At 58.2% G+C, this 57076-nt stretch carries 55 protein-coding genes and 2 tRNA genes (1 of these 57 cut by a window edge); 29 read left to right on the forward strand and 28 right to left on the reverse strand.

Annotated features, from left to right (window positions below):
* Window positions 1-352 precede the first annotated feature (352 nt).
* Both VOY09_RS05400 and VOY09_RS05405 read right to left on the reverse strand, forming a co-directional pair.
* A complete protein-coding gene (locus VOY09_RS05400) occupies window positions 353-658 on the reverse strand; it encodes a hypothetical protein (protein ID WP_322893380.1) in 306 nt (101 codons plus the stop codon).
* Window positions 659-916: 258 nt separating this feature from the next.
* On the reverse strand, window positions 917-1903 hold the full coding sequence (locus tag VOY09_RS05405) for a DUF4339 domain-containing protein (protein ID WP_322893381.1): 987 nt from the start codon (window positions 1901-1903) through the stop codon (window positions 917-919).
* A gap of 217 nt (window positions 1904-2120) precedes the next feature.
* Here VOY09_RS05405 and VOY09_RS05410 point away from each other — a divergent pair, with 217 nt between their 5' ends.
* Both VOY09_RS05410 and VOY09_RS05415 read left to right on the forward strand, forming a co-directional pair.
* The gene (locus tag VOY09_RS05410; protein WP_322893382.1) at window positions 2121-3176 is read left to right on the forward strand and encodes a hypothetical protein; all 1056 of its coding nucleotides are present in this window, start codon (window positions 2121-2123) and stop codon (window positions 3174-3176) included.
* Between the two features lie 307 nt (window positions 3177-3483).
* Window positions 3484-4632, forward strand: a complete 1149-nt coding sequence (locus VOY09_RS05415) for a tyrosine-type recombinase/integrase (RefSeq protein WP_322893383.1) — start codon at window positions 3484-3486, stop codon at window positions 4630-4632.
* 208 nt (window positions 4633-4840) lie between these two features.
* Here the strand turns inward: VOY09_RS05415 and VOY09_RS05420 are convergent.
* From VOY09_RS05420 to VOY09_RS05470, 11 genes are all read right to left on the reverse strand, one after another.
* Window positions 4841-4915, reverse strand: a tRNA-Phe gene (locus VOY09_RS05420).
* A gap of 74 nt (window positions 4916-4989) precedes the next feature.
* The gene (locus tag VOY09_RS05425) at window positions 4990-5172 is read right to left on the reverse strand and encodes a DNA gyrase inhibitor YacG (protein WP_322893384.1); all 183 of its coding nucleotides are present in this window, start codon (window positions 5170-5172) and stop codon (window positions 4990-4992) included.
* Entirely contained in the window at window positions 5172-6206 is a 1035-nt protein-coding gene (locus tag VOY09_RS05430) for a ribonuclease E/G (RefSeq protein ID WP_322893385.1), read from the reverse strand. Before VOY09_RS05430 ends, VOY09_RS05425 begins: the two co-directional genes overlap by 1 nt.
* Entirely contained in the window at window positions 6203-6808 is a 606-nt protein-coding gene (locus VOY09_RS05435; protein ID WP_322893386.1) for a nucleoside triphosphate pyrophosphatase, read from the reverse strand. Before VOY09_RS05435 ends, VOY09_RS05430 begins: the two co-directional genes overlap by 4 nt.
* Before the next feature lie 83 nt (window positions 6809-6891).
* A complete protein-coding gene (gene infA, locus VOY09_RS05440; RefSeq protein ID WP_007205486.1) occupies window positions 6892-7110 on the reverse strand; it encodes a translation initiation factor IF-1 in 219 nt (72 codons plus the stop codon).
* Window positions 7111-7216: 106 nt separating this feature from the next.
* Entirely contained in the window at window positions 7217-7711 is a 495-nt protein-coding gene (locus VOY09_RS05445) for a low molecular weight phosphatase family protein (RefSeq protein ID WP_322893387.1), read from the reverse strand.
* Complete coding sequence (locus VOY09_RS05450; protein ID WP_322893388.1) at window positions 7701-8180, reverse strand: UPF0262 family protein; 480 nt, start codon at window positions 8178-8180, stop codon at window positions 7701-7703. The genes VOY09_RS05445 and VOY09_RS05450 overlap by 11 nt, the downstream gene beginning before the upstream one ends.
* Before the next feature lies 1 nt (window position 8181).
* Window positions 8182-9489 carry a histidinol dehydrogenase gene (gene hisD / locus VOY09_RS05455; RefSeq protein ID WP_322893389.1) on the reverse strand — a complete coding sequence of 436 codons (1308 nt, stop codon included), beginning with the start codon at window positions 9487-9489 and terminating at the stop codon, window positions 8182-8184.
* 56 nt (window positions 9490-9545) lie between these two features.
* Window positions 9546-10007, reverse strand: coding sequence for a DUF2948 family protein (locus VOY09_RS05460; RefSeq protein ID WP_322893390.1), 462 nt, complete (start codon window positions 10005-10007; stop codon window positions 9546-9548).
* Complete coding sequence (gene murA / locus VOY09_RS05465) at window positions 10004-11269, reverse strand: UDP-N-acetylglucosamine 1-carboxyvinyltransferase (protein ID WP_322893391.1); 1266 nt, start codon at window positions 11267-11269, stop codon at window positions 10004-10006. The genes VOY09_RS05460 and murA overlap by 4 nt, the downstream gene beginning before the upstream one ends.
* A 6-nt stretch (window positions 11270-11275) precedes the next feature.
* Window positions 11276-11425 carry a hypothetical protein gene (locus tag VOY09_RS05470; protein WP_322893392.1) on the reverse strand — a complete coding sequence of 50 codons (150 nt, stop codon included), beginning with the start codon at window positions 11423-11425 and terminating at the stop codon, window positions 11276-11278.
* Window positions 11426-11512: 87 nt separating this feature from the next.
* Here VOY09_RS05470 and VOY09_RS05475 point away from each other — a divergent pair.
* Window positions 11513-11587, forward strand: a tRNA-Thr gene (locus VOY09_RS05475).
* 137 nt (window positions 11588-11724) lie between these two features.
* On the opposite strand, the gene VOY09_RS05480 is transcribed toward VOY09_RS05475, so the two are convergent.
* From VOY09_RS05480 to VOY09_RS05490, 3 genes are all read right to left on the reverse strand, one after another.
* The gene (locus VOY09_RS05480) at window positions 11725-12648 is read right to left on the reverse strand and encodes an MYG1 family protein (RefSeq protein ID WP_322893393.1); all 924 of its coding nucleotides are present in this window, start codon (window positions 12646-12648) and stop codon (window positions 11725-11727) included.
* Window positions 12649-12652: 4 nt separating this feature from the next.
* Window positions 12653-12964: an ETC complex I subunit gene (locus VOY09_RS05485; protein ID WP_322893394.1), complete on the reverse strand. Its 312-nt coding sequence runs from the start codon at window positions 12962-12964 to the stop codon at window positions 12653-12655.
* A gap of 74 nt (window positions 12965-13038) precedes the next feature.
* Window positions 13039-14268, reverse strand: coding sequence for an aminopeptidase (locus VOY09_RS05490; RefSeq protein ID WP_322893395.1), 1230 nt, complete (start codon window positions 14266-14268; stop codon window positions 13039-13041).
* Between the two features lie 100 nt (window positions 14269-14368).
* Between VOY09_RS05490 and uvrB the strand changes: the two genes are divergently transcribed.
* Window positions 14369-16576 (forward strand): excinuclease ABC subunit UvrB, encoded by a 2208-nt coding sequence (uvrB, locus tag VOY09_RS05495; RefSeq protein ID WP_322893396.1) that lies wholly within the window; start codon window positions 14369-14371, stop codon window positions 16574-16576.
* Window positions 16577-16605: 29 nt separating this feature from the next.
* Here the strand turns inward: uvrB and VOY09_RS05500 are convergent, their stop codons facing one another.
* On the reverse strand, window positions 16606-17205 hold the full coding sequence (locus VOY09_RS05500; RefSeq protein ID WP_322893397.1) for a LysE family translocator: 600 nt from the start codon (window positions 17203-17205) through the stop codon (window positions 16606-16608).
* Between the two features lie 72 nt (window positions 17206-17277).
* Between VOY09_RS05500 and VOY09_RS05505 the strand changes: the two genes are divergently transcribed.
* Together VOY09_RS05505 and VOY09_RS05510 are read left to right on the forward strand one after the other, a co-directional pair.
* Window positions 17278-17730, forward strand: a complete 453-nt coding sequence (locus VOY09_RS05505; RefSeq protein WP_322893398.1) for an Lrp/AsnC family transcriptional regulator — start codon at window positions 17278-17280, stop codon at window positions 17728-17730.
* A 91-nt stretch (window positions 17731-17821) separates the two neighbouring features.
* The gene (locus tag VOY09_RS05510) at window positions 17822-18568 is read left to right on the forward strand and encodes a glycosyltransferase family 25 protein (protein WP_322893399.1); all 747 of its coding nucleotides are present in this window, start codon (window positions 17822-17824) and stop codon (window positions 18566-18568) included.
* Between the two features lie 334 nt (window positions 18569-18902).
* Here VOY09_RS05510 and VOY09_RS05515 read toward each other — a convergent pair whose 3' ends face one another.
* Window positions 18903-19118, reverse strand: coding sequence for a DUF1127 domain-containing protein (locus tag VOY09_RS05515; protein WP_322893400.1), 216 nt, complete (start codon window positions 19116-19118; stop codon window positions 18903-18905).
* Between the two features lie 248 nt (window positions 19119-19366).
* Here VOY09_RS05515 and VOY09_RS05520 point away from each other — a divergent pair, with 248 nt between their 5' ends.
* The 12 genes from VOY09_RS05520 (at window position 19367) to VOY09_RS05575 (ending at window position 33657) form a co-directional block, all read left to right on the forward strand.
* Entirely contained in the window at window positions 19367-20440 is a 1074-nt protein-coding gene (locus VOY09_RS05520) for an Mrp/NBP35 family ATP-binding protein (protein WP_322893401.1), read from the forward strand.
* The gene (locus tag VOY09_RS05525) at window positions 20437-20934 is read left to right on the forward strand and encodes an N-acetyltransferase (protein ID WP_322893402.1); all 498 of its coding nucleotides are present in this window, start codon (window positions 20437-20439) and stop codon (window positions 20932-20934) included. The genes VOY09_RS05520 and VOY09_RS05525 overlap by 4 nt, the downstream gene beginning before the upstream one ends.
* A 552-nt stretch (window positions 20935-21486) precedes the next feature.
* Window positions 21487-21981 (forward strand): cell division/cell wall cluster transcriptional repressor MraZ, encoded by a 495-nt coding sequence (locus VOY09_RS05530; protein ID WP_322893403.1) that lies wholly within the window; start codon window positions 21487-21489, stop codon window positions 21979-21981.
* 8 nt (window positions 21982-21989) lie between these two features.
* A complete protein-coding gene (rsmH, locus tag VOY09_RS05535; protein WP_322893404.1) occupies window positions 21990-22958 on the forward strand; it encodes a 16S rRNA (cytosine(1402)-N(4))-methyltransferase RsmH in 969 nt (322 codons plus the stop codon).
* Complete coding sequence (ftsL, locus tag VOY09_RS05540; protein ID WP_322893405.1) at window positions 22958-23317, forward strand: cell division protein FtsL; 360 nt, start codon at window positions 22958-22960, stop codon at window positions 23315-23317. The genes rsmH and ftsL overlap by 1 nt, the downstream gene beginning before the upstream one ends.
* Window positions 23317-25098 carry a penicillin-binding protein 2 gene (locus VOY09_RS05545; protein WP_322893406.1) on the forward strand — a complete coding sequence of 594 codons (1782 nt, stop codon included), beginning with the start codon at window positions 23317-23319 and terminating at the stop codon, window positions 25096-25098. Before ftsL ends, VOY09_RS05545 begins: the two co-directional genes overlap by 1 nt.
* A gap of 13 nt (window positions 25099-25111) precedes the next feature.
* Complete coding sequence (locus tag VOY09_RS05550) at window positions 25112-26590, forward strand: UDP-N-acetylmuramoyl-L-alanyl-D-glutamate--2,6-diaminopimelate ligase (RefSeq protein ID WP_322893407.1); 1479 nt, start codon at window positions 25112-25114, stop codon at window positions 26588-26590.
* Window positions 26587-28020: a UDP-N-acetylmuramoyl-tripeptide--D-alanyl-D-alanine ligase gene (locus VOY09_RS05555; RefSeq protein WP_322893408.1), complete on the forward strand. Its 1434-nt coding sequence runs from the start codon at window positions 26587-26589 to the stop codon at window positions 28018-28020. Before VOY09_RS05550 ends, VOY09_RS05555 begins: the two co-directional genes overlap by 4 nt.
* 9 nt (window positions 28021-28029) lie before the next feature.
* Window positions 28030-29112 carry a phospho-N-acetylmuramoyl-pentapeptide-transferase gene (mraY, locus tag VOY09_RS05560; protein WP_322893409.1) on the forward strand — a complete coding sequence of 361 codons (1083 nt, stop codon included), beginning with the start codon at window positions 28030-28032 and terminating at the stop codon, window positions 29110-29112.
* A gap of 92 nt (window positions 29113-29204) precedes the next feature.
* Window positions 29205-30617, forward strand: coding sequence for a UDP-N-acetylmuramoyl-L-alanine--D-glutamate ligase (gene murD, locus VOY09_RS05565; protein WP_322893410.1), 1413 nt, complete (start codon window positions 29205-29207; stop codon window positions 30615-30617).
* A 141-nt stretch (window positions 30618-30758) separates the two neighbouring features.
* Window positions 30759-31748 carry a glycosyltransferase family 2 protein gene (locus VOY09_RS05570; protein WP_322893411.1) on the forward strand — a complete coding sequence of 330 codons (990 nt, stop codon included), beginning with the start codon at window positions 30759-30761 and terminating at the stop codon, window positions 31746-31748.
* Window positions 31749-31842: 94 nt separating this feature from the next.
* Window positions 31843-33657: an ABC transporter ATP-binding protein gene (locus tag VOY09_RS05575; protein ID WP_322893412.1), complete on the forward strand. Its 1815-nt coding sequence runs from the start codon at window positions 31843-31845 to the stop codon at window positions 33655-33657.
* Window positions 33658-33691: 34 nt separating this feature from the next.
* Here VOY09_RS05575 and VOY09_RS05580 read toward each other — a convergent pair whose 3' ends face one another.
* The 4 genes from VOY09_RS05580 to VOY09_RS05595 are packed head-to-tail and all read right to left on the reverse strand — an operon-like array spanning window position 33692 to window position 38110.
* Window positions 33692-34549 (reverse strand): PCC domain-containing protein, encoded by an 858-nt coding sequence (locus tag VOY09_RS05580; protein WP_322893413.1) that lies wholly within the window; start codon window positions 34547-34549, stop codon window positions 33692-33694.
* Window positions 34546-36132 carry an acyl-CoA synthetase gene (locus tag VOY09_RS05585; protein ID WP_322893414.1) on the reverse strand — a complete coding sequence of 529 codons (1587 nt, stop codon included), beginning with the start codon at window positions 36130-36132 and terminating at the stop codon, window positions 34546-34548. Before VOY09_RS05585 ends, VOY09_RS05580 begins: the two co-directional genes overlap by 4 nt.
* Window positions 36129-37298, reverse strand: coding sequence for an acetyl-CoA acetyltransferase (locus VOY09_RS05590; RefSeq protein ID WP_322893415.1), 1170 nt, complete (start codon window positions 37296-37298; stop codon window positions 36129-36131). The genes VOY09_RS05585 and VOY09_RS05590 overlap by 4 nt, the downstream gene beginning before the upstream one ends.
* On the reverse strand, window positions 37295-38110 hold the full coding sequence (locus VOY09_RS05595; RefSeq protein ID WP_322893416.1) for an IclR family transcriptional regulator: 816 nt from the start codon (window positions 38108-38110) through the stop codon (window positions 37295-37297). Before VOY09_RS05595 ends, VOY09_RS05590 begins: the two co-directional genes overlap by 4 nt.
* Before the next feature lie 174 nt (window positions 38111-38284).
* Between VOY09_RS05595 and VOY09_RS05600 the strand changes: the two genes are divergently transcribed.
* From VOY09_RS05600 to VOY09_RS05620, 5 genes are all read left to right on the forward strand, one after another.
* Window positions 38285-39289, forward strand: coding sequence for a DctP family TRAP transporter solute-binding subunit (locus VOY09_RS05600; RefSeq protein ID WP_322893417.1), 1005 nt, complete (start codon window positions 38285-38287; stop codon window positions 39287-39289).
* A 66-nt stretch (window positions 39290-39355) separates the two neighbouring features.
* Complete coding sequence (locus tag VOY09_RS05605) at window positions 39356-39844, forward strand: TRAP transporter small permease (RefSeq protein WP_322893418.1); 489 nt, start codon at window positions 39356-39358, stop codon at window positions 39842-39844.
* On the forward strand, window positions 39837-41162 hold the full coding sequence (locus tag VOY09_RS05610; RefSeq protein WP_322893419.1) for a TRAP transporter large permease: 1326 nt from the start codon (window positions 39837-39839) through the stop codon (window positions 41160-41162). Before VOY09_RS05605 ends, VOY09_RS05610 begins: the two co-directional genes overlap by 8 nt.
* 19 nt (window positions 41163-41181) lie before the next feature.
* The gene (locus tag VOY09_RS05615; protein WP_322893420.1) at window positions 41182-41937 is read left to right on the forward strand and encodes an SDR family oxidoreductase; all 756 of its coding nucleotides are present in this window, start codon (window positions 41182-41184) and stop codon (window positions 41935-41937) included.
* A gap of 118 nt (window positions 41938-42055) precedes the next feature.
* Window positions 42056-42910: an SDR family oxidoreductase gene (locus VOY09_RS05620; protein WP_322893421.1), complete on the forward strand. Its 855-nt coding sequence runs from the start codon at window positions 42056-42058 to the stop codon at window positions 42908-42910.
* Between the two features lie 111 nt (window positions 42911-43021).
* Here the strand turns inward: VOY09_RS05620 and VOY09_RS05625 are convergent, their stop codons facing one another.
* Entirely contained in the window at window positions 43022-44089 is a 1068-nt protein-coding gene (locus tag VOY09_RS05625; protein ID WP_322893422.1) for an SDR family oxidoreductase, read from the reverse strand.
* Between the two features lie 100 nt (window positions 44090-44189).
* Here VOY09_RS05625 and VOY09_RS05630 point away from each other — a divergent pair, with 100 nt between their 5' ends.
* A complete protein-coding gene (locus VOY09_RS05630) occupies window positions 44190-44582 on the forward strand; it encodes a helix-turn-helix domain-containing protein (RefSeq protein WP_322893423.1) in 393 nt (130 codons plus the stop codon).
* 12 nt (window positions 44583-44594) lie between these two features.
* Here VOY09_RS05630 and VOY09_RS05635 read toward each other — a convergent pair whose 3' ends face one another.
* Together VOY09_RS05635 and VOY09_RS05640 are read right to left on the reverse strand one after the other, a co-directional pair.
* Window positions 44595-46565 carry a hypothetical protein gene (locus tag VOY09_RS05635; RefSeq protein WP_323811268.1) on the reverse strand — a complete coding sequence of 657 codons (1971 nt, stop codon included), beginning with the start codon at window positions 46563-46565 and terminating at the stop codon, window positions 44595-44597.
* Window positions 46566-46744: 179 nt separating this feature from the next.
* On the reverse strand, window positions 46745-47971 hold the full coding sequence (locus VOY09_RS05640) for a carboxylate--amine ligase (RefSeq protein ID WP_322893425.1): 1227 nt from the start codon (window positions 47969-47971) through the stop codon (window positions 46745-46747).
* Window positions 47972-48474: 503 nt separating this feature from the next.
* Between VOY09_RS05640 and VOY09_RS05645 the strand changes: the two genes are divergently transcribed.
* The 3 genes from VOY09_RS05645 to VOY09_RS05655 all read left to right on the forward strand — a co-directional run bounded on the left by VOY09_RS05645 (window position 48475) and on the right by VOY09_RS05655 (window position 54562).
* Complete coding sequence (locus tag VOY09_RS05645; protein WP_416236735.1) at window positions 48475-49014, forward strand: DNA-3-methyladenine glycosylase; 540 nt, start codon at window positions 48475-48477, stop codon at window positions 49012-49014.
* A gap of 366 nt (window positions 49015-49380) precedes the next feature.
* The gene (locus tag VOY09_RS05650) at window positions 49381-53676 is read left to right on the forward strand and encodes a PAS domain S-box protein (RefSeq protein ID WP_322893427.1); all 4296 of its coding nucleotides are present in this window, start codon (window positions 49381-49383) and stop codon (window positions 53674-53676) included.
* A gap of 184 nt (window positions 53677-53860) precedes the next feature.
* Window positions 53861-54562, forward strand: coding sequence for a response regulator transcription factor (locus VOY09_RS05655; protein WP_322893428.1), 702 nt, complete (start codon window positions 53861-53863; stop codon window positions 54560-54562).
* Window positions 54563-54620: 58 nt separating this feature from the next.
* Here the strand turns inward: VOY09_RS05655 and VOY09_RS05660 are convergent, their stop codons facing one another.
* The 3 genes from VOY09_RS05660 to VOY09_RS05670 form a co-directional block, all read right to left on the reverse strand.
* Window positions 54621-55028: a pilus assembly protein N-terminal domain-containing protein gene (locus VOY09_RS05660; RefSeq protein WP_322893429.1), complete on the reverse strand. Its 408-nt coding sequence runs from the start codon at window positions 55026-55028 to the stop codon at window positions 54621-54623.
* 161 nt (window positions 55029-55189) lie between these two features.
* Window positions 55190-55585: a TadE/TadG family type IV pilus assembly protein gene (locus VOY09_RS05665; RefSeq protein ID WP_322893430.1), complete on the reverse strand. Its 396-nt coding sequence runs from the start codon at window positions 55583-55585 to the stop codon at window positions 55190-55192.
* Window positions 55582-56097 carry a TadE/TadG family type IV pilus assembly protein gene (locus tag VOY09_RS05670; protein ID WP_322893431.1) on the reverse strand — a complete coding sequence of 172 codons (516 nt, stop codon included), beginning with the start codon at window positions 56095-56097 and terminating at the stop codon, window positions 55582-55584. Before VOY09_RS05670 ends, VOY09_RS05665 begins: the two co-directional genes overlap by 4 nt.
* A gap of 267 nt (window positions 56098-56364) precedes the next feature.
* Between VOY09_RS05670 and VOY09_RS05675 the strand changes: the two genes are divergently transcribed.
* Entirely contained in the window at window positions 56365-56547 is a 183-nt protein-coding gene (locus tag VOY09_RS05675) for a Flp family type IVb pilin (protein ID WP_322893432.1), read from the forward strand.
* A gap of 67 nt (window positions 56548-56614) precedes the next feature.
* Window positions 56615-57076: the 5' portion of a prepilin peptidase gene (locus tag VOY09_RS05680; RefSeq protein WP_322893433.1), read on the forward strand. It continues 57 nt past the right edge of the window; the window shows 462 of its 519 coding nt (coding positions 1-462); the start codon lies at window positions 56615-56617; its stop codon lies off the right edge, out of view.

The raw sequence follows: 57076 nt of genomic DNA on the forward strand, positions 1-57076 counted from the left end.
TGAAAAGTGATTTATATGTTTATGTTCTGGAACATGTTTTATACTTTGTGTTGCCAATATTGTATATTCCTTCTTGTGTATGTGTTTTGTTTTATTTGATGTTCTGATAGTTGCATTATGGTTTCCATTTGTTTTCACAATGATTTATGTTATTTTGACAATATAATTCCATAGGCCCAGCAGCTGAAGCTGTTCCTTGTTCCTTTGAAGCTTTCCAATCGGGCCAACCCTGATCGGTGTTTTTTTCTTCAAATTATTTTGGGATTCACTGTTTCGGCATAATTCCGATTCAGTGATGGAATAATAACATTTCCAATGCTATTACACAAGAAGAAAGAGATGCGAGGCGGCATCAAAATTCAAATTCTATTTTTAACCCAAGACGACGCCGTAATTCTCTTGTCAATAAATCATCTAATTCCGCAAGGGCATCTTTTTCGGACTCAAAAACTACAGCCCATCGGTCATAGTGCATGTTCGCCTTGCGAATATTCTTTAAGCAATTGATCAGTGCGTCTGTCGAGAAGTCACGATTGAAGTGTTTCTGGCGATAGTAGAAATTTTCAGTCTTTCGGCAGAACTTACGGGAAAATTCCCGATAGCTCTCCACAACGCCTTCCCTAATCAGAGTGTTTGCAGTTCGTTCCAATAAATTCAAATAATTCACCTCCTTTACAACCAGCCATATTTTTATTTATGCTTGCCACGGCAAGATGATTTTTTGATGCCGGAAAGAGTTTTTTAGGGGTGGGCTTCAGCGGACGGTTAGTGGTTGCATTGGCGTGACTGCGGAATGCACAGCAAGCGTCTGCAATTGCTTAGCCTTGTCTTGTGCTGGTGATATAAGTTAATTAAAAAGCCCTGAATTCCGCAACGGAACTCAGGGCAAGCTACTGCTCATCACTTCAAGGGGTCACTATCGCCATGCGAGTTCAACGTTCCAGTAATATTCATCGCCAGCCTCAATAATGCTGTAAGTGATGGCTCGCGAGGCACCCCGTGCATCAACAACTGTAGCCGAACACTGCCGCGTTGAAGTGTCCTGCGAACTTACCTCGCGAATGCCATTAATTTGTGCCACTAGACCGCCCATCACAAACGGAATGGTAGGGTAAATCTCCCTAATCATTGCTTGAGATATGGTGCTATCACAACTCGGTATGCCAGCACCAAAGTAGACGTAGTTTGGAAGATAATTGACTGCTGTGGTTCCCACCACAAACGACACAATCCATCCTGCAAAAGGCCAAAGCCCTAACCCTGTCCTTCGCCCCCTCATGAAGATGTAGACAGGAACCAGGAACAATGCCCAGAAGATAAGACCTTTTGCGTTTTCTACCCTTCCGGCATTACTGATCAACCTTTGGTCTCTAGTTGCAATCGTGGCATTGACTATCCAGTAAAGGATAAAGAACCCGCTTACTAGATCGGGGCGTTGTTCGAGTGTGAACAATTCAACTGGAATCATCAAGATCGGCACAAGGATCAACAAGATGAGCCATCCAAGCGGGATTGCATTCAGCGGAATAGGTGGCGGCGAGCTTGGGTCCAACAGCAGCTCTGTTGTGTGAAGTTCCCGCCATTTACTCCCAAACGCTTCGTTCCAAACTAATGTTGTATCCGACACTTCACCTTGCTTGTGCAGTTTCTGAAGGTCATCCTTTTGAACAGGCCCGACCTTGAGACCATTTTCAATATAATAGTATGACGTATCTGGTGTTTCAAATCTTAAACTCTCTTGACTTTGCAACCCTTCATCCTTTCTTCGTTTGTCAATCTCGGTCTGAGTGAGAGGTTCGAACTTTTTATTCTTATTAAAATGCCGTATAAGAAGCCAAACGAAGATCAGAATTATTGCCAGCGGCACCATCCTTACAAAATTAACCAGTATTAGATCGGACATCCATCCCCCGGACCGTTAGCCCACAACGGTGCTGTGTGCGTTCCTATTTTCGGTACTGCACCAGTGTAGCTCCCAAACCAGAACCAGAAATAATGCTCATTCGGTCTATAATTCTATCTTTTGGTTGGATTTCGACCTATGGATAGCCACCCCAAGACTTGAAACCACACTTTCCCCTTCCCAAGTCCGCCTTCACAGGAACAAGCGTGGAATCTGGATGGGGCATCAGGGTAGCACGACCGTTTTTTACGCACTGGAACTTGCGAAATCGGCCCAGATTGCAGGAAGCTTCCCTCGACAGGTGCAAGAGCTTGCAGGGGCACTTGCCCCTAAGGTTATGGTCATCTTTCAGGGTGCTTATGGTGCCATCTACCTGCTGACCCAGCCTGCCCGAAGGCATGTGTGGAACGCCTACCTTGCTACTATCCCCACCAAGCGGTTGCTTTCGGATCAGGGAGACGCCATCAGGCAGAATTTGCTGCACTTTGCATCCCACACGCTGATTACCGATGCTTACGGCAGCTGTCCCAAAGGCTACCTTGCCCTACTGAAGCGACTCCCCCACCGTGCTGCATCACGACAGTTTTACAGTGATCTGCACCAGCTGTTGGCTGACAGACCCGATCTTGCTATGCCACTGTGTAATGTGAAGCGGATCAACCATGATCTGGTGCGGCTGCTGCTGGACCTTCCCCACGATCTGCGGTGTGTGAAGGTGGCCCAAGCCTTTGGCAGCCCCAGCGGCTACGATAACTTCATGGTGGCATACGCACGGCTGACCAGTAGGGACACCCCTTCCGCCGATGTGATCAGGCAGTTGAAGGGCGGTGCCAAGCCCGGTCGGCTCATCGTGGGCCTGTATGAGACAGCCCCACTGCCAGCACCGTTCTTGCGGAACAACGAACGTAGCCAGCATCTGGGCACAGCACGCGAACTGTTGAAGGCTGCACGAGATTTCAAGAATTGCTTGGCGAACTGGATCACCGAAGCCCATCATAACCAGAGCCAGTATTACCGGGCACGGCTGGCCGATGGCACCTTTGCCGTTCTTGAGATCAAGAATGATGCACCAGCTGGCTGGCGGTTCGGTGATCTGAAGGGCAAGGACAACGCTGATGTGGCCCCCGAACTAACCACGGAAATGCGTGGGTATCTGAACGGGTTCGGGGTCCATCACGGCAGCAGCATCCATAACCTTATCCGTCGAGCAGAAAGATCCTGTGCCGGTGTTGATGACAGTGACCTTTCGATCTTCGAACTGGATGATTTCTGAACCGCACCCGCTGATTACCGAATCGGTTTGGGAGAATAGACGAACGAAATTAAAAGCGAAATTTTCGCTATCTGATCCCTGGTCGATACTAATTAAAACTTAACCGCGATTGACGAGCCGGACTGCCCGCAAGCTTTTGGCATATATGCGTAAAATCCGCACCAACATATTTTCCATTCCCATACGTGGAGGGGGTTTGACAGGTGCACAGAAATCTACGAAGACCGCTTTTCAGAAAGGCGGACTAAGCATGCATCAAACATCTTGAATTAGCTTATGCTGCCCCGAAACAGTAGAAGGAATAAATATGGGAAAGACTAGTAATAAGCTCAGTAGTACAGACATAAAAAACCTTGCGATAGGTCAATCAGCTTATGGCAGTAATTTGCGGGCGGCACGCAACAAATCTGGAATTACGTTCTATGCCTGCTTCACTATAGATGGTGAACGCTACATGCATCGCCTTAGTAAGAATACACAGCTTAACTTTACCGATGCTATTCGGGTGGCAGCCGAATATCGGGCAAAGATGGAACGCGAACATGAACTAAAGCGTGACGGCGGGGTAGAATCCGATATGACCCTAAACGAAGCCGTGCCAATGTATATGGATTACCTACATCGTTATACCGCAAAGCATACACGGTTTAAGGAGGGGCACTTTCGGAACCACATCTTACCTGTGCTGGGCGATCTGAAAATCCGCCAAATTAACAGCCATAAGATGCAAGACTTCTTGGGAACTGTTTTGCAGAAGGGTGTTCAGCCAGCGACGGTCAACCGCATCAAGGCATCCTTGGATGCTTTCTATAAGTATGGCGTTGGTCAAAGTTGGGTGCAACGAAAGCCATATTCAGTAGAAAGCCTGACTGAGGAACCTAAACGAAAATATCGCATTCCCGAAGATCATCAAAAAGCGATGTTGGCAGCAGCTCAAGAACCGGACCAAAACCCATTGATCTATCTGTTCCTAGTGATTGGTTTCGGTGTTGGGATGCGGCACACAGAAATTCTGAACATACGCTGGGAAAACATTGATTGGGAAACGGGGAACATCTGGATGCCCCAGACGAAAACTGGGGCAAGGGAGCAGGCCACAACGGAACTGATTATGGAAGAGCTTTCAAAACTGAAGCTGCGAACAGGGGCCGAACACGGTTTCGTTTTCGCATCAAAAAAGAGCACCACTGGACGGATTGACAGGATGCACAAGGCTTTCAGCCGCGTATGCAAAGCTGCAGGGGTTCCGGAAACCTACACGCCACATTTCATGCGGCATACTTGTGTTTCAGAGTTGGTAGCGGAGGGCTGCCCAAATGATTTGGTGATGCACTTCACCGGCCACAAGACCGCCAAGATGGTCTCATACTATGCTCATATGAAAGGCACGAAGGCTGTTTCTGACGTGCGTACGCGTAGGGGACGAAATGTTGTCGCTGATTCTTCATCTTGCTAAACCGGCACCAATTTCACCAGTTTGAGGCACCCCATCATCGGGTGCCTTTTTTGTTCCGTGCGGGCTGTAAGCGTGGCGACACTGTAGAACGTACCCTGACCGTAGCCATGCACGTTCGGTCGAAAGCACCAAATATGCACAGCGGTACGAAAATATACATAAACTTATCTCTACCTAAAAGCTAAGTAACTGATTTATAATGTTTTTATGGTGCCCAGGGGCGGAATCGAACCACCGACACGAGGATTTTCAATCCACTGCTCTACCCCTGAGCTACCCGGGCACCGGGATGGATATTTCCATCGGGTAGCGGCGTTCTAGACGCAGCCCGCGCGGGTGTCCAGAGGGAAATCAGGGTTAATGTCGTTTCCCGTCATCATCTTGGATAGGGTCGGTTTCGCCGTCTTCGGCATCGTCTTGCCCGGCAGGAATGGCGTAGCTGCCGGTCAGCCATTTGCCCAGATCGACATCGGCGCAGCGTTTGGAACAGAACGGGCGAAAGGCTTTATCTGTCGGCCGGTCGCAGATCGGGCAGGCCATTACAGACGCCTCAGCAGATCGGTGGGCAGGGGCAGCCGTTCGCGTTTGCGTTGCAGTTCGAACAGGCCCATCGGCGTCCAGCCAACCAGCGATGTTTCGACCGGATCGTTCTTGAACGACGCGCGAAGCGATTGTTCGACCTGTTTGCGATGCGCCTTGGAGATTGAGACGAAATCAACGCTGATCTGCCCACCAAGACCCCGCAGCCGCAGCGCACGGGGCAGGGCGCGGGCGGCGGCCAGATTGGCCTTGAGTGCGGCAGCAGGCGAGGTGTCGCTGCCGGTGTTCACATCGACAGCGATCAGCGCGCGGGTTGGTTCGACATACATCTGGCCTTCGCCCAGTGGCACCAGGGCGTGCCCAAGAGCTGCGATCTGATCCAGCACGCCGCGCGCGGCGAAACCGCCCGGTTCGGTCACAATCTCGCTCGCGCCGGTCCAGTCGCGCCAGGCCAATACATGCGGGCTGTCGCCTTCGGTCAATGCTTCTGGCTGGTCGCCGGTGGCATCGGCCAGCACAGTTTCGGCAAGGTCCAGCATGGCGGTGATGTCATCGGCAATCTCGGCCGGATCGGCATCTTCGCAGGATGATCGCAGGATCAGACCATGGTCGCCTTCATGCACCTCATGCGCGATGGCCAGCAGAGTGTCGCGGATATCCTCATCCACGATCTGGCGCGAGATGTTCAGGCCGGGCTTGCCCGGTGTGATGATGGCATAGCGGCTTTTGAACAGCACGCGGTCGGTGACTGGTACGGCCTTGGCCCCTTCGGCAAAGCCTGTCACCTGCACCAGCAGAGGCTGGCCTTGGCGCAGGCCCTTGCCCGCCCGCAGAAACGCTGTGCCGCCTTCGGGAAGGCGCAGCATCATGCCGCCTTGGCCCTTGATCGGGCGGTCGCAGATCGCACGGTAGATCGCGCCGGGGCGGGGCGCATCGGGCTGGTCGATCAGCAGATCGTCCAACTGGCCATCGACCAGATAGGCCGCGGCTTCCAGCCCGTTGATATGGTCGAGGATGATGCTGCGGCCCTTCATGGGATATCCTTGTAAAGCGGGTAACCGGCGGCGGTCAAAAGCCCTGCGGTTTCGGTCAATGGCAGGCCGACGATGCCGGTGTAGGAGCCGTTGATCCACGGGATGAATGCACCGGCAGGCCCCTGGATCGCGTAGCCGCCCGCCTTGCCCTGCCAGTCATTGCTGGCCAGATAGGCGTTCACTTCGGCATCCGAGAGTTGTTTGAAGGCCACCGTGCTTTGCACATCGCGCAGCCATGTCTTGGTGCCGCGTTTCACAGCGATGGCGGTGATGACCTTATGCCGCCGCCCGGACAGGGCGTAAAGAAATGCCGCCGCTTCGCCTGCATCACTGGGCTTGCCCATGATCCGCCGCCCGAGTGCCACAGTGGTATCGGCACAAAGCACGACGGTATTGTCATCCGCTGGGATCGCCGCCAGCTTTTCCGCCGCGATCCGTTTGACGTAATCGCGGGGCAATTCGGCCTTGCGGACGTCTTCGTCAATATCGGGCGGCTGCACGGCATCGGGCACCACACCAAGCTGCGCCAACAATTCCAGTCGCCGGGGCGAGCCGGAGCCGAGGATCAGTCTGAGCGTGGTGTCCGGGGGCAGGGTGGTCATGGCGCAACATCCGTAACCGTGGAAGGGGCGCATTTCGCTTTTCGCAAAACGCTTACCCTTGCTGCGTGAAACTGGGTTTCACGTTACTTAAAGCGGTAATTGATCCGACCTTTGGTCAAATCATAGGGGGTCATTTCGACCTGCACCTTGTCGCCTGCCAGAACCCGGATGCGGTTCTTGCGCATCTTGCCTGCCGTATGCGCGATGATCTCATGGCCGTTTTCCAGCTCGACCCGAAACGTCGCGTTTGGCAGCAGTTCTTTCACGACACCTGGGAATTCGAGCAGTTCTTCCTTGGCCATGTGATCTCCTGTATATCTCATCCGCTGTTTGCGGACCGCTGCTAAATGCGCCTCTGCGCCGCGATTTTCAAGGGGAAATATGGCCCTGCGGCGAATGGGGGCCGCGTTAGGGTGCGCTGTCACTGATTGCCGGGCCAAAACGTGCCACCAGCCGGTCATAAATCTGGTCACGGGCCTGTCTGTAAAGCGCGAGCCGCGCTTCGCGGCTGTCGCCCATGCCGGTCGGGTCAAGGATCGGCCAATATTCGACATCCATGTGAAAGAACTGCGTCAGATCAAGCGCCCGGCGCTGGCTGGCGGGGGACAAGGCCAGCACCAGATCGAAGGATGACAGATCATCGCCCCATTGTTCCATCTCATCGAAAGAGCGGGAGCGGTGTCGTGATACCTCTACCCCGATCTCAGAACAGACGGTGATGGCAAAACCGTCGATTTCCATGTCGTTCTTGACGCCGACCGACTGGACATAGCAGCGGGTGCCGTAGAGTTTTTTCATAATCCCTTCGGCCATCGGGGACCTGACAGAATTATGGTCGCAACAAAATAGGACCGATTGGGGCAGGGGGGCGAATGTGGCGTCTGTCGGCACATCAGCCCCCAAAATGCAGCACGCAGATCAGGGTGAACAGCCGCCGCGCGGTGTCATTGTCAACCACGGCCTTGCCGTCCAGCCGTTCCTGCAAGACCCGCGCGCCTTCGTTATGGATGCCGCGCCGTGCCATATCGATGGTTTCGATCTGGCTGGGGGGCAGGGTTTTGACCGCGTCGAAATAGCTTTCGCAGATCTGGAAATAATCCTTCACAACCTGCCGGAACGGGCCAAGCGACAGATGGAAGGCGCCTGCCGGGCTGCCATCCTCTTGCTGGATATCGAAGACCAGCCGCTTTTCGCGGATCGACAGACCCAACTGATAGGGGCCGGGCGGCACCTCGCGGTCGTCGCGGGGGGGCATGGCAAAGCTGTTGTTTTCCAGCAGATCGAACAGGGCGACTTTGCGCTCCTGATCGATCTCTGGTGTCGGCGCGGGCAGGCCGCTGTCGTCGAGGATGATATTGATGATGCGCGGCATCCTATTCCCCCCGGTTCAGCCGGTCGAGCCTTGCGCGCACGGATAATCCATGCGCCTGCAAGCTTTCCGAACGTGCCAGCCGTTCGGCTGCCGGGCCAATGGCGGCCAGCGCCTCGGGTGTCATGCGTGACAAGGTGGTGCGTTTGATAAAGTCCATCACTGATAACCCACTGGAAAAACGCGCCGACCGGGCTGTGGGCAGCACATGGTTCGGCCCGCCAATGTAGTCACCGATTGCTTCCGGTGTCCAACTGCCAATGAAGATCGCACCGGCATGGGTGATTTTTGTGGCGAGTGTGTCAGCATCGGCCGTGCAAAGTTCCAGATGTTCCGGCGCGATCCGGTCGGAGAGGGTGACAGCCTCATCCAAATCCCGGACCGTGATGATCGCGCCGAAATCACGCCAGCTTGCCCCCGCAATCGCGCGGCGTTCCAGCGTTTGCAGGCGCTTGTCGACGGCCTCCGCCACTTTGCGCCCGAAATCGGCATCATCGGTGATCAGCAAGGATTGCGCGCTTTCGTCATGTTCGGCCTGCGACAGCAGGTCCAGCGCGATCCAGTCGGGGTCATTATCCTTATCCGCGATCACCAAAATCTCCGATGGCCCGGCGATCATATCAATCCCGACCTTGCCGAATACCCGCCGTTTCGCGGCGGCGACAAAGGCGTTGCCGGGGCCGGTAATCTTATCCACCGGCGGAATCGTCTGGGTGCCATAGGCCAGCGCCGCAATCGCCTGCGCGCCGCCGATGCGGTAGATTTCATCCACACCCGCGATCTGTGCGGCCATCAGGACCAGCGGATTGGTCACGCCATCCGGTGTCGGCACGACGATGGCCAGACGTTGCACACCCGCCACCTTGGCCGGGATCGCATTCATCAGCACCGATGACGGATAGCTGGCTAACCCGCCGGGCACATAAAGCCCCGCCGCCGATACCGGCGTCCAGCGCCAGCCGAGTGTGGCACCCGTTTCATCCGTCCAGCTTGCGTCGTCCGGCATCTGGCGGCTGTGATAGGCGCGGATACGGTCGGCGGCCATTTCCAGCGCGGCGTGGTCTTCATCCGACACCAGCGCGCATTCGGCGGCGATTTCTTCGGGGGTGAAGCGCAATGTGTCGGGCGTCAGATCCAGCCGGTCAAAGCGGGATGTCAGCTCAATCACAGCCGCATCGCCGCGCGTACGCACATCGGCGATGATTTCGGCCACGATATGATCCACATCGGGGCTGTCTTCGCGTTTGGCCCCCAGCAGGGCGGTAAAGCGGGCCTCAAAATCGGAATCACTCGTGGACAGGAATTGCGGCATGGATGTCTCCTTTATCGCAAGGGACATAGCGGGGTCACCGCGCCGCTTCAATGGTGTCAGTCAGGGTGACGTGGTGCCTTGCCAGACGGGGCGGCATAGGGGCGGGTCACATCGCGAAGCAAAACTTCCAGCGCTTCGACTTCTAGTGCCACGGCACCGTCGCCCGCCAGCACCAGTTCGATGCGGCCTGCGCCTTCGGCAGCGGGGGCGAAAGAGATCGACAGCAGCGAACAGACCAGATCTTTATCCGCCTTGTCGATGCCTTGGGTCTGCACGGCCATCACATCCTCAAACGCCAGCACGGATTGCACGCGTTCGGCGCTTTGCTGGCCATCTTCCCAACGGAACCGGTTCACCAGCAGCGCAAAGCGGCGCGCCTTGCGGTCCCAGCGCATCTCAGCGACCGGGAATACCGCATCCTGCGTGATTGCCGCGATCACGGCCAGATCATCAGCATCCAGCGCGCGCAGGCGCAGGGGTTTGTCGGCACCGTCCTTGAAGCTGGCGTCTTGTGTCATGACGAAACCCGTTCGATATTCGCACCCACGGCGCGCAGCTTTTCCTCGACGTGCTCATAACCGCGATCAAGGTGATAGACGCGGCTGACCAGCGTTTCCCCTTCGGCCGCCAGCCCGGCAAGGATCAGCGAGACCGACGCGCGCAGATCCGTCGCCATCACCGGCGCGCCTTTGAGGCGGTCAACGCCAGTCACTGTTGCGGTGCCACCCTGCACCTCGATCTTGGCGCCCATGCGGATCAGTTCAGGGGCATGCATGAAGCGGTTCTCGAAAATCTTTTCTTCCAGCACCGATGTGCCATCCGCCGTGCAAAGCATCGCCATCATCTGCGCCTGCAGATCGGTAGGGAAACCGGGGAAGACAGCCGTGGTGACATTGACGGCGCGCGCGCGGCTGCCGTTGCGTTTGACCAAAATACCGTCCGGCGTCTCCGACACATCGACACCCGCCTCGGCCAGTTTTTCGGCAAAACTAGCGACCAGATCCATCCGGCCCCCCAGACATTCGACTTCGCCCCCGGCAAAGACCGGGGCCAGCATATAAGTGCCGAGCTCGATCCGGTCCGTGACCACCGGATGGGTCGCCGCACCCAGCCGGTCCACCCCGTCAATCGTGATCGTGCTGGTGCCTTCACCCTCGATCTGCGCGCCCATGCGGCGCAGACATTGGGCAAGATCGACAATCTCCGGTTCGCGCGCGGCGTTTTCGATGATCGTGGTGCCTTTGGCCAAAGTCGCGGCCATCAACACATTCTCGGTCGCGCCGACAGAGGCAAAGCGCAGCGCGACACGTGCGCCTTTCAGCCCGCCTTTGGCGGTGGCATGCAGATAGCCGTCCTTGAGTTCAATCGTGGCACCCATCGTTTCCAAGGCAGTCACGTGAATATCCATCGGCCGCGCGCCAATCGCACAGCCACCGGGCAAAGACACAATCGCCTGATGATGCCGCGCCAGCAGTGGCCCCAGCACCAGATTGGAGGCGCGCATTTTGCGCACAATCTCATAATCCGCGCGGGTGGAGGTCATCGCATGCGAGGACAGCACCTGCACCTTGCCATCCTGCATGGACGTGACTTCCACCCCCAGCGATTGCAACAGCGCCGTCATCGTCTTGATATCCGACAGGCGCGGCGCATTGGTCAGGGTCAGCGGTTCCTCGGACAGCAATGTCGCGGGCATCAACGCAAGGGCGGCATTCTTGGCCCCGGCAATCTGAATCTTCCCATGCAGCTTGGTGCCGCCTTTGACCAAAATTGAATCCATGCTGCTTTATTCTTCCTGTTTGCTGCCCGCTGCCGCGGCCTTTGCGCGCGCCTGTGCCTTGCGTTTGGCCATATTGGCCTTGAGCGCGGCTTTCAACCGCTGTTCACGGGTCGTGGCAGGCTTGGCAGGTTGCGGCTTATCGTTTTTGTTGTCCATGACGACTGTGTTAGCAAACGGCGCAAAAACCGTCCAGAGAGGGCTTGCACCGACCCGCGATTGCCGCTAATCCCCCGCCTCACGGATGCTGTGGTAGCTCAGTGGCAGAGCACACCCTTGGTAAGGGTGAGGTCGAGAGTTCAATCCTCTCTCACAGCACCATCTTTTACGATAATTGCGTGGTTTGATTCATCAACGCGTTGCGCCCGGCTTGCGACAGGTTTTTGCACGCAAGGTTCCGCATTCTACCGTTCGTGCGACCAGCGGTTTTCTGGAGATCTAGGGCAGCGGGGCTTGCCCTAGCCGCCCGTCACGTCAGCCACGGCCAGTTCCGCCATTTTCAAGGCCGCGTCCCGCGTTGTCGCCACCGCGATAAAGCGACCATTATGGCAGAATTTGGCACCTGACACGCCCGATGCCTGTTCAAGTGCCGCATCGGTCAGGCCAGCCCAGGCTGCTGGCAGGTCGGCGCGGTTTTCAAAACTGTCGCCGCTTTTTCGGATCGCGGTCAGGGCCCAATCGTCATCGCGTGGGTGGATGACGAAGAGCAGATGATCCGCGCCGGTCTTTTCCACAGCAGAGCGGAACGGCATGCCCATGGGCAATTCCAGGATCGGCGATGGGCCTGCTGCCGTGATCGCGGTGGTCACCACTGCTGCTGCGCGGGCTTTGGCTGCTTTGCCTCTGATTGATGCTTCAACGAAGGCCCGCGCTATGGGCAGGGCCGCCATGAAGGCGGCGTCGTCGACATCTGCGCCGCGCGCGTCAAATTCTGGTTTGAGCGATTCCAGCAGGACGGGCAGGGTCAGGCCACCAAGCGGACCTGCAACCGAAGGTTCCAAAGCGCCATTGTCGATCAGGTCAACCGGCAGAACAAAGCCCTGGTCAAAGCTGTGATGAATTGCGTCAAGATCATCTTCTGGAACGGCCATGGCGCGTAGATAATCATGGCCGAAATGATGCCAGATCAGCCCGAATGAACTGTAGGGCTGACCGTCATCGCGCAGCGGGTTTGGCCGTTGATGGTGATCAAAGATCCCGGCATCTGCGGTGTAATCCCGTCCCACGTCATAGATGATTTTGCCGTCGCCCGGCGTGATCCATGCCGCGTCGCGCGACCGGATCACCTTTGCATCCGGGAACAGACGGGTCAGGATCACCGAGGACAGCAATTCATCCGCGTGAAAGCCGCCGGAATGGGTGACCAGATGGGTGACAGACAATGCCTTAATGCGTCCACACCCCACGCCGGTTGGTCGCGAAATTTTCGCCATAGCCGCCGGGGCGGATGTTGACCTTGCGCGGCTTTGGTTCCTGAACCACCGCGTCGATGCCGTGGTGGCGGGCATAATCGAGTGCGGCTTCTTTGCTGTCGAAATGCATCCGCACCTGCGCTTGTGTATCTGACGATGAGGTCCAGCCCATCAGCGGATCAATCGCGCGCGCACTTTCGGCCACATGCTCCAGCACCCAATCATGGGTTTTCGCCGTGCCGGATGACATGGCGGTTCTGGCTGGCTTATAGATTCGTGCGCGCATCTTTTCTGGCCCTTTCGTCTGTAATCTTCATATGCGCAAAAGACGGGGATTTCGCAAGCCCTGCCTATGTCGCATCAGGCCCATTCGCCTTGCCGCATCACAGGCACGATCTCGCCTGTTTTAGTGATGCCGTCGATATCGACGCGGTCCGACCCGATCATCCAGTCGACATGGATCAGGCTTTGGTTGCCGCCCTTTTGCTGCAATTCATCGGCTGAATATTCCGACCCGCCGGTGATTGTATCGGCATAGCATTGCCCCAGCGCGATATGGCAGGAGGCGTTTTCGTCAAAGAGCGTGTTGTAGAACAAGACCCCGGATTGGCTGATCGGGCTGGAATGCGGGACCAGCGCCACCTCACCAATCCGGCAAGCGCCATCATCTGTTTGCAGCAGGGATTTCAGTACCGCCTCGCCCTTGGTGGCGGAGGCTTCGACAATCCGCCCCGCCTCAAACCGGACCTTGATGTTTTCGATGACATTGCCCTGATGCGCCAAAGGTTTGGTCGCCGATACCGTGCCGTCGACCTTATAGGCATGCGGGCAGGTGAACACCTCTTCAGTCGGGATATTCGGCTGGCAGACCACGCCGTTGAGCGCGGGTGATGCGCCGCCTTTCCAGATATGCCCATCGGCCAGACCCAAAGTCAGGTCGGTGCCGGGGCCGGTATATTTCAGCGCCGCGAAATCATGATCGTTCAGCCATTTCACCCGCTTTTTCAGTTCTGTCGTGTGATCTGCCCAATTCGCCACCGGATCATCGCCGTCCAGACGCGAGGCGGCATAGATCGCATCCATCAGCTTGCCTTGGGCTTCTTCCACCGGCAGGTCGGGGAACACGCGCGCTGCCCAACCGGCACCGGGGAAGGCGACGATGTTCCAATTCACCTCGAACCCGACAATCGGGGCCATGGCGGGTTTGGCGGCGATGGATGTGGCCTTGGACAGACGCGCGACCCTCGCAGGGTCTTGGTCTGCCAGCAGCATCGGGTCGTCGCCGGTGATCGCCATGCGCGCGGCGCCGCCTTTATAGGCTGCGGCCAAACCTTCGTAGAACCATGCCGGCGCGCGGTCGAAACTGGCATCCTCGGCGTTTTCATAACGCGCCAAGGTGATCGCCTCATCCGTAAAGAATGGCATCACGATGCCCGCGCCCGCCTTATAGGCATGCACAGTGATTGCGCGGACCAGATCAATCGCGGACAAAGGTGCGGTAATCACCAGATCCTGCCCCTTTTGCAGGTTCACGCCGGTGCGCACGGCGACTTCGGCCAAGCGGTCGAGTTTCACGGGATCAATGGACATAACTTACCTCTTTTGCGTTTGACGCGACCTTAGGCCAGTGGCGGCCCTTGATCCAGTGACCAAAGACAACAACTATGGGTTAACCAAAGGAATCCCCGCCATGGCCTATGCCCAGACTGACAAGTCGCCCGCACCGCAGTTCCTGTCCAATCCCGCCCCGGATGTGCGCACGCGCGACAAGATGGAAGGCGGCAAAAGATTCGTGCTGAAGACTGAATTTGAACCGGCAGGCGACCAGCCCACCGCGATTGCCGAACTCAGCGCCGGGATTCTGGCGGGTGAACGCGATCAGGTCCTGCTGGGTGCGACCGGCACCGGCAAGACATTTACCATGGCCAAGATGATCGAACAGACCCAGCGCCCGGCGATCATCCTTGCCCCGAACAAGACCTTGGCCGCGCAATTATATGGCGAATTCAAGGGATTCTTTCCCGACAATGCGGTCGAATATTTTGTTAGCTATTATGATTACTATCAGCCAGAAGCCTATGTCGCCCGGTCCGATACCTATATTGAAAAGGAATCGCAGATCAACGAACAGATCGACCGGATGCGCCATTCGGCCACCCGCGCTTTGTTGGAACGCGATGATGTGATCATCGTCGCCTCGGTGTCCTGCATCTATGGTATCGGGTCGGTCGAAACTTACGGTGCCATGACGCAGGATATTCATGCGGGCCAATCCTATGACCAGCGCCAGATCATCGCCGATCTGATCGCGCAGCAATACCGGCGCAATGATGCGGCCTTCCAGCGCGGCACGTTCCGGGTGCGCGGCGATAGTCTTGAGGTGTGGCCCGCCCACCTTGATGATCGCGCGTGGAAATTGTCGTTTTTTGGTGAAGAATTGGAAAGCATCACCGAATTCGATCCGCTGACCGGCACCAAAACCGGCATGTTCGACAAGGTCCGCATCTATGCAAATTCCCATTACGTCACGCCGAAACCGACGATGCAGCAGGCCATTATCGGCATCAAGAAAGAGCTGCGGATGCGGCTTGACCAACTCGTCGCCGAAGGCAAGCTGCTGGAAGCACAGCGCCTTGAACAACGCACCAATTTCGATCTGGAGATGTTGGAGGCGACAGGCGTCTGCAACGGGATCGAAAACTATTCCCGCTATCTGACCGGCCGCGCGCCGGGTGAACCGCCGCCGACCCTGTTTGAATTCATCCCTGATAACGCCATCGTTTTCGCCGATGAAAGTCACGTCAGCGTGCCGCAGATCGGCGGCATGTATAAGGGTGACTTTCGGCGCAAGATGACGCTGGCCGAACATGGCTTCCGACTGCCGTCCTGCATGGACAACCGCCCGCTGAAGTTTGAGGAATGGGACGCGATGCGCCCGCAATCGGTGTTTGTGTCGGCTACGCCAGCGGCTTGGGAAATGGAACAGACGGGGGGTGTTTTCACCGAACAGATCATTCGCCCGACCGGGTTGATCGATCCGATGATCGAAATCCGCCCGGTGGAGACGCAGGTCGATGATCTGCTGGATGAGGTCCGCAAGGTCGCTGCCGCTGGCTATCGCACGCTTGTGACGACGCTGACCAAACGCATGTCCGAAGACCTGACCGAATATATGCATGAACAGGGCATCCGCGTGCGCTATATGCACAGCGATATCGACACGATTGAACGGATCGAAATCCTGCGCGATTTGCGTTTGGGCGCCTTTGACGTGCTGATCGGGATCAACCTGCTGCGCGAAGGCCTCGACATTCCCGAATGTGGGCTGGTCGCCATTCTTGACGCGGATAAGGAAGGCTTCCTGCGGTCAGAAACCTCGCTTGTCCAGACCATCGGGCGGGCGGCGCGGAATGCCGAAGGTCGGGTGATCATGTATGCCGACCGGATCACCGGCAGCATGGAACGCGCGATGAACGAAACCGAACGCCGGCGGACCAAGCAACTTGCCTATAACGAAGAACATGGGATCACGCCGACGACGGTGAAAAAGAATGTCGAGGATATTCTGGCGGGCCTTTACAAGGGCGACGTGGATATGAACCGCGTCACCGCCAAGATCGACAAAGGTCGCGGTGGTGGCAATATCCAGACTGTCATCGACGGTATCCGCACCGATATGCGCAAAGCCGCCGAGAACCTTGAATTCGAAGAGGCCGCGCGGTTGCGCGATGAGTTGAAACGGCTGGAAGCGGTGGAACTCGCCATAGCCGATGATCCGCTGGCGCGGCAACAGGCGGTAGACAAGGCGGTTGACGACGCCTCCCGCGCGTCTGGGCGCAGCACGGGTGGACGTGGCGGGATGCGCGGCGGGAAAAGCCGGTATGGTGGGAAGAAATGATGGTACGCATTCATGCGCACCGCACCCCTTCACCCCACCAACATCGGCCATAATGACCCGACCAACAACAAAGCCATCGTCACATTGAACACCCGCAACCGCCGCGCGGTGCCCAGCCAGCGCCGGACCTGCACGCCGATCCAGGCCCAGATCGTGACGGCGGGCAGATTCGTTGCGGCAAAGACCGCCGCCACCATCAGCGACCCCACCACAATGCCGCGATCCTGCGGCGCATAGGCGCTGATCGCGGTAATTGCCATGAACCAGGCCTTGGGATTGACCCATTGAAACGCCGCCGCCTGCAGAAAGGTGAAGGGTTTGCCCGTGACCGCCTTCGCCTCTGGCGGGACGGCGTTGGCGATTTTCCACGCCAGCCACAGCATATAGGCAGCGCTGACGATCTTCAGGATCAGGTTCAGCACTGGATAGGTCAAAAACACCCCTAACAGCACGATCCCCACCATGCTGACCATGAACGCATGGCCAAGCGATATCCCCAGCATATGCGGCACCGTCCGGCGCAGCCCATAATTGGCCCCCGACGCCAGCAGCATGACGTTATTGGGCCCGGGTGTGACGGAACTGGCAAAGGCAAAGCCGATAAGGGCGATCAAGATTTCATATGTCATGGCGCAATATTACGCGTGCTGTGACCGAATGAAATTGCCAAATTGCCGGGTATCCGCCATAATTTGCAACAAATGGCCAAATCTGACCCGATCACCGCGCGGATATTGCGCATCCTGTCGCAGGATGGCCGTATCAGCAATCTGCAACTGGCCGAACAGGTCGGGCTGTCCCCTTCCGCCTGTCTGCGCCGGGTGCAAGAGCTTGAACGCAGCGGCGTGATCACAGGCTATCGCGCCCGGCTTGATCCGGCCAAGACGCAGCGCGCCTATGTTGTCTATGTGGCAGTCGGCCTGTCGGAACATACCAAAGCCGCGCAGACCGGATTTGAACGCGCGATGCAGGGCGCCGATCAGGTGACCGAATGCCATAATGTCGCTGGGGCCTTTGAATTCATGCTCCGGGTCGAGGTGGCGGATTTGCCCGCCTATAAGGCGTTTCACACGGATATTCTGGGCACCGTGCCGCATGTGCGGTCGATCACCAGCTATATGGTCATGGGTTCGCCAAAGGACACGCGGGCGTGACCGCCACTGCTTTGAAACTGTGGAATGATTGACTTCGTGAAACATAGTGGCGCATGTCACGTCATTGTCTCATTTAGGGAAACGAACGCCCATGTTCACCCAAGTCATCAACCTCGACCGATCTGCCGACCGGCTGGCGGCGATTTCCCGCGATCTGCAGCTCTGCCTGCCTGAATGGCAAAGATTGCCGGCGATTGAACCTGATGCCGATTATGTCACGACCTTGCCGATCTATCACCGCGCCAAGGCGCGCAAGTATTTCGGCCGCGATCTGCGCCGTGGTGAGGTTGGCTGTTTTCAAAGCCATCGCGCGGCTCTTATGGCGCTGGTGCAAAGCGGCGCTGATCACGGTTTGGTGCTCGAAGATGATGTGATCCTGACCCGGCCAGCGGTCGATGCGATCATCGCGGCTGTGGCTTTGCTTGACGCGCGCGATCCTGACTGGGCCTGTGTCAATCTGGTGCATGCGCAGGTCCTGCGCCGCCGCCATTTTGCCGCGATCGGCGGGCATGACCTGTGGCGATCCTATCAATTTCCACTTCTGACCTCGGCGCTGTTGTGGCGCAGGGATAAGGCGGTGGCCTTTCTGGAATGGACGGCGACGACAGGCATCTATGCGCCGGTCGATAACCAGTTGCGCGATTGGATCAGCCTTGGCAACAAAGGCTATGCTTTTGATCCGCCGCCGGTGGGGCTACGCGCCTTTGACAGCACGATCCAGGTCGCGGAGCAGGCGTCAACCGTGCCCGCGCATTCCAATAAATTCACGATTCATGAAATCCGGCAAAAGCTGCCGCTTTATTGGCGCAGTTACCGCGACCACTTGCTGCATCGCTGATCAAATCCATCCTGCGGACATAAAAAAACGGCCATGCCCGGGAGGAGGTGGGCATGACCGTTCTATGATCAGCGCCTCCTTGCGTCTCGGGAGGAGAAGAAGCAAGGCGCGTCCTCGCTGGTATTGCCCGGGAGGAGGTGGGCGCAACCAGCGGTATATCGGTTCCAACCCGGGAGGAGGTGGGCGGTTCCGAAACTTGTGTCTTAAAGTGGCGGCACCCGGGAGGAGGTAGGTGCCGCCACTTTAATGTTGGCCCGCTGCCTTGGGAGGAGGTAGGGCGGGGCCAGTCAGATCTGCCTTTTCAGGGAGGAGGCAGCAGATCCGATTTCTGAATTCATTTGCCGTAGGCGGCTTCCATTGCGATGAACCGGATGTCAGACCGGGACAGGCCCAGATCAGCCAGGTCGCGGTTCGACAACGACTGCAGTTCCCGCAGGGTTGTCAGGTAGACTTTGCGCTTTGCCAGCTTGTCTGCCAGATTGACACGGAAGCCTGACAGGCGCTCAACGAAGGATGTATTCGCTGGGAATGTGATGTTGAATGTTGTCATTTTGCTACTCGTCTTTTCTGTCTTAGTGGCTGTCTTGCCGTTCTCTTGTGACCAATATGTATGATGATGCTGCGCTTGCACAATGGCCGAATGGGCAATGCTGCTATGCAGAAAGTGCATAAGTATTGCTGACCTAATGTCATCTTTTTGTTGCAAAACTAGGCAGGCGGGGTGATCCCCTTGCGCATTGCTCAAAACATGCCAGAACATGATGAAAAAATTAGCGAAATTGAAACGGAGGTGCTGAAATGGCCCTGGATCGCGACGACATTTTAAAAGCTTTGGCGCGGATCACTTTGCCCGATGGCGGTGATATTGTAGCGCGCGATATGGTGCGTGCATTGACCATTGACGGTGACAAAATCCGATTCGTCATAGAGGCAGCCACCCCGGCAGAAGCAGCAGATCTTGACCCTGTCCGCCGCGCTGCCGAAGATATCCTGCGTGCCATGCCGGGGGTCGGATCGGTCTCGGCCATTCTGACAGCGCATGGCCCCGCGCAGAAACCGGCCGCACCGCCATCGTTGAAAGTCGGTCGTCATCCTACACCACAGGCAGGCCCCGCCAAGGTCAGCGGCGTGGACCGGATCCTCGCCATCGCATCAGGCAAAGGCGGGGTGGGCAAATCCACGGTCTCATCCAACCTCGCCGTCGCTTTGGCGCGGCAGGGGCGGCGTGTCGGCCTGCTTGATGCGGATATCTATGGCCCCAGCCAACCGCGGATGATGGGCGTGAACAAGCGCCCGGCCAGCCCCGATGGCAAGACGATCATCCCGTTGCAGGCGCATGGCGTCACGATGATGTCGATCGGTCTGATGATGGACCCGGACAAGGCTGTCGTCTGGCGCGGCCCGATGCTGATGGGTGCTTTGCAGCAGATGCTGGGGCAGGTGGCCTGGGGCGAGCTTGACGTGCTGATCATCGATCTGCCTCCCGGCACCGGCGATGTGCAACTGACCCTGTGTCAGAAAACCGAACTGACCGGCGCAATCGTGGTCAGCACGCCGCAGGATGTGGCGCTGCTGGATGCGCGCAAAGCGCTGGATATGTTCAAGACGCTGAACACGCCCGTGCTGGGCCTGATCGAGAATATGTCCACCTACATCTGCCCCAATTGCGGGCATGAGGCGCATATCTTCGGCCATGGCGGTGTCGCGACCGAGGCTGACCGCATTGGTGTGCCGTTCCTTGGCGCTTTGCCGCTGGATCTGGACACAAGGCTGGCCGGTGATGCGGGCACGCCCATTGCGGCAGGCGAATCGCCCATGGCCGAGGCTTATGCGACCCTCGCCCGCCGTCTGGTTGATGGCGGCATGGCGTGATCACGATTCGTCGGGCGGTTGCGGAGGATTTCGACAGCCTCTGGCCAATCCTGCGCGATGTGTTTCGCGCAGGCACCACCTATGCGGTCGATCCCGCAATCAACCGGGAGGCCTGCTCTGATTACTGGATGACCCAGCCTGCCGCGACTTTTGTGGCGCATGAAGGTGACCGGATACTTGGCACCTACTACATCCGCACCAACCAGCCGGGCGGCGGCGCGCATATCTGCAATTGCGGATATATCGTCGCCCCCGATGCGCGCGGGCAGGGGCTGGCGGCCATGATGTGCGCGCATAGTCAGGATCAGGCCCGCGCCATGGGCTATCTGGCGATGCAGTTCAATTTCGTGCTGGCGAGCAATACCGGCGCGGTGCACCTGTGGCATAAACTGGGCTTCGTGACGCTTGGCACGATCCCCGATGCCTTCCGCCACCCTGATCTGGGCCTTGTCGCGGCGCATGTCATGTATAAGGCGCTGCGCGATCCGGAGTGACCGGGAATTCATGGAACGCTCACGATTCCGAATCAATTCGTGAGGCAATGTGAACGCTTCGTAGGGTTACCGTCGGAAAGCCGTAGGTTTTTCTCGCCGCGATGCGATTTTTCTGCATCAATCCCCTGCGGGTTGAAAACACAGCATATAGTTATAATAAGTCAACAATGCGCTATATATGCGCTGACTTTGCCAGATTTCTACCAAAGACCTGAGGCCTTTTCGTCAATCCTGCCCATCAAGTTCCATGAAATCCCAAAAAATGGTTGATCGCCCTTGCTGCTGATGGCACAACAAGGACAAGGTGATGCCGGACACGACAACAATGGGGCGAAGTAAGAACCCCAACCGGCAAAAAGCAGGTTTCATACAGGCTTCGGCAGCACCAAAAACGATCCGACGCGTGAGCGAGCAGACATCCCCCCAGGTGGCACGCGTAGTCGGACACACCCAGAGATGGGGCGAGGATGGCGGATTGTGCAGTGGCAGCAGCGCAATCCGCCGTTTTCACATCCGGGACATGGTTCCCGGCGGGCAGTAGGGACGTAGGGCGTGGATCTGAGTTTTACCGGCGAACACACCCAGAAGGTGGACAGCAAGGGACGCATGTCGATCCCGGCTGATTTTCGTCGCGTGCTTGAACAGGGTGATCCTGAATGGAACTCTGAACGCACCCCACGCATGTACCTGCTATATGGTGACCACCTCAAAAACGAATTGCACGGCTATACCGTCGCCGAATTCGGCAAGGTCGTGGATCAGATCAACGCCTTGCCGCGCGGGTCGGACCGCAAGAAAATCCTGTCGCGGCTGATCATCGGCCAGTCGATCCGTCTGGATGTGGACAAAGACGGGCGCACCGTCATGCCGATCAAGCAGCGCCAGAAGCTGGGCATCACCGATGGTGAACTGACCTTCAGCGGTCTTGGCGATCATTTCGAAATCTGGAAAGCGGAAACCTTTGACGCGCAAGTGTCCGAAAGCGTTGCCGCCTATCTGGCGGAACAGCCCGATGGCTTTGATCCGCTGGCCTTGCTGGATGAATAGGGGCGCCGATGTCTGACACCCCACATATCCCCGTCCTGATCCGGCCGCTGATCGCAGCGGTCGCGCCCGTTTCGGGGATCTGGCTGGATGGCACCTTCGGCAATGGCGGCTATACCCGCGCATTGCTGGCCGCTGGTGCTGATCAGGTGATCGCGGTGGACCGTGATCCTTTGGCCTTTGAACTGGCCGCTGACTGGGCCGCCGATTACGGCGACCGGATCGTGATGCGCGAAGGCGTGTTTTCTGAACTGGACAGCTATGGTCAGGACCTCGACGGCATCGTGCTGGATCTTGGCGTGTCCTCCATGCAGCTTGATCTGGCCGAACGCGGCTTTTCCTTCATGCGCGACGGGCCATTGGATATGCGGATGTCGCAATCAGGCTTGTCTGCCGCTGATCTTTGCAACGATGCGGAAGAATCCGAACTCGCTGATATCATTTACCTTTACGGCGAAGAACGCGCCTCGCGCCGGATCGCCAAGGCGATTGTTGCGGCGCGCCCGCTGACCACAACCGGGCAACTGGCGAAGATCGTGGAAAGCTGCCTGCCGCGCGCGAAACCGAACCAATCACACCCCGCCACGCGCACCTTTCAGGCTTTCCGGATCGCGGTGAACAATGAATATGGCGAGCTCGCCATGGGCCTGATGGCCGCTGAACGCGCGCTGAAACCGGGTGGGCAACTGGCCGTCGTGACCTTTCATTCGGTCGAGGACCGGATGGTCAAACGGTTCCTGCAGGCGCGGTCGGGCAATAACGCCAATGCCAACCGCTATGCCCCCGAAACGACACAGATCACGCCTGCCTTCCGGGTCGAGAAACGCAAGGCCATCGGGCCGGATGATCAGGAATTATCCGAAAATCCGCGCTCTCGCTCGGCCAAGATGCGGATCGCGATCCGCACCGATGCCCCCGCGCAGGACATTGATCCGGCGGATTTGGGCATGCCGATGATGCGCAACAAGGGGGGCCGCTGATGCGGGGTTTTTTGTTTGTCTTTGCGGCCTGTGCCGTGATCGCGCTGGCCTTTTGGGCGTATCGCGAGAATTACGCCACGCAGACCGCGATCCGCGAAGTGCGCGGGTTGTACAGCGAAATCGGTGCGGCCCATGACCGCTTGCAGATGCTGCGCGCGGAATGGGCCTATCTGAACCGGCCTGACCGGCTGGCGGATCTGGCTGATCTGAACTTTGACAGGCTGGGCCTGCTGCCCCTGCGGCCAGAGGCCTTTGGCGCGGTCGATCAAATCATCTATCCGGTCCCGCCGATCCTGCCGATCACCGACCCCATCGAATTGTCCGCCGATCTGATTGACGCAACAGGGGATCCTTTGTGATGCGCACGCCGCTGCGGCCTCTGGCCCGAATCCTCAAGGCTCGCGAAACGGGCGAAAACCCCGATGTGATCGAGGCCGAAAACCGCGCCCGTCGCCATGCCGCCGATCAGGACAAGGCGCGCAACCGCGCCGAAGGGCGGCTGCTGTTGCTGGGGCTGATGTTTTTCTGCGCCTTTGCCGTGATCGGTGGGCGGATGGGCACGCTGGCATCCTCGGTCCCCGAAGAGCCGCGCGCCGCCGCCGAAGGCAACCCGATCATCGGCCAGCGCGCTGATATCGTCGACCGCAATGGCCGCCTGCTCGCGACCAATCTGGACACCTATTCGCTTTACGCTCATCCGCATCAGATGATCGACCCGGTGCAGACTGCCGAACAGCTTGCGGCGATCTTTCCGGAAATGGATGTTGAACGGCTGAAAGCCGATTTCACCGGCAAACGCCGGTTTTTGTGGCTGCGCCGTCAGTTGAGCCCCGAACAGATGCAGGCCGTGCATGACATCGGCAGCCCCGGCCTGCTGTTTGGCCCGCGCGAAATGCGGCTTTACCCCAATGGCGCATTGGCCGCGCATATCCTTGGCGGTGCCAGCTATGGCCGCGAAGGTGTCTCCAGCGCGGAAGTGATCGGCGTGGCCGGTGTGGAACGCCAGTTCGATGCTTTCCTGCGCGATCCTGCGAACGAAGGCGCGCCGCTGCAATTATCCATCGATCTGTCGATACAGGCCGTGACCGAACAGGTGCTGGCCGGTGGCATGGCTTTGATGAATGCCAAAGGCGCCTCTGCCGTGCTGATGGATATCCATTCGGGCGAGATTATCGCCATGGCCTCCTTGCCCGATTTTGATCCCAACAGCCGCCCGCAGGTGGCCCTGACCGGCGATCAATCCGACAGCCCGCTCTTCAACCGCGCGGTGCAGGGGGTTTATGAGCTGGGGTCGGTGTTCAAGATTTTCGCCGTGGGGCAGGCGATGGAGCTAGGGCTGATCAACGCCAATACGATGATCGACACGACCAATCCGCTGACCTGGGGCCGGTTCCGGATCCGCGATTTCCGCAATTACGGCCCGCAGAACAGCACCACGGATGTGATCGTGAAATCCTCCAACGTCGGCACGGCCCGGATCGCGATGCAGATCGGTGCAGAACGCCAGCGCAGTTTCATGGGCCAGTTGGGCATGCTGGAAGCGACTCCTGTCGAAATGGTAGAGGCCCCGACCGGCGCGCCTTTGCTGCCGCCAAACTGGTCTGAGCTGTCGACGATGACGATTTCCTATGGCCATGGTCTGTCATCTTCGCCCCTGCACCTGGCCGCCGCGTATTCATCGATGGTCAATGGCGGCACCAAGGTTGAACCGACCTTGCTGCTGAACCCCGAACCCACACCCGGGCCGCGCATCATCAGCGAGGCGGTCAGCGCATCTTTGGTGGATATGCTGCGCCAGACCGTGGTGCGCGGCACCGCATCCATGGGCGATGTCGAAGGCTATGAGGTTGGCGGCAAGACTGGCAGCGCCGATAAACCGCGCGCGGGCGGCGGCGGCTATTACGATGACAAGGTGATCGCGACTTTTGCCACGGTCTTTCCGGCCTCTGATCCACAATATGTGATGATCCTGACGCTGGACGAAGGTGTCGAAACCTCGGGCACCGAACCGCGCCGGACCGCAGGCTGGACCGCCGTGCCAGTTGCTGCCGAAGTGATCCGCCGCACAGCGCCTTTGCTGGGCCTGCGACCAAACGTGGACATGGGTGATCCGGTCGGTATAACACTGACCTCGCATTAAGGGGGTCCTTGCCATGAAGACATTGACAGCGCTGGGCTTGACGGCGGCGCAGTGGCGCGATGTGATGATCACCGGCATCGTTGTCGACAGCCGCGATGTGACGCCGGGGTGCCTTTTCGCCGCTCTGCCGGGCGCGAAGCTGCATGGGGCGGAATTCATCCAATATGCCCTGCGCATGGGCGCTGCCGCCGTGCTGACCGATGCCACAGGCGCGCAGATCGCCGGTGATGTGCTTGCCGCCAGCGATGCCGCGCTGATCGTCGCACAAGACCCGCGTCAGACCTTGGCACAGACCGCCTCGCTCTGGTTCGGGGCGCATCCCGGAACGGTGGTTGCGGTGACAGGGACCAATGGTAAGACATCGGTCTCCAGCTTTTGCCGTCAGATCTGGGAGGAGCTTGGCATTGCCGGTGTCAATCTTGGTACCACAGGGGTGGAAGGGGCCTGGGCCTATCCGCTCAAACACACAACGCCCGAACCGATCACCTTGCACCGGGTGATGGCAGAAGCGGCCGCGCATGGCGTGACCCATGTAGCGATGGAGGCCTCCTCGCATGGCCTTGACCAACGTCGCTTGGACGGGGTGTTGCTGGCAGCGGCTGGTTTCACAAATTTTACGCAAGATCATCTCGATTATCATGAAACTTTTGAGGCTTATTTTGACGCCAAAATGGGGCTCTTCACCCGCGTTCTGGCCGAAGACGGCGTGGCTGTCGTCAATCTCGACGATCCCAAAGGCGCGCAGGTAGCCGCGATCTGCACCGCCCGCGGGCAAGAAGTCATCGGCGTCGGGCGCGCAGCAGAAGCGCGTCTGCGTCTGACCGGCCAACGTTTCGATGCGACGGGGCAGGATTTGTTGTTCACATGGCAGGGCCGCCCCTATCACGCGCGGCTTGCCTTGATCGGCGGGTTTCAGGCGGAAAACGTGCTGCTGGCCGCTGGCCTTGTGATTGCGGCGGGCGCTGATCCGCTGGATGTTTTCTCCGCCCTGCCGCAGCTTGGCACGGTGCGGGGCCGGATGGAACTGGCCGCGACCCGCGCCAATGGCGCCGCCGTTTTCGTCGATTACGCCCATACGCCGGATGCGGTGCAGACAGCACTGCAGGCCTTGCGCCCGCATGTCATGGGCCGGATCGTCGCGATCATCGGGGCAGGTGGCGACCGTGACCGCGCCAAACGGCCTTTGATGGGGGCGGCTGCGGCGGAATTTGCCGATAGCGTGATCGTCACTGACGATAATCCTCGCTCCGAAGACCCCGCAACGATCCGCGCCGCCGTGATGGCAGGCGCGCAAGCCTGCGACAGCCTGACCGAGGTCGCGGACAGGGCCGAGGCGATTTTGCGCGGTATCGATATGCTGCAGCCCGGTGATGCTTTGCTGATTGCGGGCAAAGGCCATGAAAGCGGCCAGATCATCGGCGATACGGTGATGCCTTTTGACGATGTAGAACAGGCCAGCGTTGCGGTTGCAGCCTTGGAGGGACGGATATGACAACACTCTGGACCGCCGCAGATGCGCTTGAGGCCACGCATGGCGTGACCAACCGCGATTGGACAGCGACCGGCGTGTCGATTGACACGCGGACCCTCCAACCGGGTGATCTGTTCGTGGCGCTGAAAGATGTTCGCGACGGACATGATTTTGTGAAACTGGCAATCGAAAAAGGCGCTGCCGCTGCTTTGGTCAGCCACCGCCCTGCCGATGTTGGCCCGGATGCGCCTTTGCTGGTCGTGCCGGATGTATTGGCCGGGTTGGAGGCTTTGGGCAAAGCCGCGCGCGCGCGCAGCAAGGCCCGCATTGCGGCGATCACCGGATCGGTCGGCAAAACCTCGACCAAGGAAATGCTGCGCACCGTGCTGTCGCGGCAAGGCAAATGCCATGCGGCAGAGGCGTCCTATAACAACCATTGGGGTGTGCCGCTGACCTTGGCGCGGATGCCCGCCGATACCGATTTCGCGGTGATCGAGATCGGGATGAGCAATCCGGGCGAGATCGCGCCACTGTCCCGCCTGACCCGCCCGCATGTGGCGATGGTGACGACAGTCGCAGCGGCGCATCTGGCGCAATTTGACAGTCTGGACGGGATTGCCGCCGAAAAGGCGACAATTGTCGATGGGCTGGAAGAGGGCGGTATCGCCGTGATCAATGGCGATATCAGCACCAGCCGGATTGTGCAGGAGCGCGCCCGCACCGCCGGTGCGCAGATCGTGCTGTTCGGTGAAACCACCGGGGAATGGCGGATCAAGGATCTGCGGATCTGTCACGATGTGACTGTGATCAGCGCCGGATCGCCCGGCCATGATTACCTGTTCAAGCTGTCCGTGCCGGGGCGGCATTTCGCGCTGAACGCTGTTGGTGTGCTGGCCATGGTCGCGGCTTTGGGGGCTGATCCGATGGCGGCGTCGCTCGATCTGGGGCTTTGGGTGCCACCCGCCGGGCGCGGCACGCGCGAGGTTGTGGCGCTTGATCCGGCGAATGAGGCCGAAACGCTTGATCTGATCGATGATGCGTTCAACGCCAATCCCACCTCGCTTGCCGCTTCGCTGGAAGTGATCGCCGCCAGTCAACCGCGTGATGGCGTGGGCCGGATCGTCAAAGGACGGCGGATCGCTATTCTGGGCGATATGCTGGAACTTGGTCCTGACGAGGTGGCGATGCATGCGGCAATGGCGGGGAACGCCCATCTGCAACAGATCGACCTGATCCATTGTGCTGGTCCGCTGACCAAACACCTGTGGAACGCGCTGCCGGAGGGTAAACGCGGTCAATGGATGCCGACCTCGGCAGAGCTTGCTGCCAAAGCGTCGCGCCTGATCGACGCAGGCGATGTTGTGCTGGTCAAGGGGTCAAAAGGGAGCAAAATCGCGCTGGTCGTTGACGCGATCCGCAAACTGGGGCATCGCCGCCAAACCGAATTATAGGACATAAAGATGTTTTACTGGCTTACGGCACTTTCAGACGGCGGCGATGTTTTCAACCTGTTCCGGTATATCACCTTTCGCGCGGGCGGGGCGTTTCTGACAGCGCTGGTGTTCGGCTTTATCTTTGGCCGCCCTTTGATCAACGTGCTGCGGCGCAAGCAAGGCAAAGGTCAGCCGATCCGCAGCGACGGGCCAGAGGGGCATTTCGCCAAGGCGGGCACGCCCACGATGGGCGGTCTGCTGATCGTCGGTGCGCTGACGTTTTCGACGCTGCTGTGGGCGCGGCTGGACAACCCGTTCGTCTGGATGGTGCTGTTTGTCACCTTGTCCTTTGCCGCCATCGGTTTTGCGGATGATTATGCGAAAGTGTCCAAACAAACCTCGTCGGGCGTGTCGGGCAAGGTGCGGATCCTGCTGGGGATCACCATCGCCGCCATCGCAGCTTATTGGGCGGCGCAATATCATCCGGAAGAATTGACCAATCAGCTGGCCGTGCCAGTGTTCAAGACAACGCTGATCAATCTGGGCCTGTTGTTCATCCCATTCTCGGTGATCGTGATTGTCGGATCGGCCAATGCGGTCAACCTGACCGACGGTCTGGACGGGCTTGCGATCATGCCGGTGATGATCGCGGCAGGCACCTTTGGTGTCATCGCCTATGCCGTGGGGCGGGTCGATTTCACGCAATATCTGGATGTGCATTATGTCCCAGATACCGGGGAATTGCTGATCTTCACCATGGGGCTGATCGGCGGGGGCTTGGGGTTCTTGTGGTATAACGCACCACCTGCCGCCGTCTTCATGGGGGATACCGGGTCACTGGCCTTGGGCGGTGCCTTGGGTGCGATTGCGGTCGCGACCAAGCATGAGATCGTTTTGTCCATCGTCGGCGGGCTGTTCGTGGTCGAGGCTTTGTCGGTGATCATCCAGGTGCTTTATTTCAAACGCACCGGCAAGCGCGTGTTCCTGATGGCGCCGATCCACCACCATTATGAAAAGCAAGGCTGGTCGGAACCCCAGATCGTGATCCGGTTCTGGATCATCGCGCTGATCCTCGCCATGATCGGGCTTGCGACGCTGAAGGTGCGCTAGGTCAACAAGTAAGCCGGGGTAAACCCCGGCCTACGCCTTGCGCCTTGCGCCAGCGGACGGCAGGGTGCAGCGCAACAAAAGGGGCGCTTCAAATGATTCCAGTGCAAGGCTTTGCAGATCAAACCGTGGCGGTGCTGGGCCTCGGCCGCTCTGGCCGTGCGACGGCGGCTGCTTTGCAGGCAGGCGGCGCCAGCGTGATCGTTTGGGATGACGGGCAGGTAGGCCGCGACGCGGCAGAGGCGGAGGGCTATGCCCTGCGCGACCTCACACAAGCCGCCGCTTTCGCGGGGGTCGCCACGCTGATTGTCAGCCCCGGCATCCCGCATCTTTACCCCATCCCGCATCCGGCGATTGCCGCCGCCTGGGCGGCTGGCGTGCCTGTCGATAATGACATCGGCCTGTTCTTCCGGTCCTTCGCCACCGATGAGTGGGACGGGTTCGAGACGACACCGCGTGTCGTCGCTGTCACCGGATCGAACGGCAAATCCACCACAGCGGCGCTGATCCATCATATTCTGGTCGAAAGCGGGCGGCCTGCGCAGATTGCGGGCAATATCGGGCGTGGCGTGCTGGATATCGACCCCGCCCATGATGGTGAGGTGGTGGTGCTTGAACTCTCCTCCTACCAGACCGATCTGGCCCGCGCGCTGACGCCTGATGTGGCGGTTTTCACCAATCTCAGCCCCGACCATCTGGACCGGCACGGCGGGCCGGGGGGCTATTTCGCCGCCAAAAGGCGGCTTTTCGCGGAAGGTGGACCAGACCGCGCGGTGATCGGGGTGGACGAGGCCGAAGGCCGTTATCTGGCCAATCAATTGTCCGAACGGCCCGGCGATGATCGCGTGCTGATGATCTCCTCTGGTCAGAAACTGACTGAGGCAGGCTGGTCCGTCTTTGCGCGCAAGGGGTTTTTATCCGAATACCGGCACGGGCGGCAGGTCGGGTCGATTGACCTGCGCGCGATACAGGGCCTGCCCGGTGCGCATAACCACCAGAATGCCTGTGCGGCCTATGCCACCTGCCGGACGCTGGGCCTTGGCCCGCGCGGGATCGAAGCGGCGATGCAATCCTATCCGGGTCTGCCGCACCGCAGCCAGCTGGTTGGTCAAAAGAACGGCGTGGTTTTCGTCAACGACAGCAAGGCCACGAATGTCGATAGCGCTGCCAAAGCGCTGCAGGCTTTTCCGCGTATCCGCTGGATCTGTGGCGGCTTGCAGAAAGAGGGTGGGTTGGACGGTGTGTTGCCCTATCTTGACCACGTGGCCAAAGCCTATGTGATCGGGCGCGAGGCGGCGGATTTCGCCCGTCAGCTGCGCGGTGCAGAAGCTGAAGTCTGCACCACGATGGCGGTGGCCGTGTCGCGCGCCGCAGCAGAGGCCGAACCGGGTGATGTTGTCCTGCTGGCGCCTGCGGCTGCCTCTTTTGATCAATATGACAATTTTGAACGGCGGGGCGATGATTTCATGGCCTGCGTCGCGGACTATGTTGCAACGCAGCCGGGGTAGTTTTGGCATTATGCGGCGCCATGCGGCATGTCAGTCTTGTCACAGGCCAACCGAAAACCTTTTGCCGCAGGTCAGAAAACTGTTTCAAATATCTGGTACGCGAGGCATGACCACGCGTGAAAGTTGTTTACGAGTGAGTCGATGAAGACAGATGTTTTTACCGTCGTTTCGACGATGAAGAATGAAGCACCCTTTATCCTTGATTGGGTCGCGCATTACAAAACGCTTGGGTTTGACAACATCCTTGTCTGCACGAATGATTGTGACGACCCTACCGTTGAGATGTTACTGCGCTTGCAGGAACTGGGGCTGGTGGTCCATCATCCGACAGAAATCTGGGAACGTGCAGGCATTCAGCGTAGCGCATTGCGACAGGCGTGGAAGCGCTATGACATTGTGAACCAAGCGGATTGGGTTTTTGTCTGCGATGCGGATGAATATCTTAACATCCATATGGGTGACGGATCTGCGCGCGCGCTTGTTGCCGGGTCCGGCCCGGACATCGATGCGATCAGCGTGCCTTGGCGGATTTTTGGCGCGCAGGGGATCGAGACTTTTGAGGACGTTCCCGTCACCGACCAATTCCACATGGCAGAGGCATCCTGGGACCCGGTTCACCACCCGGCGTCGGGCAAGTTTGGCAAGGCAATGGTGTCTAATCTGCCGCGGCTGAAACGGCTTGGCGTTCATATCCCTTATTATCAGGACGATTATGCGCCACAGGCCCGTTATGTCAGGCCCGGTGGCAGCGCCTATGTCGGACCAGAAGACTATGCAATCAGTCCACCGGTTTTCACCCATGCGCAGGTCAACCATTATATTGTCAGGTCGCTGGAGAGCTTTTTGATCAAAAAGGCGCGGGGCCGTGTGAACCATGCGAATAATGTCATGGGTATTGAATACTGGCAGCGCTGGAACAAGAATGTGGAGCCTGATACCTCGATACAGCGCTACAAAGAGGCCAGCGCCAGCTTGGCGTCGGACTTGAAGGCGGACCCGGTTTTGGGTGAATTGCATGCTAGGGCCGTGGACTGGTATCGCCAAAAAGTGGCCGAGCTGCGTAAGGACCCTGACGTACAGGCGATGATTGCCGCGATTCAAACCGGGCCGCAGCACCAAGCCGTCGGTTGATGACACGCGGCGGTTTTTGCATTGCCGTCTGTGTGGACCCGCCCGACCAGTTCTGATACGGCTCAGACCTGCTATGGATTAGAGGCGGCACGCAATGCCCGACGACAACACACAATCGAGATGGCATGAACGCTGGCTGGCGCGGGTTCCTGCGGAAAGGCTGCTGACACGGCTGTTGCTGGAAAGTTTCCACGAACACCGTTGGAAATATCTGGCCGCAGCAGCGGCCATGGTGATGGTGGCTGCGGCGACCGGCGCCTCTGCCTGGATGATGGGACAGATCGTTGATGCGCTGGCCGCGCCGGAAAACCGTGGGCAGGTCATGGCCGTTGGCGTCGGTGTTGCGCTTGTCTTCGCGTTCCGGGGGATCGCGATGTATATTCAGGCGGTCTTGATGGCACGTGCCGGCAACCGCATTGTCGCGCAAAAGCAGATGCAAATCTATCACCGGATGCTGGCGCAGGGTGTCGCGTTCTTCAACAACAACGCATCGTCGGACTTATTGTTGAAGGTCACGCAAAGCGCGCAGGCCGCCCGCGCGGTCATTGATACGATTGTTGCCGGGTTCATCCGTGATCTGTTGACGCTCGTGGCGCTGGTTGCCGTGATGTTTTACCAACAGCCGGTTTTGTCCATGATCAGCTTTATCGTGGCCCCGATCGTCATTTACGGCGTCCAGCGCATTCTGCGCCTCGTGCGCGAGGTAATGCAGCAAGAAATGATGGGGCTGGGCGAGATCATTAAAGTGGTGCAGGAAACATCGCTTGGCGCGCGTGTGGTCAAGGCCTTTGGCCTAGAACCGCATATGGCGGACCGGATGGAGGTTGCTGTTCGTCAGGTGGAAGACCGGAGCAACCGTATGGTGCAGCTTCAATCCGCGACGATGCCACTGCTGGATATCGTGGCCGGATTGGCGATTGCATCTATTGTGATCCTCAGCGCGGTGGATATTTTTGGCCAATCGCCGGGCACGCCCGGGCAATTGATGTCCTTTGTGACGGCATTTCTGATGTCCTACGAACCAGCCAACCGCCTGTCCCGGATGCGTGTCATTATTGAAAGCAACATGGTCGGCGTCAAGATGATGTATGACCTGCTGGATGCGCCACAAACCATGCTGGAAAGCGCGGATGCCGTGCCGCTGAAATCCGGGCAGGGTGCTGTTACGCTCGACAATGTCAGCTTTCAATATGGTGAAAGTGACCGGGTTCTGCGATCTGTGAATGTTGCTTTTCAGCCGGGAAAAACGACCGCTCTGGTCGGTCCATCAGGTGGCGGCAAGTCAACCTTGCTGAACCTGATCCTGCGGCTTTACGACCCGACTGAAGGCGCTGTCCTCATCGACGGGCAGGATATCCGGGGCGCGACCTTTACATCCCTGCGTGAAAAAATCGCCTTTGTGGGTCAGGATACGTTTCTGTTTGCCGGAACCGTGATGGACAATCTGTTGCTGGCCCGTCCAGACGCCACCGAAGAAGAGGCGATTGCCGCTGCCAAAGTTGCGCATGCCGATGAGTTCATTGTAAAATTGCCGGACGGCTATAACACCTCTATCGGTGAAAACGGATCTTTCCTGTCTGGTGGTCAGCGCCAGCGCCTGTCCATCGCGCGCGCGGTACTGCGCCAGGCCCCGATCCTGTTGCTGGACGAGGCGACAAGCGCATTGGACAGCCATTCAGAGGCATTGGTGCGCGACGCGCTGGAAACCATTACCCGTGGTGTGACAACGATCGTCATCGCACATCGGTTGTCGACAGTGATGAATGCCGATGAAATCTGCTATCTTGAAGCGGGCGAAATTGTCGAGCAAGGCAGTATCCGTGATCTGCTGGCAGCGGATGGCAAGTTCAAGGCGCTCTATGATATGCAGTATGGCGGTGAACGGAAGACACAGCCTCCGCTTGTGTGACAGCGCGGTTCACGCGTGACAATCGATGGCGGTCTCAACTGACGCCAGCCTGTTTGAGAGGCGCGCAGAGTAATAAAATCTCGGCGGTCACGCAGACAGCATTTGCACCTTGCGCCAATTGGCCAATATGGGCGTGCCCGTCAAATCCGACGGAAGCGACCTCAAGCCGATTGGTGTCATATGTCAATTCTCCCGCCAGGATCAGGATTTCGGTAGCATTGCTCGCGATCTGTTTGCCGTCATCAAAGCTTGTGCCGACAAGGCTACCGATCCCTTCGACCTGCGCAGTGCGGATCTGCTGCTGGCGCGTAAAGGCCATAAGGGCCGCGCCGATATCCTGATTGGGCCGCAGGGTAATCAGGAAGGCATTGCTTTGCGTAGGCGCGACCTCGGGTTCTGGGCGGAACAGCGTGAAATTCGTCTCGGGGTCGTGCCGTCCGACAAGGCCTGCGCCTGTGATCCCCCAGCCGGTGACGGTGCAATCCTGCGCGATGATGCTGTCCTCACACAGCAGATGCCCGGCGTCGGGCAGGTCATCCGTTTTGTCCCAGACGCCATGGCAATGCAGAAACGGTTTGCCATCACGCTGGCCCAGATGGACGCCGCCATGTTTCGCGCGGGATGCCTTCATCTGATAGGTCTGGCTATACCATGCCGCATGGCTGTCATCCGGCGCGGGGCCCGGCGTGACGAAGGTCAGCGGTGCGAATGCGGCACCGTCAATCCGCAGATATCCGAAGGTAAATCCTGCCTGTGCAAAGGCGGCTGGGACAGCATCGGCAAGGGTTTGTCCGGCGGGCAGGGTCAATTGCACGGGCACAGCGTTACAAGGCAGGGCGGTCAACCTGTCCGGGGCAGGCGTGCCGGGGTGGGTGATCTGGCGCAGGGTCACGCGTCCGGTTCCGGTAACTGGCCCCGCGCTTGGAGTTCTTCGCGGATCATCTTCTTGGTGATCTTGCCATAGGCGGACTTCGGCAGCGCATCCCAGAGCACCGCATGCCGTGGGCGTTTATAGCTTGCCAGTTGCGGGGCCAGCCATGCCAGCAGGCTGTCGGGCTGCACCTGCGCGTCCGCGTGCGGGACGCAGACGGCCATCCCGACCTCACCCCAAAGCGGGTCAGGCACCCCCAGCACCGCGACTTCGGACAGGTCGGGATGTTGCAGGAGCTTTTCCTCGATCTCGCGCGGATAGATGTTGGAGCCGCCGGAGATATACATATCCGACGCGCGGCCCGTCAGATAGACATAACCCTGCGCATCCATATGCCCCAGATCGCCGGTCAGGAACCAGCCGTTGCGAAAGCTTTTGGCATTCGCTTCGGGATTGTTGAAATAGCCGGCAAAAACGGCAGGGCCGATCACAGCGATCTCGCCGGTGTCGCCGATGCTGACCTCTTCGCCCTGATCGTTCTGGATCTGCACCTGCATCCCCGTGCGGGCAAAGCCGCAGGACCCGATCCGCATCTGCGCATCATCGGCGTGATGATCTGCAGGCGGCAGGACGGTGATATTGCCGGTCACTTCACCAAGGCCGAAATATTGCACCAGCACCGGCCCCAGTTTTTCCAGCGCGCGGCGCTGGTCGGCGCGATACATCGGCGCGCCTGCATAGATGACATAGCGCAGGCTGGCATGATCGTGGTGATCGACGCTGGGGTCCTCGACCAGCAGTTTCACGATTGTCGGCACGGTGAACATATTGCTGACCTGCCAACGCGCGACCAAGGCCCAGATTTCCGCTGGATCGAATTTTTCGCCTGCGGGCAGGATCGTTTTCACGCCATGGGCGACTTGCGCCAGTTGATGGATGCCCGCGCCATGTGACAAGGGGGCGACAACAAGCGAGGCATCATCCGGCCCGGTCGCAGGCATCAGATCGCAAAGGTGATTGGTCACGACAAAGGCGAGTTGTCCATGGGTTAGCACGGCGGCCTTTGGCTTGCCCGTGGTGCCGGAGGTGAAGAAAAACCACGCCGGATCGTCGCGTTGCACGGCAATGGGGGCAGGGGCAGCGCCCATGTGACGGGCGATCAGGTCTTCGTAATCTTGCCCGAGGGTGATGGTTGCATCGACATGCGGTTTGCAGGCGGCGGCATGATCGGGAAACTGCGCAGCGCAAAGCAACAGCCGCGCACCGGATGACCCCGCCAGCCATGCCAGATCACCCGGCGATAGCCGGTAATTGGCGGGCACCCAGACAGCGCCGATGCGCCAACAGGCGAACATCGCCTCGAACATCTGGCTGCTGTTGGCCGACTGCACCAAGATGCGGTCGCCTTTGGTGATGCCATGGTCCAGCAAGGCCTGCGCAAAGGCCGCGGCGCGGGCTTCCATCTCGGCCCAGCTCCATGACTGCTCGCCCCAAACGAAACCTGTGGCATCCCCCAAGCGCCGCGCGCTTTCGGTCAGCAGATGTGACAGGTTCATCACGCGGGTGGAAAATGGGGGCATCCCCTGCGACAGGTCCTGCCTCATTTCACCCGTTCCATGATCGAGACGTAATTGGCCACCGCCGCACCGCCCATGTTGAACACACCGGCCAGTTTCGCATCCGCGATCTGCATCTCGCCCGCATCCCCCATTAATTGCATCGCGGCCATGATATGCATCGACACGCCGGTCGCCCCAATCGGGTGACCCTTGGATTTCAACCCGCCCGAGGCATTGACCGGCAGCCGCCCGGTTTTCTGCGTGATCCCGTCGCGGATGACGCGGTGGCCCTGGCCGGGTTCTGCCAGCCCCATCGCCTCATATTCCAGCAATTCGGCGATGGTGAAACAATCATGGGTCTCGACGAGGCTCAGATCATCGAGCGTCAGGCCCGAGGTTGTCAGCGCCCCTGCCCATGCCCTTCGCGCGCCGCTGAATTCCAGCACGTCGCGGCGGGATAAGGCGATGATGTCATTGGCATGGATATGTGCCCGGAAGCCAATCGCGCGCTGCATTGTGGCGGCAGTTTCGGCATCTGCCAACACCAGCACCGCAGCGCCGTCCGATACCAACGAACAATCAGTCCGCCGCAGCGGCCCGGCGACGCGGGGGTTTTTATCGGAGATCGTGTTGCAGAAATCCACACCGAAATCCTTACGCATATGGGCATAAGGATTGGCTATGCCATTGGCATGGTTTTTGGCGGCGATCATCGCGAGTTCTTCGGACCTGTCGCCGTAGCGCTGGAAATAGCTTTGCGCGATCTGGCCGAAAAGACCGGCAAAGCCGCCCTCAACCTCCGCCTCTTCCGCGCGGTAGCTGGCACCGAGCAGGATATCACCGACCTCTGCATTGGGTGTCGCGGTCATCTTTTCCGCACCGACGACAAGCGCGATCCGCCCGCGTCCTGCGGCGATATAATCCATCGCGCCGAACAAGGCGGCGGACCCTGTGGCGCAGGCATTTTCAAACCGCGTGGCGGGGGTATGGGCGAAGGCTTCGTCGCCCATGGCGACCAGCGCGCCTTGGAAATCCTGCTTGGAAAAACCGTTATTGAAGACGCCGACGAAAATGCCATCGACATCCTCTGCGCCGATCTGCGCATGGGTCAGCGCTTGTGCCACGGCTTCGGCCATCAGGCTTTCGGTATCGGGGTGGTCGGATTTGCCAAAGGCCGTGTGACCCCAGCCGATAATTTGTGCGTGCGTCATTCTGCGGTTCCTTCTGTTGGTTTGCCACTGGTCGCGAGGCGGGCCTCGATCAGCCGCGCCTCGGTCTGCAACTTCTGGGCCAATTCGCTGCGGCGCGGTTCTTTCATGCGGCTTTCGACGGCGGCCAGTGATACTGCGCCGACCAATTGGCCCTGCTGGCCGCGTAAGGCGATGCCAAGGCCCCATGAATCCTCAAAGATCAGGCCGGGGTTGAGTGCTATGCCGCTCTTGCGGGTCAGAAGCATCTGCGCGTGCAAAGTGTCGGGGGTCAGCCGAGGGTAATTGCTGATCAATTCGTCATGGTGCGAGGCGATCACCTCTTCCGCTTCAGCTTCGGGCAAAGCCGCCAGCATCGCCAGTGACCCAGCCCCCACGCCCAAAGGATGATGCGCGCCGGGCATCAACGCATAGGTGCGGATCGGATGGGTGCCTTCTTCGCGGTGCAGGCAGACTGAATAACGCCCGCGCCGCACGGACAGGAACGCGGCATCGCCGGTGGCACGGGCAAGGCGCTGCAGACTGTCGATGGTCTGGGCAAGTAATCCGTGTCGGTCCTGCGCCAGCATGCCCAGCAGATAAGCCTCTTCCCCCAGATGATAGACGCGGGTAGCCTGCGATTGTTCGACAAGCCGGGCGCGGATCAGCGCAAGGATCAAACGCCGCACGGTCGCTTTGTTCAGCCCGGTTTCTGCCACCAATGTCGAAAGTGCGATGCCACGCGCCGAATGCTGCCCGATCAGCGACAGCAGGCCCAAGGCGCGATCCACGCTTTGCGCGCCGCCAAACATGGAATCTTCGCCATCGTGTTTCATAATATGAACCGAATATCCTGACGGGTTTGTTAAGATTTTCTTTGATCCTGATTTTATTTGAGCATGTTTGCAAGTTTTTCTTGCAATTGGCGAAAATCAAGGTCCACTATTTGAAAAGGGAGTGCGGCAGGGGGATGGCTGCCGCAAATCGTCATCATTCTAAGGGAGGAACGTATGAAATTTTCACGCATCACAGGAACGGCCCTGGCGGCAAGCCTTGTCGCCGCGATGGGCATCAGCACGGCCAGCGCGCAGGAATTGCGGCTGTCGCATAATACTGGCGATACGACGACCTGGCATCTGGGGGCCGAACGCTTTGCCGAATTGCTGGCAGAGCGCAGTGACGGGGAACTGACTGTCCGTGTCTTCCCCAATGCGCAACTCTCTGGCGGCGACCAGATGCGGCAGGCTGAAATGGTGGGTCGCGGCGCGCTGGATCTTGTCGTGACATCGGCGATCAACGTGACACCTCTGGTGCCTGAAATGGCGGTGTTTTCGCTGCCCTATCTCTATTCCAACTATGATCAGGTCGATGCGACGACCCAAGGTGAACCCGGTCAGATGATGGCCGATATCCTTGAGGAACGCGGGATCGTCGTGCTGGCATGGGGCGAAAATGGCTTTCGCGAAGTCACCAATAATTCCCGCCCGATCCGCACCCCCGAAGACATGCGCGGCCTGAACATGCGTGTGGCCGGGCCGATGTATATCGATGTGATGAACGCGCTGGGTGCCAACCCCCAGCAGATGCAATGGGGCGAGACGATGTCAGCCCTGCAGCAGGGTGTTGTCGACGGGCAGGAAAACCCGATTGGCGCGGTCATCATTCCGCAGCAGGTCTATGAGGTGCAGAAATATCTGACCGCATGGCATTATTCCTACGACCCGATCTTCCTTGGCATCGCCCAGTCTGTCTGGGACGGGTATGATGAAGATACGCAGACCATGGTCCGCGACGCCGCACAGGAGGCGATGGCCTATCAGCGCGAGATTACTCGCGAAGGTACGGCAGAAGGCATCGCCTTCCTGCGCGAACAGGGCATGGAGGTTTACGAGCCGAGTGAGGAAGAACTTGCCGCCTTCCGCGAAGCCACGCAGCCTGCCTTTGATCAATGGGCAGAACGCGTCGGTCCAGAGATCGTGGGTATCTTTCAGGATGCCATTGCGGCCACCAACTAAAGCCAAGATCAATTGCCCATGGCTGTGTCTGATAGCCATGGGTTTTTGCTGGCGGGACATATTTGCATGATACGCTTCGTCTTGCGCGATTTCGAAAAGATCATCTGCGCCATTCTGTTTCTGGCAATGACGGCGCTGGGCTTCGTTAATGTTGTGGTCCGCTATGGCACCAATTATTCCTTTGCCGCGACCGAGGAATTGCTGGTGAACGGCTTTCTTTTGCTGACGGTCTTTGGGGCTGCCATCGCCGCAAGACGGGGCGAGCATCTGGCGGTGACTGTCGTGCATGACCTGCTGCCGCGTGTCTTTTGGTTGCCGATCCTGGGCCTGTCGGTGCTGCTGTCAGTGGCGCTGTTGTCCATGTCGGCCTGGTTTTCATGGGAAGCGATGATGAATATCAAGCGGGTGGGAATGCAATCCTACGGTCTGGGTCTGCCAGCTTGGTATTATCAGGCGGCTTTGCCTTTTGGCTTTGCCCTGATCGCATTGCGCTATCTGCAACATGCGTTCGAGGTCATGCGCGCCGGACCTGACGCCAAGGCCGATCATGTTTGAGGCGATGGGCATCACCGGCGCAGGCACACAGATGATCGTGGTGTTCTTCCTGCTGATGGCCGTGCGGGTGCCGGTGGCTTTTGCACTAGGGCTTTCAGCACTCTACGCGATGTGGAAGATAGGGTTCGGACTTGATCTGGCGGGTGATCTGATCGCGACAGGGATCACCAAATTCTCGCTTCTGGCGATCCCGTTTTTCATTCTGGCAGGCACCTTGATGGGCAGCCTTGGCATTGCCGAACGAATGATCCGTTTTTTCCGCGTTGCGGTGGGTGGCTTGCCGGGCGGCATGGGTATGGTCGGCACGGTCGTCTGCCTGTTCTGGGGTGCGGTCAGCGGGTCTGGCCCCGCGTCAGTCGCCGCCATCGGGCCGATGATCATCAAAGGGATGGAGGAAGACGGGTATGACCGCGCCTTTGCCGCCGGGCTGGTGGTCACGGGGGCGGCGTTTTCCATCGTGATTCCGCCGTCCATTGGGTTGGTGATCTATGGTGTGATTGCGGAAACCTCGATCTCGCGGTTGTTTATTGCGGCGATCATTCCCGGTATTTTCATGGCGCTAACCATGTTGGCCGTCCTGCCTTTTGCGCGGCGGCGGAACACCGCATCTAGCCTGCACGCGCTCAGCCCCGCCCCCTACGCGGATACGACACGGCGCGATGCGCTTTGGCAATCGTTCCGGGACAGTTTTTGGGGGTTGATGACACCGGTCGTTATTCTGGGCGGCATATATTCCGGCATCTTCACCCCGACAGAGGCGGCCATTGTCGCCACGGTCTATGCCTTGCTGGTCGGCGCTTTCGCTTACCGGACGCTGAATATCGGGGTCCTTTATGATGCGCTTGGCACGGCGGCGGCGTCATCTGCCGTGGTGATGTTGATCGTGGCCTATGCAAGCCTGTTCGGCTGGGTTGTGACGGTGGATGATCTGGTTGGCAGTTATTCGACGGCCCTTCTTGGGCTGAGTGATAATGGCTGGGTCATCCTGCTGGTCATCATGGTGATCCTGCTGATCGCGGGCATGTTCATGGACCCGGTGACCGTGATGTTCATCGCTTTGCCGATCTTTCTGCCGGTGGCGCGCGAAATGGGCTGGGACCCGGTCTGGTTTGGTGTGCTTGTCATGGTCAATCTGGCCATCGGGTTGATCACGCCGCCGGTGGGGATCAATCTTTATGTCGCCGCCAATATCACGAAACTGAGTATCGAACGGGTTGCATGGGGCACGATGCCATTCCTGTTGGCCAGCCTGATCGGCATTATCGTCGTGGCCATGGTGCCGCAGATGTCACTGGTGCTGGTCGATTGGCTGCGCTGACGCATGGAAAGGGAAAGATATGGATAAGCAGACAGCCATCGTGACTGGGGCCGCGCGTGGCATCGGTCTGGCGACCACGCAGCTTTTTTTGGCAGAAGGCTGGCAGGTCGCGATGGTCGACCGCGACGCAGAGGCGTTGATGGACGCGGCGGAGGGTTTGCAGGATGTTATCCCGATTGCCTGCGATGTGTCACAGCCGAATCAGATCGACGCCATGATTGCATCGGTGCTGGACCGCTTTGGGCGCATTGATGCCTTGGTCAATAACGCGGGTGTCGCTGATTTCCGGCCTTTGGGGGACACTGATCTGGCAATCTGGCGCAGTGTCATGGAGGTCAATCTGGACGGGGTGTTCCTGACCTCTCAGGCGGCTGCGCCACATCTGAAGGCCAGCCAAGGGGCGATTGTGAATATCGCCTCGATCTCGGGCCTGCGGGCCAGCACGTTGCGCGTCGCCTATGGCACGTCGAAGGCCGCTGTCATTCATTTGACAAAACAGCAGGCCGCTGAACTGGGCGAATGGGGCGTCCGGGCCAATTGTGTGGCGCCGGGTCCGGTGGATACGAAACTGGCGCTGGCCGTGCATACGCCTGCGATCCGCGCAGCCTATCATGACGCGATCCCGCTGAACCGCTATGGCACCGAGCGTGAAATTGGCGAGGTCATCGTCTTTCTCTGTTCGAAACGCGCCAGCTATGTCACCGGGCAGGTCATCGCTGTGGATGGCGGGTTTGACGCGACCGGCGTGGGATTGCCCGCCCTTCGCGGGGATTGAGCCTGTTCTGAAAATCTGGCCATCGCCTTTCGGAACGCTTGCCGCGATCCGGCGTTGACGAGGTAATCATCCACCCGATCTGGATGGATTGCTTGCGTCACTGCGAAAGGACCAGATTATGAAACCTGACGACCTTGATACGATGGAAACGAAAGATCGCCAGCCCGGAATTGAAAGCAGGCTGGACCCGACTGCCGACCATACGCCGCACTTCCCCGGTTCGGGCCGCTTGCAGGGCAAGGTCGCCATCATCACAGGCGGCGATTCCGGCATCGGACGGTCCACGGCCATTCTGTTCGCACGTGAAGGTGCAAAGCTTGCGCTGATCTACCTTGATGAAGACAGCGACGCGGAAGAAACGCGCGCTTTGGTCGAGGCCGAGGGCGGGCAGGCCCTGCTGATCCCCGGCGATGTGGGCGAGAAAAGCTTTTGTGAAGATGCCGTCGCGCGCACGATGCAGGAATTCGGGCGACTTGATGTTCTGGTGAACAATGCCGCCGAGCAACATGCGCAGGACAGTTTCACCGATATTTCACAAGAGCAGCTTTTCCGCACCTTCCGCACAAATGTCGGCGGCACCTTCTTCATGGCGCAGGCCGCGATGCCGCATCTGTCGCGCGGGGCGTCCATCATCTGCACCACATCGGTGACAGCCTATCGCGGTCAGGATCTGCTGATCGATTATTCCGCGACCAAAGGCGCCATCGTGTCATTCGTGCGTGCCCTGTCGAGCGCCTTGGCCGGGGATGGCATCCGGGTGAATGGGGTCGCGCCGGGCCCAATCTGGACACCGTTGATCCCTGCATCCTTTCCGCCAGACAAGGTCGACGACTTTGGCGAATCCGCCCCATTGGGACGCGCCGGTCAGCCGAACGAGGTCGCGCCGTCGATGCTGTTTCTGGCCTGTGCGGATTCATCCTACATGACCGGACAAGTGCTGCATCCGAACGGGGGCGATCTGATCGGGGGCTGATTTGTATACTATTGGCGCTGAGGCTGGCAGATACGATGATTGCAGAGACGTGATTGCCGTGTTCGCAACGGGGTCGGTTGTTCGCGACCCCGTTGCTTGATCTTAATGATTTCAAAAATCTGGAATGATTTTGTCATCTCGCAGGCGCGCGAAAAGGTCGAAGAACGCATCATCTGTTGCAACATATCCGATAAAGCCTAAACGGCGGCTTTTGGACATATCGGTCACCACCTCGATCGGGCGGCCCAGATCAGCGTCAGTGTGCCATGGTGAGACAAGTCTTCCCAAGTCGCGTTCTGCCAGCCCGTGGCGGTCCGCGATCTCGGCCCAGATTGTCGCGTCCTCTGCCATCTGCTGGTCGAGCGGGCGCAGGGTGCCGTCGAAGGTTTCAGCCTCGATCCCGAACCAATCGGCGATGCGGGTCCACATCCAGCTCCAGCGGAAGATATCGCCGTTGACCACGTTGAAGTCCTGATTGCGGGCGGCCGGGGTCGCCGCGGCCCAAATAACTTGCGCGGCAAGCTGGCGGGCGTCGGTCATGTCGGTCAGGCTGTCCCATTGCATGGCTGATCCGGGAAACCGGAACGGGCGCCCCGTCTCGCGACAGATCGTGGCATAGACCGCCAATGTGGTGCCCATGTTCATTGCATTGCCGATGGCTTTGCCAATGACCGTATGCGGGCGATGCACGCTCCACCCGAAACCATCGCGCGCGGCTGCGGCGAAAACCTCATCCTCTTGCGCGTAATAGAAATTTTCCACCTCCAGCCGACCCTGTTCTTCGCGAAAGGGCGTCTGGGGCAGGGTGCCTTTGCCATAGGCTTCGAACGGGCCGAGGTAGTGTTTGAGGCCGGTCACCAGCGCCACATGCGCGACCGTGCCGGATGGACGCAAAGCATCCAACAGATTGCGGATCATCGCGGCATTGACGCGAACGTTTTCCGCCTCGCTGTCCTTGCGCAGCCATGTGGTCAGAATGACATGCGTTGGATCGATCCCGCTGAGTGCCGCAGAGAGTGCATCAGGATCAAGCAGATCCGCAGCGACAGGCGTTACACCATCCTGCTGTCCGGGGTTCCGGGCGAGGCCAAAGACCTGCCAGCCTTCGGCAACCAATCTCTCGGCTGTGGCGCTGCCCTGAATGCCGGTGGCACCAACCACCAATGCGCGCTTCGTCATGTCATTCTCCAATTCATCTTTGAACATCGCATCTATGCATTCAGCGGCCTGTCGTGTAGACGGCACCAAACTGGGACATAGTCACCTAAAGGTAACCACCATGGCATCCAGCAGCGATGAATGGGAATGGCGGGAAGATTGCGCGCCGCGCCGCGTGCTTGATATCTTTTCGACAAAATGGACCAGCATGATCCTGCACACGCTCCATGCCCTGCACGACGGGCGGGCGCGCACAGGGGTGTTGCAACGCAGCCTGCCGGGAATTTCCAAGAAGATGCTGGTCCAGACCCTGCGCGAGATGGAGCAGAGCGGCCTGATCGACCGCGACGTCAAAGGCACCGTCCCGCCTGCAGTGGAATATAGCCTGACACCGCTTGGCCAGCGCTTTGTCGGGCTGGTTGATCTGGTCTACGACTGGGGTCGCGACAACGCAGATGCGCTGGATCAATTGCAGGTCCGTGCCACGTCGCGGCGGCAAGCCTCGCCGCAGTAATGGCTGGATAGGTCAGCGGTCCAATACGACATCGCCGCGCCCGACAGCCCAGCTTTTGCGCCCCATCGCGGCGATCTGCACGATCTGGTCATCTGGTACCGGCACCGGCGCAAGCGGCGGCAGCCCGTCATCATGGAACAGGTACAGTCGCGCTGCGAAATCCGCGAAGGGCAGCGAGCCTTCGCCGAACCTTTCCCCGCAGCCCATGGTCGACACGACGATTCCATGCCCCCAATCCTGCCCACTGTCATTATTGGGGTTGAAGAAATAGACCCGCATCTGGCCTTCGGGGTCCAATCCGACCCGGATCAGCGTGATCGCATGCCAACCGACAAAGGTGCCGGTGGCATCGGTGACAGCAATCCCGGCAGGTTGCGGATGGATCACCGGCTGGTTGCCGTTATGCTGTGGGTGATAAGAGGCGTGGAACGCCCGCAGAAACCCTTCGTAATCCTGCAGATCGCCGGTGCGGACATCGACGGCGATGTGAAAATCGCGCCCGACCCACCAACCATGTAATTCCGGGTTGATCCAGCGGTGTGGATCCTCAGGCCTGCCGATGCAACGGCGGCCCATCTCGGCATAGGCGCGGTCGAGATGCGGCACCAACAGGACCGAGACCGGGTCCGCATCCAGCAGCGTCGATGTGGCAAGGCCGGGCGGCAAGGTCGCGGTATCCAGCGGTTCGCCTTCGAAATGCAGCATCAGCCGGTCACCGCGGGTGACCTGCGCGATCAGCCAGAGCAGGAAATCAGGATCATTCAGCGCCCACATCGACATGGCGCGCGCCGATTGGCAGGTGGGGTTATTGCCCTGACCGACCCCAAGAGGCTGGCCCAAGAGCATCATCACCCCCGCGACCAGATGCGTTTTCGCTGGCAGCGCTTTGCCGCAAGCGGCGGCCAAAGTGGCGATGCAATCCGCGCTCAGCGGTGTTTCCAGAAGCCGCCACAATGAGGGTGCAATCGGCGGAGAATATAGGATGCCGCGTTCCAGCATCAGCGCCAGACCATACACTGCCTGTGCTGTGCCGGGGTGGACGGCGGCACCGACCATGGCGCAGACCAACGGTTCATAACAACGCAATGCGTCAAGCCCGGTGGTGGACAGACCCAAAGCATGCGGGAGCATCCGCGCCTGATCGGCATCCAGCGTCCACCGCAGGAATGCCGCGTGATAGTCCGACACAAGGCCGGTGTCATGCATGGCGCGGGCCAACGCATAAGCCTCGTCCTGAATGGCGCGTTCGTCCGCGCGGGAAAGGCTGTCAAGATAGGCGGGAATGCCCGGATCATCCCGACACAAGCTGGTCGGGCCGAACAGTGCGCTGATCAGCCTGTCCGCACCGCGCTGGGCATCGGCGGTGCTGGCGCTGCCGCTTTGCAAGGCTTGGGCGATCTGGACGACCATCGCCTTGACGTGATCGACCTGCAAAGGACGCTGCGCCATGATGCGCCATATCTCGTCAATCAGATGATCCAAGAGGCCATCAGGCCCGATTTCCTGCATCAGATAGCGCATCAGCCGGTCAATCGCTGGTGTCAGCGGCCCCTGCGCATTGCGCTGTGCCTCGTCCGCGGCCTGTCCCAGCAGACGGTCCATGTTCAGCGCCAGAACCTGCGTCAGAAACTGCTTTGCCTGTGCAGGCGGCACGTCGGGATGGGTATGATCGTCAATCGCGATGACCAGAAACCGCAGCAGGCTCATCGCCTCCAACGTGATTGTGGCTGGCGCGGCATGGGTCAACGTATGTTTGACAAGGCCCGGCTGGAGCGTATCAGGGCTGGCCCAATCCGTGCCGGAAAACAGACCAGCCTTGTCCATAACACCTGCGCGCTGGCAAAGTGCGGGCAAACCATCCTGCTGTTCCAGCACGCGGCGCGCCACTTCAAGCACGCGCAAGGCGTGATCGGTCTTGCCGACCCGCGATGCGCCGTTCAACTGAGTGACCTGCCGGTCCAGCCGGTCAAGAAGTGTTTGCAAATGGCCCGTAGCCTGACTGGATGAAGTGTTTTTCGCCTCGATCACGATGTCGCCCTTTTCTTATGTGGCTCGGGCATGGTGACTGCCGCCAGCCGTTGATGCAAGTCTGCGACCAAACCAAGGGGGATGGGCGCAAGGATGCGCCCATCTGGTGGTGTCACGGCAGCCGGGCATGCCTGTCAGAGGTAGAAATCCAGCTCTTCTTGGGCTTTCAGCAGGTCGCGCATTTCGACGGCATCCTCGCCAAAGAAATAGACCAGCCCCCAATGCGTTCCGAAGGCCGTTCGCTTGGTGACCTTCTGGGCATGCGGCGGGTTCAGCTCGTGAAAGTCGAAATAGGGATGATTTTCCGTCTCTGCAGGGATCTCCAGATTGCTGACCACGCGGCGGCGCGGGTAGACGCCAAAGCAACCTGCGTGGCCTTTGGCATCCACGACCTCGGTCGGGAAGAAAGCATCAAGCTCTTCCTGCGTCGTCTTGGGGTCGAACACCATCACCATCGCCTGATAGGCATTGAAGCCATAGGCCCGTTCCAGCAGTTCAAAGACATTGAACCCTGGCGGACGATAAGCGACCTCGCCGAAATTCATGGTCCCGTCTGAGGTGACGAAATATTCCGGATGAATGAAGCCGAAATCGATATCGAAAACCTCGATTAATTTTTCGATTTCCTGTGTGATGCGGCCACGCCATTTTTCCAATTCAGGGGTGGCCGGGACGAAGACAGAATAGCCCAATGTGACATATTCCGAAATGTTCAGAAATTGGATCTTACCATCTTTGATCCAAGCCTCGACTGCGAATTCCCATCCATCCAGATGGCTTTCCAAAAGGGCAGGGAATTCATCGTCCGAGATCGAAGCGACGTCATCCGCCGTGCGGATTACCCGGTGCCCCAGACAGCCAGCCTTGTCGAAGGCCTTGAAATGGATCGGGTCATTGGGGTCGCCATCCAGCTTCAACAGCGTCTGGTTGACGCGCCGAAGAAAGCGGGTGACGTCGGCCTGATCCATCGCTTCTTCAAAAATGCCAACGCGGATGCCACCCAGTTGGGCACGGCGTTTCATCAGTGATTTATCGCGAAACAGCATGGATTGGCCCAGCAAGCGCGGGTTCTTCATCAGGACCGAGTTCACGGCACCCGCCCATTCGACGGTTTCTTCAAACAGGGGGATGGCGACATCCACGCCCATATCGTTAAGGGTTGTGGCAAGTTCGAAAGAACGGTCATTCAGCCGTTCGAAATCCCATGAGATGAAAGGTATGTCATGCTCGACCGCATAGGCCTCGGCCCAGGCGGGAGCAACAATCACATACCGGCGGTCGAATTTCTCAAGCGCGTCAATGCAACGCAAGCTCCAACCAAAAATAGCAACATATCCTTTGTCCGAATTTTGTTCGGTCATCCTAACTCCTTATTTGTTGATGGTCGGATACCTATAGTGTTATTCAAGAAAATCAACCGAAGCGGATATTTGGACTTATATCTACCAATTCAGCGGTATTTTTTTGGCCGGACGCGCATGATCAAAAATTGACGCTATGGCCTGATTTTTCACAGTCCAAACCATTGACGGCCAACGCCGGTATGGGCGGTTGCTGGGGGGGCGATTGCAGGGTGGAAGCCCTGCGAGCCTCTGCCATATTTTGTCGCAATCCTGCGCCAGACATCCAGCATCCCTACATGATTTGTTGTGGCGCTTGTCATGCTTTGGGCGCGGATTTTGTCCATGAGCGGAGGTTCCTCTGATCTGCGAGATCTTCATGGAAAGCGTTGAAATGGTCCTGACTTTTGTGTCCCGGAAAACCAGTCCGGTGGGAGTTGTCGCCATTTCATGTCGAACAACGATCAGCTAGGCATAAGCTCTCCACTGGAGCCGATCTTTCGAGAAATGGGCGTAATTTGACAATACCACCTCTGTTTGACGCCGATCTTGACGTCTGTACTTTAGCGCGGTCCTTGATCGGGGTACGTCTTGTCGTGCGTGGCACTGGTGGCACGATTATCGAGACCGAGGCCTATGCCCAAAACGATCCCGCGTCGCATAGTTTTCGTGGCCCGACGTCGCGCAACCGCGCGATGTTTGGCCCGCCCGGCCACGCCTATGTCTATCGATCCTATGGCATCCATCTGTGCCTGAACGTTGTCGGCCGCCCTGGCGAAGCCGTTTTGATCCGTGCGATACGTCCTGAGATCGGCCTTGATATGATGCGCCAGCGCCGCCCGTCCGGCCCGCTTTGTGCGGGGCCGGGGCGCTTGGGTCAGGCATTGGACGTGCAGATGACTGACGATGGCCGTCCTTTTGATGGTGAAGGTCTGCTGCTGCAACCAGTAGACGGCCCAGCTCCGGAGATTTTGACAGGTCCGCGCATCGGCATTTCACGTGGGCAGGATTTGCCCTGGCGGTTTGGCATGGCCGGGGCGCAGGGTTTGAGCCGAAGGTTTTAGGCTGCAATAGCGCGGCGGGCATGCGCCTTTGTCATTTCCGCCACAATACACAAGGTAGAGATGCAACGCGAGATGTTCTGCGGCGATACGCTTCGTCTTGCGCGATTTCGAAACGATCATCTGCACCGCCTCGGCAGCGTCAGAAAGCGGCTGGTTCACGCGCGCCCGTGAGCTTCAGCCACGTCAGGCGGACCGCAAAAAGCGCAGCTAAGGGACATCGACTAAGATAACTGATCTTTCTTGAAAACAGAATGGAAAGCGGTCAACCTCATTATATGTCGGTTTTCGGTTAGGCGGCAGGACGCGGCACCATTCTTGCAGGATGCGACTGACGCGCGTGAGCCTTGCATTTTTAAGGACATGGGATTGAATTTCAGCGGCGACAGCATTTTCCTTTCTCATCCCGATCCGATGTGGGTCTATCAGCTGGACACGCTGCGTTTCCTGACTGTCAACAATGCCGCCATCGTCAAATACGGCTACTCTCGTGAAGAATTCCTTGCGATGACGATTGCAGATATCCGCCCGGATGAAGATCGCGCTGCGCTGGATGCAAATGTCGCGGCCGTCACGGAAGGGCGCGACGAAGCCGGGGTCTGGCGGCATCGGCTTAAATGCGGAAAGATCATCTACGTCGACATCACCGGCCACACCATAACCTATGAAGGGCAGCGCGCCGAACTTATCGCATCGCGCGACGTGTCGCGCTTTGTCGTCGCAGAACAATCCGCGCGCGAGGCGCAAGCGCGCGAAGAAGCGGCGCGCCAGTCCAGCGACCGGCTTGCGCGGCAATTTCAGATTATGTTCGATTCCGTTCCGGGCATGTTTCTTGTTTTCTCGCCCGAGAGTTATGACGTTGTTGCCGTCAGTGACGCCTATCTTGCGGCACTTGCGCGTCATCGGCATGATGTCGTGGGTCACGATCTTTTTGCGGCGCTGCCCCTGCAACCCGATGATCAAGAATATGCCAAATTGCGCGGGTCCTTTGACCGTGTGGTCGCGACCGGCAAACCGGACCTGCTTGAATTCCAGAGTTTTCTTCTGCCGCATGATGAGGTGCAGATTTGGGCGGTGTCCAGCACGCCCTTGGCGGGCCCCGACAATCGAATCCTGCACCTCATTATGCGAATGCAGGATGTGACAGAAGCCGTTGACGCCGCCGGATTAAACAGCGCAACGTTCGACGTGCTGACGCCGGAACGCGCGAAGATTGATCTTGTCGCACATACAAGAGAGTTGAAAACCGAAAACCTGTACCTTGCCGAACTGGCCACAAGGCTGCGCAGCACGCAGCGTCTTTTGGGCACTGGGACCTGGGACTATTTTGTGACCGAAGACAGGCTGGAATGGTCCGGGAATGTCTATGGCATGTATGGCACGACCCCAAGCCGGTTTGGGCATAAGTTGCAGGACTTCATTGCGCTGGTCCATCCGGATGACCGTGCCGACATCCGTGGCAATCTGGACCTGTTCATGGCCTCGGGGGACACAAGTTTTTCATTTGCGCATATGGTTGAACATTCCGACGGTCGCGTCGTTCATATCCAAGGGATGGGCGAGTTAAGCAGGCTGGATGATCGGCCTGTGATCCGCGGCGTGGTGCAGGACATTACGGAAAGCGTTGCGGCGGCGAATGCGCTTGCGCGGTCAAAGCGGATGCTTGAAATCGCCGGAACTTCGGCAAATTTTGGGGCCTGGCGCTATGATGTGCTGGCGGACCGGTTGCAATGGTCGCCGCAGACAGCACGTATTCACGATGAACCGGATGGATTTTCGCCCACACTCGCGGGAGGAATTGACTATTATGTGCCAGAGGATCGTGATCGGATTGCTCGGCAGTTCGAAGCCTGCCTGCAAGACGGAAAATCCTTCAACGAGATATTCAAGATCAGAACCGCAAAAGGACGCGACCTGTCAGTGCGCACGACAGGCGAAGCAGAGCGCAACGAGGCTGGGAAAATCATTGCCCTGCATGGCTCTTTTCAAGATATCTCTGAACTTGTCGCGGTGCGCAAGCGGGCTGACCAGTCCGAGCGGCTGTTGGAAATTGCCGGGCGGGCCGTCAAGCTGGGCGGCTGGTACGTTTCGCTTGCCGACCAAGAGGTGTCGTGGACAGATGGCGTGGCCGCCATTCACGAACTGCCACCCGGCACGCGCCCGACGTTTATCGGGGGTATCAATTTTTTCGCGCCCGAAGAGCATGTTTCTGCGCGTGCGGTCTTTGACGCCTGTGCAGAACACGGCATTCCCTTTGATAATGTCCGCGATCTGATCACAGCAAAAGGCAATCGGATCAGGGTCCGGTCGATGGGCGTGCCGGTCCGGGATGCGACGGGCAAGATCATTGCCGTGCAGGGCGCGATGCAGGATATATCAGAACTGACCGCGGCGCAGCGCAAAGCTGGCGAAGCCAGCAGACGGCTTGTCGAGACATTGGAAAACATCGGTGATGCATTCTTTACACTCGATCCGGATTTTCGATTCACCTATCTGAACAGCAAGGCTGAATTGCTGCTGAAGCGCAAACGTGACGAGTTGCTGGGTCGCGACGTATTCGATGAATTTCCGGAAGCGCGCGGAACTGCCTTTGAGATAGAATACAGACGTGCAGTGGAAACCAGACAAACCGCAAGGTTTGAGCAATTCTTTGCGCCACTTGAAATCACATTCCGGGTCAGCGCGCATCCGACACCTGCCGGGCTGGCGGTATATTTTTCAGACATTTCCGAAGAACGGCGCCGCGAAGAAAAGTTGCGGCTACTGGGGGCGGCGGTGGCGCAGATCAACGATATCGTACTGATTACCGAAGCCGAGGATTTCACTGATCGCGACAAAGACAGGATCGTCTTTGTCAATGATGCTTTCGAACGCATCACCGGGTTTAGCCGGGAAGAGGCGATCGGTCAGTCGCCCCGGATGTTGCAGGGCCCAAAGTCGCAACGCTCCGAATTAAACCGGATCCGAACGGCTTTGCGGGCCTCCAGATCGGTGCGTGCAGAGCTTATCAACTACACCAAGAACGGTCGGGAATATTGGCTGGAACTGGACATTGTGCCGCTTGCGAATGAGGCTGGTGCAACAACACATTTCGTGGCGGTTCAGCGTGACATCACGGATCGCAGGCGCACGGAAGAGGCGTTGCGCATATCCGAAACACGGTTCCGCCTGCTTGCCGAAGCAACGGGCAATGCTGCTTGGGAATGGGATATTATCGCAGGTCAGCTGTGGTGGAGCGATGGCATGACCAAGCAGTTCGGGCCACCGTCAGACCCGCAAGACAATCTGCGGTCGGTCTGGCGCGTGCATGTGCATCCTGACGATCAGCGGCGTGTCGACGGATTGCTTGACAGATTGCTGCGCGGAGCGATCAGCGCAATTCATGAACGCTACCGTTTCCGCAGGGCTGACGGAAGTTGGGCGGATGTAGAAGCTCATTGTTTTCTGATCTGTGACGACAGAGGCCGCGCCGTCCGGATACTTGGCAGCATGTCAGACATATCGGAACGGTTGGCGATAGAGGGCCAGTTGCGGCAATCGCAAAAACTAGAGGCAGTCGGCCAAATTACCGGCGGTGTCGCGCATGATTTCAACAACCTTTTGACAGTCATTGTCGGTAGTACGGAGGTGCTTCAGGAAGAGCTCGAAGAGGGGCATCCATTACGGCAATATGCCGACATCTGTGCAACTGCTGCAGATCTCGCGGCCGAATTGACAAACCGGCTTTTGGCGTTTTCGTGCAAACAGGCGCTGCGACCTCAGACCTTGGATGTGAATGCGGTGATCACAGGTATTCAGGATATGCTGCGCCGCACCTTGGGCGAAAATATCGACATCAAAGTCGTTCTGGCCAAGAACCTGTGGTCGTCAGAGCTTGACCTTGCCCAGCTTGAAACCGCCATGCTGAACCTGACCGTCAATTCACGTGATGCAATGCCCAATGGCGGTTATCTGACCATCGAAACCGCTAATTGCACCTTGGAAGATAGTTTCGTGTGCAATGAACTCGGGGTAACGCCCGGCGAGTATATTGTCGTCACGATCAGTGACACTGGAAACGGCATTTCGAAGGCGCAAATGGAACGGGTGTTTGAGCCGTTTTTCACGACCAAGGGTGTGGGCAAAGGCACCGGGCTGGGACTGAGTATGGTCCATGGTTTTGTGAAACAATCGAAAGGCCACATCAAGGTTTACTCGGAAATCTCTCAAGGCACGACGATCAAGATGTATTTTCCACGATTTTGTGGCCAAGCGCCGGCATCAGGGGCTACAACGGAAAACAGTCAGGTTTTGCGAGGGCAGGAAACCATCCTCGTTGTGGAGGACGACATGCTGATCTTGCAGCAACTCGTCGCGCAACTGGCGGATATGGGTTATGATGTCATCACAGCATCCGCAGGTGCGCCTGCATTGGCCATCTTGCGGGACCGCGCAGATATTGATCTGCTTCTCACTGATATCATCCTGCCGGGTGGAATGAATGGACGCCAGATTGCTGATGCTGCGCTAACGATCCGGCCTAGTCTTAAAGTACTGTACACGTCGGGTTATTCCGAGAATGCCATCGTCCATCATGGGCGGCTTGACGACGGTGTCGAACTTTTGAGCAAACCTTACCGGCGGTCTGAGCTGTCGTTGAAGGTGCGTAAAGTTCTTGACTCTTGAGCCGAAAGTGATGCGGAGGGCAGATCATCCGGATGTCGCATGGCAGGGCCGCGCTCGCTTGAAATTGAGACAGTCTTGTGTGAATTTTGTTACTGTTTAGTAAATGGAAACAAATCGCCTGCAGGTCAGCGACAATAAATGTGATAGGTGTTGATCTGTAGTCTACTGGATAGGGCTGAGGATTTTGGACGAACAAGGCACATCATCGTTTAGCGGGCAGACTGCACTGATAGCGGACGACGACGAGTTTTTTCGTATTGCACTGGCAAGCATCCTGACCCAGCGTTTTGGCTTTGGCAAAGTGATCGAGACATCGACCTTTGACGCGGCGATTGATCTGCTTAAGCCGAGCGATAACGTGAAACTTGCACTGTTCGACCTGAACATGCCGGGTATGAACAACTGGGCAAATCTTCGGTCGATCCGCGACTTTTTTCCGTCAGTGCGCGTGGCCGTGGTTTCTGGTTCGCAGGATCGGCAGGATATTCTGATGGCGTTGAATGTCGGGCTGCATGGCTTTGTTCACAAAGGGTTGGGGGTGGCCGAACTTGGTCGTGCCATTGGTTTGATCCTCGACGGCATGGTCTATGTACCAGCGTTTCTGCCCGATCTTGCCATCTGTCCAGAAGAGCAGCCGTTGTTTGAGACGACAGAGACCGAGAGAAACCGGCAAAGCCACGCTGTCAGTTTGCTCACGCCGCGTCAGAGCGAGGTGCTGGAACTGCTCGTCATTGGCAAAACCAACAAGGGCATGGCGCGGGACCTGAACCTGAGCGAGGGCACGATCAAATTTCACCTCGCTGCAATATTTCGCGTACTGGGCGTTTCTAACCGTGTCGAAGCCGCGACATCCGGGGCAGCGATTTTGCGATCAGCGACGGGATGATACGCACGGGGACCGGGCAGCACCACGGCCACGATAGCGCAGCGTCGCCCATGTGACCTTAGCGGTCTGCTGCCGGTATCAGGGAACTGACCTCTGGCAATGCATCACTTGACGTGGTGCCGCAATTGGCCGAATTGCATTCGGTTGACTGGATCTGCGTGCCCCGGCGCACCGTCACCATGCCCGGTTTCTGCGCGCCCACACGCACCATCACATCCAAGATCACACCCCCGGATTCGTCAAGCGCGATCAGATTGGTCGTTCCAACCGTCCGGCCGGTCAGGATCAGCGTATTGGGGTCCGCGAGGCTTGCATCGGCAATGTCTGAATTCCCGACCGCAATTGCGCTGATGCTGCCTTCGATCCGCAGGACACTGGCAAAGTCGACCATGACGGCCAGAACGCGACTGCTTGACCTTTCAGTGGCTTGGTAGCCGGCACTTCTGTCCGAAAATGCAATCGGCATCGGTTCGGCCACCGCAGCGCCCGAATTGCATATGATGATTGCTGAAAGAATTGAACAGATGGTCTTGCCTGGCACTGCCCTATCAAATGTCATCTTTACGATCCCTTCGAATGTGATTTTCCACAGCGCCGTGAAACCCGTGCGATGTGGCAAGATTGATATCATGTCAGTGGAACGCGGCGATTGATGCGCAACGTGAAACTGCCGTTCGTCAGGTTAGGAATCAGCAGCGTGACGGGGTAGCTGACGACAAGTTTCCGGAATGGTATGCCGTCAATCGTTTCTGTGGCGAAACTCACGGCCAAGTCGGTTGAGCCGCCAAAGGTAATTGAGCCACGGATGAGCGTTTCCAGTTCGGCATTGCCTACGACCGGGTTTGTCAGGACTTTGCGCGCCGCGATATCAACCGCGTAGGACATTTCGTTGCGCATATATAGCCCACGCCCAAACTCGATGATGCCAAGGAATATGGTGATCGCCATCAATGCCACCAGCGAAAACTCGATAGCCGTTGCGCCATTCTCTGATTGCTTCAGGCGTTTGAAATGCTGTTTCATCGGACCTGCACCTGAAGCGACTTTGACTGCGAAAATCGCGGCAGGATCAGGCCTGCGTAGGTCTTGGTCCCCGATAAAGCGTAGAATATCTGGGTAGGCTGGTCACCTGCGCAGGTCGTCGTACAGGCCACGCCGACACCTGGCTGGGTGGCACAGGTACAAATCAACTGGACGCTCAGGGCCAGTGATGTGTCGTCGCCCGTAGTGCCGGGCTCTGCAACCGCCATCATATCTGCTGCTGTCGTGCGCAGAATACGGTCAATCGCTGTTGTGCCGACATTCTCTGTCGCGCTCTGGGCACCTGCGCGCAGGATATGACCAATTGTCATGCGTTCTGAGATCGCGAAACCAAGATCGACCATCGCCAGCAGAGCAAAAACCAACATTGGCGCAAGCAATGCGAATTCCACCGCTGAAACGCCGTCTTCGTTGTGAATGACGCCCCGGATCCTCTTGAAAAAGGGCCGATTGTTTCTGCGGGCGTCGTCACGATGTTGAACCTGCTCGGTCATTTTCAGTCGGTTCCAATGGCACGTTGCGTTGCAGCCGTTCAGCTTTGGCAAATTGCACTATCCTGTCAGTACAGGGCTGCCGTGCCGAAAACTACTTGGTCACATGGACTGGCCAAGCGACCTGCCCATGAGGCTAAGTAGATTTGCGTTATCGAAACAGGTCATGTTGATGTCGACGCAAAGACAGTTCGGGGACGGTCGGTCGAACATTCACTCTTGCGTTCATTCGGGCTCGGCCTTCATCAACTTGAGAATGGAATATACCAAATGAAGAAACTTATCACCCGCTTCAAAGATGACGAATCTGGCGCGACCGCCATTGAATATGGTCTGATCGCCGGTCTGGTGTCGGTGGTTATTGTTGTGGCGCTTTCTTTGCTTGGGCCGCAACTGAAAACCGTCTTCACCACAATCACAACCGAGTTGACCGACGTAAACACACCAACCTAACTGAGTGCTCTGCCTGTCGGCGAATGTAGTTTCGGCGACAGGCACTCTCCCAAACGGGTTTGCGCCTATGGCATCGACGTTTCACCTTATTCCGTTTTTGTTTTTTCCGGTGATGATGATCAGCGCGAGCATTTGCGATGTCACCACGATGCGGATCCCGAACAAACTCGTTCTGGTGCTGCTTTTTGGCTATGCGATTTGCGCACCTTTGAGCGGGCTCTCGCTGCTCGACATCACGACAAGCATGGCGGCTGCTATCGCAGTCTTCTGCCTTGCCTTCGGCGCTTTCGCCTGCGGCTGGATGGGCGGCGGGGATGTCAAACTGATGGCCGCGACGGCATTATGGTTGGGTCTGCCGCAACTGCCGGCATTCCTGTTCTGGACGTCTTTGTTCGGGGCGCTGCTGACGCTGACTTTGCTGCTTTACCGCGTGGTGCCATTGCCTGAAGGTCTGAAAGGGCAGGGGAACTGGGTGTCGCATCTTCACCAGCGATCAACCCGCGTTCCTTATGGTGTTGCCATCGGGCCA

The sequence above is a fragment of the Yoonia sp. 67-2 genome, from assembly GCF_035117555.1.
Taxonomy (GTDB): Bacteria; Pseudomonadota; Alphaproteobacteria; order Rhodobacterales; family Rhodobacteraceae; genus Yoonia.

Excerpts from the sequence above, each read along its gene's own strand:
- VOY09_RS05405 (WP_322893381.1), bottom strand. The coding sequence starts at position 1,903 with ATGTCCGATCTAATACTGGTTAATTTTGTAAGGATGGTGCCGCTGGCA.
- VOY09_RS05410 (WP_322893382.1), top strand. The coding sequence starts at position 2,121 with ATGGGGCATCAGGGTAGCACGACCGTTTTTTACGCACTGGAACTTGCG.
- VOY09_RS05415 (WP_322893383.1), top strand. The coding sequence starts at position 3,484 with ATGGGAAAGACTAGTAATAAGCTCAGTAGTACAGACATAAAAAACCTT.
- VOY09_RS05425 (WP_322893384.1), bottom strand. The coding sequence starts at position 5,172 with ATGGCCTGCCCGATCTGCGACCGGCCGACAGATAAAGCCTTTCGCCCG.
- VOY09_RS05430 (WP_322893385.1), bottom strand. The coding sequence starts at position 6,206 with ATGAAGGGCCGCAGCATCATCCTCGACCATATCAACGGGCTGGAAGCC.
- VOY09_RS05435 (WP_322893386.1), bottom strand. The coding sequence starts at position 6,808 with ATGACCACCCTGCCCCCGGACACCACGCTCAGACTGATCCTCGGCTCC.
- infA (WP_007205486.1), bottom strand. The coding sequence starts at position 7,110 with ATGGCCAAGGAAGAACTGCTCGAATTCCCAGGTGTCGTGAAAGAACTG.
- VOY09_RS05450 (WP_322893388.1), bottom strand. The coding sequence starts at position 8,180 with ATGCCGCGCATCATCAATATCATCCTCGACGACAGCGGCCTGCCCGCG.
- hisD (WP_322893389.1), bottom strand. The coding sequence starts at position 9,489 with ATGCCGCAATTCCTGTCCACGAGTGATTCCGATTTTGAGGCCCGCTTT.
- VOY09_RS05460 (WP_322893390.1), bottom strand. The coding sequence starts at position 10,007 with ATGACACAAGACGCCAGCTTCAAGGACGGTGCCGACAAACCCCTGCGC.
- murA (WP_322893391.1), bottom strand. The coding sequence starts at position 11,269 with ATGGATTCAATTTTGGTCAAAGGCGGCACCAAGCTGCATGGGAAGATT.
- VOY09_RS05470 (WP_322893392.1), bottom strand. The coding sequence starts at position 11,425 with ATGGACAACAAAAACGATAAGCCGCAACCTGCCAAGCCTGCCACGACC.
- VOY09_RS05485 (WP_322893394.1), bottom strand. The coding sequence starts at position 12,964 with ATGCGCGCACGAATCTATAAGCCAGCCAGAACCGCCATGTCATCCGGC.
- VOY09_RS05490 (WP_322893395.1), bottom strand. The coding sequence starts at position 14,268 with ATGTCCATTGATCCCGTGAAACTCGACCGCTTGGCCGAAGTCGCCGTG.
- uvrB (WP_322893396.1), top strand. The coding sequence starts at position 14,369 with ATGGCCTATGCCCAGACTGACAAGTCGCCCGCACCGCAGTTCCTGTCC.
- VOY09_RS05500 (WP_322893397.1), bottom strand. The coding sequence starts at position 17,205 with ATGACATATGAAATCTTGATCGCCCTTATCGGCTTTGCCTTTGCCAGT.
- VOY09_RS05505 (WP_322893398.1), top strand. The coding sequence starts at position 17,278 with ATGGCCAAATCTGACCCGATCACCGCGCGGATATTGCGCATCCTGTCG.
- VOY09_RS05510 (WP_322893399.1), top strand. The coding sequence starts at position 17,822 with ATGTTCACCCAAGTCATCAACCTCGACCGATCTGCCGACCGGCTGGCG.
- VOY09_RS05515 (WP_322893400.1), bottom strand. The coding sequence starts at position 19,118 with ATGACAACATTCAACATCACATTCCCAGCGAATACATCCTTCGTTGAG.
- VOY09_RS05520 (WP_322893401.1), top strand. The coding sequence starts at position 19,367 with ATGGCCCTGGATCGCGACGACATTTTAAAAGCTTTGGCGCGGATCACT.
- rsmH (WP_322893404.1), top strand. The coding sequence starts at position 21,990 with ATGTCTGACACCCCACATATCCCCGTCCTGATCCGGCCGCTGATCGCA.
- ftsL (WP_322893405.1), top strand. The coding sequence starts at position 22,958 with ATGCGGGGTTTTTTGTTTGTCTTTGCGGCCTGTGCCGTGATCGCGCTG.
- VOY09_RS05545 (WP_322893406.1), top strand. The coding sequence starts at position 23,317 with ATGCGCACGCCGCTGCGGCCTCTGGCCCGAATCCTCAAGGCTCGCGAA.
- VOY09_RS05550 (WP_322893407.1), top strand. The coding sequence starts at position 25,112 with ATGAAGACATTGACAGCGCTGGGCTTGACGGCGGCGCAGTGGCGCGAT.
- VOY09_RS05555 (WP_322893408.1), top strand. The coding sequence starts at position 26,587 with ATGACAACACTCTGGACCGCCGCAGATGCGCTTGAGGCCACGCATGGC.
- mraY (WP_322893409.1), top strand. The coding sequence starts at position 28,030 with ATGTTTTACTGGCTTACGGCACTTTCAGACGGCGGCGATGTTTTCAAC.
- murD (WP_322893410.1), top strand. The coding sequence starts at position 29,205 with ATGATTCCAGTGCAAGGCTTTGCAGATCAAACCGTGGCGGTGCTGGGC.
- VOY09_RS05570 (WP_322893411.1), top strand. The coding sequence starts at position 30,759 with ATGAAGACAGATGTTTTTACCGTCGTTTCGACGATGAAGAATGAAGCA.
- VOY09_RS05575 (WP_322893412.1), top strand. The coding sequence starts at position 31,843 with ATGCCCGACGACAACACACAATCGAGATGGCATGAACGCTGGCTGGCG.
- VOY09_RS05585 (WP_322893414.1), bottom strand. The coding sequence starts at position 36,132 with ATGAGGCAGGACCTGTCGCAGGGGATGCCCCCATTTTCCACCCGCGTG.
- VOY09_RS05590 (WP_322893415.1), bottom strand. The coding sequence starts at position 37,298 with ATGACGCACGCACAAATTATCGGCTGGGGTCACACGGCCTTTGGCAAA.
- VOY09_RS05595 (WP_322893416.1), bottom strand. The coding sequence starts at position 38,110 with ATGAAACACGATGGCGAAGATTCCATGTTTGGCGGCGCGCAAAGCGTG.
- VOY09_RS05600 (WP_322893417.1), top strand. The coding sequence starts at position 38,285 with ATGAAATTTTCACGCATCACAGGAACGGCCCTGGCGGCAAGCCTTGTC.
- VOY09_RS05605 (WP_322893418.1), top strand. The coding sequence starts at position 39,356 with ATGATACGCTTCGTCTTGCGCGATTTCGAAAAGATCATCTGCGCCATT.
- VOY09_RS05610 (WP_322893419.1), top strand. The coding sequence starts at position 39,837 with ATGTTTGAGGCGATGGGCATCACCGGCGCAGGCACACAGATGATCGTG.
- VOY09_RS05615 (WP_322893420.1), top strand. The coding sequence starts at position 41,182 with ATGGATAAGCAGACAGCCATCGTGACTGGGGCCGCGCGTGGCATCGGT.
- VOY09_RS05620 (WP_322893421.1), top strand. The coding sequence starts at position 42,056 with ATGAAACCTGACGACCTTGATACGATGGAAACGAAAGATCGCCAGCCC.
- VOY09_RS05625 (WP_322893422.1), bottom strand. The coding sequence starts at position 44,089 with ATGACGAAGCGCGCATTGGTGGTTGGTGCCACCGGCATTCAGGGCAGC.
- VOY09_RS05630 (WP_322893423.1), top strand. The coding sequence starts at position 44,190 with ATGGCATCCAGCAGCGATGAATGGGAATGGCGGGAAGATTGCGCGCCG.
- VOY09_RS05640 (WP_322893425.1), bottom strand. The coding sequence starts at position 47,971 with ATGACCGAACAAAATTCGGACAAAGGATATGTTGCTATTTTTGGTTGG.
- VOY09_RS05660 (WP_322893429.1), bottom strand. The coding sequence starts at position 55,028 with ATGCCGATTGCATTTTCGGACAGAAGTGCCGGCTACCAAGCCACTGAA.
- VOY09_RS05665 (WP_322893430.1), bottom strand. The coding sequence starts at position 55,585 with ATGAAACAGCATTTCAAACGCCTGAAGCAATCAGAGAATGGCGCAACG.
- VOY09_RS05670 (WP_322893431.1), bottom strand. The coding sequence starts at position 56,097 with ATGACCGAGCAGGTTCAACATCGTGACGACGCCCGCAGAAACAATCGG.
- VOY09_RS05675 (WP_322893432.1), top strand. The coding sequence starts at position 56,365 with ATGAAGAAACTTATCACCCGCTTCAAAGATGACGAATCTGGCGCGACC.